The following is a 57671-nucleotide window of genomic DNA, read 5'->3' as shown; positions in this document are numbered from 1 at the left end:
ACGATCACCGCCTGCGCCGACAGCTCGAACTCGCCGATCGCCTCGCGGCTCGACGGGACGCCGCGCGCCGCGTCGTCGTCGGCCAGCACGGTGCCGCGGACCCCGGTGACCGCGCCGTCGGTGACCACCAGTTCGTCGACCCGGCGCCGGTGGTGGAACGTCAGCAGCCCGGAGGCCGCGGCCTGCTTCGCCAACCGGACGAAGGGCTCGACGACACCGGTCCCGGTGCCCCACGTGACGTGGAACCTCGGCACGGAGTTGCCGTGCCCGTCGGCGCGCAGATCGCCGCGCTCGGCCCAGCCGACCGTCGGCAGGAACTTCAGGCCGTGGCCGGCGAGCCAGGACCGCTTCTCCCCCGCCGCGAACTCGACGTAGGCGCGGGCCCAGCGGTAGGCCCAGGAATCCTCGTCGTCCCGGCGGTCGAACTGCGCGCTGCCGAGCCAGTCGTTCCAGGCCAGCTCGACAGAGTCCTTCACCCGCAGCCGCCGCTGCTCAGGGGAGTCCACGAGGAACAGCCCCCCGAACGACCACCAGGCCTGGCCGCCCAGGTTCGCAGCGTTCTCCTGCTCGACCAGCGCCACCTTGCGACCCCGCGAGGTCAGCTCGTGCGCGGCGGTGAGTCCGGCCAGGCCGGCTCCGACGATGATGACGTCAGCGTCCACGGGGTGGCTCCACTTCTGTCGTGCGGGCGTTGGGAAAGAACTTAAACCAATCGACTGCGTGGCGGCTGTCACGCGTGTCACACAGTGCGCCGGCGAGCAGGCGTTGGTAACCTCCGTCGTGTCCTGCCGGGCCGACCGGCGGTTCCGACCTGATCCGGAGGCCTCGGCGTGGCTGTGACGATCCGCAGGGCGGTGATCCCGGCGGCCGGGATCGGTTCCCGGATGCTGCCGTTGACCAAGGCGATCCCCAAGGAGATGCTGCCGGTCGGCGACCGGCCGGTCATCGAGCACACGGTGCGCGAGCTGGTGGCCTCCGGGATCACCGACATCACCATCGTGGTGTCCGGCGGCAAGTCGCTGATCCAGGACCACTTCCGGCCGAACCCGGCGCTCGTCGAGCAGCTGCGGGCCGCGGGCAAGGACGCCTACGCGCAGGCTGTCGAGGACGTGGCCGAACTCGCGCGCGCCGGCCACATCACCTACCAGGACCAGCACGGCCCCTACGGCAACGGCACCCCGGTGCTGAACGCGGCGCGCGGTCTGGGCGGCGATGAGCCGATGCTGGTGCTGTGGCCCGACGACGTGTTCGTGGCCGAGGTGCCCCGCGCCCAGCAGCTCATCGCCGCCTACGAGGCGACCGCCTGTCCGGTGCTGGCGTTGATGCCGATGGACCGCGCGGAGTCGGAGCGTTACGGCGTCCCGCTCGTGCACGAGGACCTGGGCGGCGGCCTGCTGCGGATCTCGGGTCTGCTGGAGAAGCCCAAGCCCGTGGACGCGCCCAGCGACTACGCCGCGATCGGCGGCTACGTCGTCACCCCCGGGGTCGTGGACGAACTGCGCGAGGCCACTGTCCGCTGGGAGCAGCGGCGCACCGGCGAGGTGTACCTCACCGAGGCGATCAACGCCTACGCCGCGACCCACGCCGTGTACGGGCAGGTGATCGCAGGGCGTTGGTACGACACCGGCAATCCTGAGGACTACCTGGTGGCTCAGTTCGCGCGCGCCCTGGCCGATCCCGACTACGGACCGGTCCTGCGATCGCTGGCCGCCGACACCGGCGCCGACACCGACACCGGCGCCGACGCTGCCGCCAACACCGGCACCGGCACCGGCACCGGCACCTCGGCCTGACCGGCACCGCACGCGGTCAGCCACCGGATCGGCGAATCTCCCCCGGCAGCCAGGCACCCCGCTCCGCCAGCAGGTAGGCCAGCAGCGCCGCGACGTCCCCGGTGTCGGGCACGGAGTACTCGGCCAGGCTCTCGCCGGGACCGACCTTCACCCCCAGGTCCGGACCGGCCAGGCGGGCGAACGCCTTCTCGTCGGTGACGTCGTCGCCGACGAACAGCGCCGCGGTGGCGCCGGCTTGACCGCGCAGCAGGTCCAGGGCCTCGCCCTTGTCGGTCTCGACGACCGCGAGTTCGATCACGGCCTTGCCCTCGGTGACGTGCACGCCCGCCCACCGCGCCGGGCCCGCGCGGACCGCGTCCAGGACCGACTCGCCGGCCGCCGGCTCGGCCCGGCGCACGTGCACCGCGATGCTCGCCGGCTTGGTTTCCAGTAGCACGCCCGGTGTGCGGCCGACGAGCTTCCCGAGGCCGGATTCCAGTCGACGGCGGAGCTTCTGCGCGTCGGCGTCCAGGGCGTGGGCGAACCCGGCGTCGATCTCCGCGCCGTGGCTGCCGATCAGATGCACTCCGGCCGGTAGTCCGGACGGCGCGGCATGTCCGGACGGCGCGGCCAGCCCGGACAGCGCGGCCAGGTCGCGCAGGGCCCGGCCGGAGATCACGCCGGCGGTCGTGTCGGGCAGGGCGGCCAGCGATCGCAGGGCCCGTATCGACTCCGGACGCGGCACCGCCCGGGCCGGATCGGCGACGATGGGCGAGAGCGTCCCGTCGTAGTCGCAGACCACGAGCAGCCGGGGCGTCCGGGCCAGGCGGGCGACGGCCTGGCGCAGGGCCGCCGGCAGCGTCTCGGCGGTCATTGGTGCACCACCGTATGCGCCCCGGTGGCCGCAGCCGAGGCGGGGTCCAGGAAGTCGAGGAACGAGCGAGCCCAGCGGCCCACATCATGGGTCATCACCTGTCGGTGCAGGGTCCGCATCCTCGCGCGCTCCTCCATCGGGTCCATGGTCAGCGCCCGCACCAGAGCCTTCTTGACGCCGTCCAGATCATGCGGGTTGACGAGCAGGGCGTAATCGCTCAGCTCGGCCGCCGCCCCGGCGAACTCGGACAGCACCAGCACTCCGTCCAGTCCGTGCCGGGTGGCGATGTATTCCTTGCACACCAGGTTCATCCCGTCCCGCAGCGGCGTGACCACCATGACGTCGGCCGCGCTGTACAGCGCGACGAGCTCGTCCCGGTCCATCTGCTGGTGCAGATAGTGCACGACCGGGCGGCCGACCCGGCCGAACTCGCCGTTGAGCCCGCCGACCTGCTGCTCGATGCTGCGGCGCATCGCCTGGTACTGGCCGACGCGCTCGCGGCTCGGGGTGGCCAGCTGCACCATGGCCACGTCCTCCGGGTCCACCCGCCCCTCGACCAGCAGCTCGCGCAGGGCACGCAGGCGCACGTCAATGCCCTTGGTGTAGTCCAGCCGGTCCACTCCGAGCAGAAGGCGGCGGGGATCTCCCATGTCCGAGCGCATCTGGCTGGCGCGCTTGGTGGTCCGGGCCTGCCGTGACAAGTCGTCGAACGCCGCGGCGTCGATGGAGATGGGGAAGGCCCCGACCCGGACCTGGCGGCCGTCGAACGACACCGACCCGGGGCGGCTGCGGACCCGGACGGCCGCCTTCGTCGGTTCCAGATCGAGCAGCCGCCGGGCCAGCCACAGGAAGTTCTGGGCTCCCCCGGGCATCTGGAACCCGACGACGTCGGCCCCCAGCAGCCCGCGCACCACCTCGGTCCGCCAGGGCAGCTGCATGAACAGCTCGACCGGCGGAAACGGGATGTGCAGGAAGAAGCCGATATGCAGGTCCGGACGCTGCTCGCGGAGCATGGCCGGGACCAGTTGGAGCTGGTAGTCCTGCACCCACACGGTGGCCCCCGGGGCCGCCACCGCCGCGGCGGCGTCGGCGAACCGCTGGTTCACCACGACGTAGCTGTCCCACCAGGACCGCTCATAGACCGGCGGGACGATGACGTCGTGATAGAGCGGCCACAGGGTGCCGTTGGAAAAACCCTCGTAATAGTCCCGGACCTCGTCGGAGGACAACCGGACCGGGTGCATCAGCAGGCCGTCGTCGTCGAACGGCTCCAGGTCCAGATCGGCCCGGCCGGACCAGCCGACCCAGGCGCCGTCCCGGCCGCGCAGGAACGGCTCCAGCGCGCTGACCAGACCGCCGGGACTGGGACGCCACCGTTCGGTCCCGTCGTCGAGCAGTTCCAGGTCGACGGGCAGCCGGTTGGCGACCACCAGGAAATCCGCACCGCGCCGCTTCGTCGCTCCGACTGCCATATTTCTCCCGCCTAAGCACCGGAAAAGATTCTCCGCAGTCGCCGCGCCACCCGCACCCCCGGAGCCGATCTGGCGGCGATCTACTCACCCGTTTGTATGCCTGGTCAGGTGCGGTTGCCAAGTCGGCGTTTAGGATGATCTACAGCGGGCAACGGTGGGCAGCTATGCCGTTTGCGAATGTGGGGATGCATGAATCCGGTCCCCCCGCGACCCACGGCGGACCGTCCACAATGGGCCGGGATTTGAGGGTAGCCGGGCCAGCTCAACGCTCGCGACGGCCCAACTCTCGACCAACTCAGCTCTCACCACCAACTCAGCTCTCGCGACCAGACAGCCGTCCCGTCCGGACCAGCCGCCTGATCCCGGCGAACCGCGCCGCCCGCTCATGGCGGTTCGCCGTGGCCCGGTCCAGTTCCGCCATCAACCGCTGGGACCGGTGCTCCAGATCCATCTCCTCCAGCATCCGGTCGATCTCGGCCAGCAGCGAACCGTACAGCTGCCAGGCATAAGGGTGCTGCTGGACGCTGCTCAGGAGCATCTGGGCCACCGGCTCCCGGCGCTCCCACGCGGCCGACAACTCGGCCGCCAGCCGGTCCTCGGCCTGTTCGGCGCTGCCGCTGACCTGGGTCGTCACCAGCACCGCGTAACTGACCATGGCCGCGCCGACGTCGGCCAGCAGCTCGGCGAGCGCCTGCGCCGTCTCGGCCGGGAACAACGCCTCGCCCTCCGCGCGCCGTTTGGCCAGGTCGGTCAGCGAACGGGCCAGGACCCGCACCACGACCACGCAGATCTCCAGGGTGTCCAGCCCGGTCCGCAGGACGAGGCGCGCCAGCAGGCCCTCGCTGATCCTCGGGTTGAGGCGCAGGCTGTCCTCGGCCTGGCGCAGCGCGGCGTCCACGTCCGTGACGGCCTGGTCCAGCCGGCGGGCCTCGTGCAGCCGGTCCGCGGCCTGCTGGACCGGGACCGGCCGGTCCAGCTCCTCGCCGATGTCCAGAAGCAGGCCCCGGGTACGGCGGGCCAGCCCGACGATCGAGTCGGCGGCCGGGTCCACCCAGACCGGCGGGGCGAGCACGATGTTGAACAGCAGGCCGACGACCGCGCCGATCAGCGTCTCCAGCACCCGCTCCCAGGCCTGGGACGCCAGCTGGGTCACGCCCAGGACCAGCATCGCGCTGATCGCCACCTCGTTGACGAACTCGCCGACCCGGATGAACTGGCCGACGGTGAGCGCGGCCAGGATGATCAGGCCCAGGCTCCACCAGGACAGGCCGACCACGGCGCTGAAGCCGACCGCGATCAGCACCCCGGCCACCACGGCGATCACCCGCCGGATGCCGGTGGTGAGCGTCGAGTACAAGGTCACCTGGACCACCAGCAGCGCCGTCAGCGGGGCGGTCAGCGGGGCCGGCTGGGAGCTGAGCGCCTCGGCGACGGCGTAGGCCAGCACCGCCGCGGCGGTGGCCCGGATCGTCCACACGGCCACCGGGTCGTCGCGGTACCGGGCCAGCGACGCGACCCGGGCCGGGAGCTGCGGCATGTGCTGGTCCCCCTCCGATCTCGGGTTCGGCCCTTGCTACGCGGCTGCCGGGCGCCGCCGCCCTTGCCGCGGGCCGACATCGGCGGCGCTCATCGACTGCCCCTTCGATCGACGCTGCCGGTGACGGCAGTGATCGAAGGATGCCCGCCCTCGGATATCCGAATCGGGACGCTCACCCGTTTGACGCGCGGGACCGGTGGGCTCGAACTGTGGTTCCGGACGGTCGTGCGCAGAGCACGAGCACGCGGGACAATGGCGGCCATGCGCCAGGAAACAGCGGTCGACGGGTTCCGGCTGGCCTACGACCGGACCGGCGACCGGACCCGGCCCACCGTCGTGCTGCTGCACGGCTGGCCGGGCGACCGGACCGACTACCGCGAGGTCGTCCCGCTGGTCGCGCCGGCGGCGGATGTGATCGTGCCCGATCTGCGGGGCTTCGGCGCCTCGGACAAGCTCGACGCCGAACCGGCCCGGCAGTACGACGCCGCGGCCCAGGCCCGAAGCGTCGCCGCTCTGCTCGAACAGGTCGCGCCGGGACCGGCGGTGGTCGCCGGCTACGACATCGGGAGCAGGATCGCCCAGGCGCTGGCCAAGGACCGTCCGGACCTGGTCCGCTCCCTGGTCATCGCGCCGCCGCTGCCCGGGATCGGCGATCGGATCCTCGCCCCGGAGGCGCAGCGGGAGTTCTGGTATCAGGCCTTTCACAACCTGGAGCTGTCCAGTCAGCTCGTGGACGGCCGGCCCGAAGCGGTACGCGCGTACCTGCGGTACTTCTGGTCGCGCTGGTCCGGACCGGGTTACGAACCCGACGCCGAGCACCTGGACCACCTGGTGTCGGTCTACGCCGCGCCGGGCGCGTTCACCGCCTCGATCGCCTGGTATCGGGCCGGAGCCGGAGCGGTCGCCGCCTCGCTGGCGGAGCGGGCGCCGGCCGCGCGGGACCGGATCGCGGTCCCGACCACGGTGCTGTGGCCGGAGCACGATCCGCTGTTCCCCGTCGAGTGGTCCGACCGCATCGGTCAGTTCTTCGCCACCGCGCGGCTGAGCCGGCTCGACGGCGTCGGCCATTTCTCGCCGCTGGAAGCACCGGAGCGGTTCGCCGCCGCCGTGGTGGCGGCGGTCCGGGCGGACACCGGCTGAGCGTCCGGCGGGCCGGAACGTCACCTGAATGACCCAGGGGGGCCGCGAATAGAAACCCGAGACGGGGACATGGACAAGCACATGGACAAGCACAAGGACAACTCAGGGACATCGACCCAGACCGGGCTGCCGGAGAAGATCCGGGCGTGCCTGTTCGACCTCGACGGGGTCCTCACCGAGACGGCGACGGTGCATGCCGCGGCGTGGAAGGAGATGTTCGACGCCTACCTGCGCTCCCGTCCCGGGCCGTTCGTGCCCTTCGATCCGGTGGCCGACTACGACACCTACGTCGACGGCAAGACCAGGGCCGACGGGACCCGGTCGTTCCTGGCCTCGCGCCACATCGAGCTGCCGGAGGGCTCCCCCGACGACCCGCCGGGCGCCGAGACGGTCAACGGGCTCGGCAACGCCAAGAACGACATCGTCCTGCGTCTGCTCGATTCCGAGGGTGTGCACGTCTACGCGGGCTCGGTCAGCTACCTCAAGGCCGTGCGCGCCGCCGGGCTGCACCGGGCAGTGGTCTCCTCCAGCGCCAACTGCGAAAGCGTGCTGAAGGCCGCGGGTATCGATGACATGTTCGAGGTCCGCATCGACGGGGTGACGATCGCCGAGGAGGGCCTGCCGGGCAAGCCCGCCCCGGACACCTACCTGGCCGCGGCCAAGAAGCTGGGTGTGGAGCCGGGCGAGGCCGCGGTGTTCGAGGACGCGTTGGCCGGCGTGCGGGCCGGGCGGGCCGGCGGTTTCGGGTTCGTGGTGGGCGTGGACCGGATCGGGCAGGCCAAGGCCCTGCGCGCGGACGGCGCCGACACGGTCGTGTCCGACCTGGCCGACCTCCTGGACCGGTCTGACCAGGCCGACCAGTCTGATCAGGGCGACCAGTCCGACCGGGAGCACCAGAAATGATCCGGCACGACTTCTACGCGGTGGAGCCGTGGAGCCTGCGGGAGACGAAGTTCGATCCCGACGTCCTGGGCCAGAGCGAATCAGTGTTCGCGCTGGGCAACGGCCACATCGGCTGGCGGGGCAACCTCGACGAGGGCGAGCCGCACGGCCTGCCCGGCTCCTATCTCAACGGTGTCTTCGAGTCCCACCCGCTGCCCTACGCCGAGGCCGGGTACGGCGACCCGGAAGCGGGCCAGACCGTCATCAACGTCACCAACGGCAAGGTGATCCGGCTGCTGGTCGACGACTCACCGTTCGACCTGCGCTACGGACACGTCGTGAGCCACGAGCGCGTCCTCGACTTCCGCACCGGTCTGCTGGAGCGCCAGGTCGAGTGGGAGTCCCCGGTCGGCAAACGCGTGAAGGTGCGCTCCAGCCGGCTGGTATCGCTGGTCCAGCGCGCGATCGCGGCGATCAGCTACGAGGTCGAGGCCGTCGACACCGAACTGCGGGTGGTGATCCAGTCCGAACTGGTCGCCAACGAAGAGCTCCCGCCGAAAGCCGACGCCGACCCCCGGGCCTCGGCCGTCCTGGAGGCGCCGCTGCGGCCGGAGGAGAGCAGCAGCCGCCCGGCCGGGGCGGTCCTGGTGCACCGGACCGCCGCCAGCGGACTGCGGGTCGCCGCCGCGATGGGTCATCAGGTGCGGGCGCCGCAGGACCTGGACGAGACCGTGGAGAGCTTCGAGGACCTGGCCCGGTACACGGTGACGGCCGTCCTGAAGCCCGGAGAGCGGCTGCGGCTGATCAAGTACGTCGCCTACGGCTGGTCGCAGGTACGGTCCGAGCCCGCGGTGCGGGCCCAGGTGGAGGCCGCACTGGCCGGCGCGGTGCAGACCGGCTGGGACGGCCTGGTCGGCGAGCAGCGGTCCTACCTGGACGACTTCTGGGCGCGCGCCGACGTCGAGGTCGAGGGGGACGCCGAGATCCAGCAGGCGGTGCGGTTCGCGCTGTTCCACGTGCTGCAAGCCGGCGCCCGGGCCGAGGGCCGGGCCATCCCGGCCAAGGGCCTGACCGGGACCGGGTACGACGGCCACGCCTTCTGGGACACCGAGACCTACATTCTTCCGGTACTGACATACACCGTCCCGCAAGCGGCGGCCGAGGCGCTGCGCTGGCGCCGTGACACCCTGCCGCAGGCGTTGGACCGGGCCGGACAGCTCGGCCTGAAGGGCGCCGCGTTCCCGTGGCGGACCATCACCGGGGCCGAGTGCTCGGGGTACTGGCCGGCCAGTACCGCGGCGTTCCACGTCAACGCCGACATCGCCGACGCGGTGACCCGGTACATCGCGGTCACCGGCGACACCGACTTCGAGAAGAGCGCCGGGCTGGAACTGCTCGTCGAGACGGCCAGACTGTGGCGGTCGCTCGGCCACCACGACGCCCGGGGCCGGTTCCGCATCGACGGGGTCACAGGGCCCGACGAGTACAGCGCGATCGCGGACAACAACGTCTATACGAACCTGATGGCGCAGCACAATCTGCTCTCCGCCGCCGCGGTCGCCGAGCGCTACGCCGACCGGGCGCTGGAATCCGGCGTGGACGACGAGGAAGCCGCCTCCTGGCGGGACGCGGCCGCGGCCATGTTCATCCCCTACGACGACGCGCTCAACGTCCACCCGCAGGCCGAGGGCTTCACCTCGCACGAGGTCTGGGACTTCGCCGGCACCCCGGCGGAGCAATATCCGCTGCTGCTGCACTTCCCCTACTTCGACCTCTACCGCAAGCAGGTCCTCAAGCAGGCCGACTTGGTGCTGGCCATGCACGTGCGGTCCGAGGCCTTCACCGACGAGCAGAAGGCCCGCAACTTCGCGTACTACGAAGCGCTCACCGTCCGGGACTCCTCGCTGTCGGCGTGCACCCAGGCGGTGATGGCCGCCGAGGTCGGGCAGCTGGAGCTGGCCGCCGACTACCTGGCCGAGGCCGCGCTCATGGACCTGAACGACCTGGAGCACAACACCCGCGACGGGCTGCACATCGCCTCCCTGGCCGGAACCTGGATCGCGCTGGTCGCCGGGCTGGCCGGGATGCGCCAACACCACGATCCCCGCGAAGGCGCCACCCTCGGGTTCAAGCCCCGGCTGCCGGCGGGCATCACGCGGCTGGCCGTCAACCTCTCGCTGCGCCAGAGCAGGCTTCGCGTCGAAGTCGCCGCGGACGCCGTCACCTACCGCCTGCTGGACGGCCCGCCGCTACGGATCCTGCACCACGGGCACCCGATCGACGTCGCCCAGGACAGCCCGGTCACCCGGCCGATCGCGCGGCTGCCCGCGGCCGCCCCGGTTCACCAGCCGGCGGGACGCGCGCCGCGTCGGTGGGAGGCGCCGCAGTGAGCCGTCTTCGGGCTCCCGATACCGTTGCTGATTAAGCGGATCTGTCTTTCGCCGCCCCCCGCTTCCCAGCAACCAGCTGACCCCTCACGCGGGCCGGACCAGCCCGGTGTCGTAGGCGAAGATGACCGCCTGGACCCGGTCCCGCGCTTGGATCTTGGACAGGATCCGGCCGATGTGGGTCTTGACGGTCGACTCGGCGAGGATGAGCCGGTCGGCGATCTCGTTGTTGGTCCAGCCGTTGGCGATCGCGGTGAGGACTTCGCGCTCCCTGTCGGTGAGCAGGGTGAGCCGCAGATCGGGGTTCTCGGGGCGCTCGGCGTCGGGGAAGTGCGGCGCGAACGTCTCGATCATGCGGCGGGTCAGTGCGGGGGCGACGACGGCGTCTCCGGCGGCGACCGCGCGGATTCCCGAGAGCAGATCAGTCGGCCGAGCGCTGGTCGGGATCATCGTTCGCCTCCTCGCGAAGGGGGAATCGGTCAGTGTGCCGGGCACAGCCCGGCGAACAAGGCGTCGAAGAAGTGTGTCGCTTCCGCGGGCTGGGGCCCGAAGGTCGAGTTGACCTCGATGGTCACCTCGCGGGCGACCCTCCCCCGGGCGTCCAGGGTAAGACCGGAGATCGTCTGGAATCCGTTGGTGGTCCCGGCGTTGCCCCACGCGTAGCCGCCGCAGGGAAGCGGGTAGCGGCCCACCCCCAACCCGTAGGCGAGTTCCGGCGAACCGGGAGGCGACGGGGTGGCCACCACCTTCTCCATCTCGGCGAGCAGACCGGCCGGCAACAGCTGCCCGCCGAACAAGGCCGTGTAGAACTTGGCGAGGTCGCCCGGCGTGGAGATGCCGTCGCCGTTGGCGTCCCCGCCGGAGGGATCCAGGTGGGTGACGTCCGCCTCCGTCATCGCGCCGCCGGCCCCGGGCAGCTGCATGTAGCCGTGCGCGTACACGCCGCGTAGCCCGTACTCGTAGGCGGCAGGGAAGTAGCTGTCGCGCATCCCCACCGGTTCGAAGATCCGCCGGGCGACCTCGTCCCGCCACGGCTGCCCGGTCACCTTCTCGATCACCATGCCGAGCAGGATGTAGCCGGTGTTGGAATAGCGGTACTGCGTCCCCGGCGGGAAATCAGGACCCTTCGCGAAGGCGAGCTGAAGCAGCTGATCGCGGGTGTAGTGAACGAACGGCGCGAAATTCTGGTGGTTGGGAAGACCGTCCGAGTACTCGTGCAGGCCGCTGGTGTGTTGCAGCAGCTCACGAATGGTGATCGCGTCGGCGTCCCCGGCCTGCGGCGGCACGACGCCGGGCAGATACGTCGAGAGCGACGCGTCGAGGCCGACCTCGCCCTCCGCGACCAGTTGGAGCACCACCGTGGCCACCATCGACTTCACGTTGCTCGCCATCCGCAGATGACCGTCGGCCGGCATCGGCGCACGGCCGTCGACGTCACCCACCCCGCTCACGTATGTGCGGCCCGGGTGAGCCGCGTCCGTCACCCTCGCGACGGCACCCGGCAACCCGTCGTCGTGCGTGAGGACGTCCAGCGCGTGCTGGACTCCGGGCGCCGACGCCGAACTGTCCGCCGGGAACGTCCACGCCGTCACGGTCACGCCGACCAGGAGTGCGGCCACCGGGCCGACGGTCCATCGCTTCATGCTGGGTCTCCATCCACCTGCGAATCGACCCTCTGAAGCTATGGGGCACAGCGGTCTCAACCGTCAGACCACGGAAGGAAAACCCGGTCGGGGCGTAGTACCGCGGTCGGATGCCGGACGTTTCCGCCGAGCGGGCGGAAAGCGGCGCTTCTCGTTTCAGGGTCAGGATCGCCGGGTCTCAGTCCGACCCTTTGAGACCTGTGACGATCAGGGTGATCCCCCCGGCCACCACAAGGGCGCCTAGAAACGCAGGGATCAGCGTCAGCACCGCGTTACCGAGGCTGACCTGTATGGCGGTGCCGTGCACATAGCGCACGGGGACGACGTCGCCTTCGTCATGGCGGCCGGTGCTGCCCGTGGTCAGCTCCACGTCGGGGTTGACGGTCCGGCCGTCGGAAGAGACGAACCTGCCACGGCAGTCCTTGACGATCACCCCGCCGTCGCCGCCTCCGTTCTGATACCGGCAGTCGGTAAGGGTCAGCCGCCCCGGCTTCCCAGTCCATCCGAACGCCTGGGCAGCCTGGCCGGCGAAATGCCAGAAGAACACGGCACCACCGACGAACAGCGCGGTGCCCACCACGACTCCCGCCCGACGCCGGGGGGTGGGACGCGTATGCGACGACGAGCCCGACTCGACCATCTACCCAGGATCGCAGGCTCCTGCCAGGCGCGACACCCAGACAGCTCTGGCGATCCGCCCTGGCCGTAACGCGGAGCTCAAGGCGCACCTGGGTGATCTGACCCTGGCGATGCTGTGCGACCACATAGAGCCAGGCGCTGAAGGTTCCCGCACACCCCGTCGCCGCACTCGACCTCGCCGCCGAGCCAGCACTCTGCCGTCAGCCGGTCCGCGGCGGAAGATCGAGCAGCGCGTTCTCCACGAGCTCTGACATAGCAGGGTGGATCCAGTACTGGCCGCGCGCCACGGTGGCGGCGTCCTGGCCCAGGCTCATCGCCTGGATCAGCGGCTGGATCAGGGCCGACGCCTGCGGGCCGATGATGTGCGCGCCGAGAAGTCGGCCGGTCTGGGGATCGGCGAGGATCTTGGCGAAGCCCTCCGGGTCGTTCATCGCCCAGCCGTAGGCGATGCCCGCGTAGTCGCGCCTCCCGACCACGTACGGGACGCCGTCGGCCCGGGCGCCTTGTTCGGTCAGCCCGACCGAGGCGATCTGCGGCGAGGTGAACACGGCGTGCGGGACGAACCGGTGGTCGGCCTCGATCGGCTGGTCAGGATGCACCAGGTTGTGCGCCACCACGCGGGCCTCGTGGTTGGCGACGTGCTTGAGCTGATAGCGCGAGCTGACGTCGCCGAGTGCGAAGATGCCGGGCACGTTCGTCCGCTGCCGGCGGTCCACCGCGATCCGACCGTCCGGGTGCGTCGCGACCCCGGTCGCGGACAGGTCCAGCCGGTCGGCGTTGGAGCGCCGGCCGACGGCCACCAGGAGTTCGTCGCCTTCGACGACTTCGGCTCCGCTCGGCCCCGTCAGGTGAACTCGGACGACCGCACCGTCGCGCTCGACTCTGGTGGCTTCTCGTTGCTCCCTGAGATCCCATTTGCGGCGGGCGATGTCGGTGAACAGCCGCGAGACGTCCCCGTCCTCCCGCGTCAGCATGCCGCCGGATCGGGCGATCACGGTGATGTGCACGCCGAGGGCCGAGAAGACATGGGCGAACTCCGCCGCGATCGCGCCCGCCCCCAAGATGACCAGCCGCTCCGGGAGCTTGTCGATGCGCATGACGGTCTCGTTGGTCAAGAACCCCGCATCCGTCAGTCCCGGCACGTCCGGCACGATCGGCCGCGATCCGGCGGCGATGACGAACCGGTCCGCGCTGATCGTCTCGCCGTCGGCGACCAGCAGCGTCTTCGGGCCGGTGAACCGGGCCCTCCCTTCGAACAAGGTGAGACTCGGGCCACCGGTGCGGCGGTGGTGCAGCCCGTCGGCCGAGTGCCGGTCGATGCGGTCGAAGACCCGCTTCCTGATGTCCTGCCAGCGCACCGCGGGAGTCGGCAGGTCCAGCCCGAACGCCCCCGCCCCGCCGGCGGCCTCGGCCAGGTCCGCGGTGTACACGAACATCTTCGACGGGATGCAGCCGACGTTCAGGCAGGTGCCGCCGAACCCGACCGCCGCGTCGTCGACGAGCGCGGCCTTCCAGTCCCGGGGACGGCCGCTGATGACAGCGTCGCCGGATCCGCTGCCGATCACGATCAGATCGAAGTGCCTCATCCCTCCATCATCGGTCCTCCGGCCGGTCCGCCCGGTTCCCGACGCGACCCGACCCGAACCGACCCACCCCGATCCGCGCCGAACCGAACCGACCCGACCCGATCCGCACCGACCGTTTGGATCCGAAAACGGGGGTAGCCATGGGGAGAAGCCCCGCTAGGAGGCGTACATGATCATTGACCTGATCATCACAGTTGTCGCCACCGCCGCCATCGTCACCGTCATCGCGTTCACGGGTCGGCACTGAAACACGCCCTAATCATCGATGGTGACGTCCACGATGACCTCGTCGTGCCGTTCCTCCATTTTGGCGTAGGCGGTGAAGGACGCCCGGTCGGCTTCGGTGTACGGCGGCGCCAGCAGGCTGCGCGGCCACAGGCCCCTGGTGCGCACCACGTCGGCCTCGACCACGAAGAGCGTGAGCTGCGCCTGGATGTGCAGCCAGAACAGCAGCCCGAGAACGAGCCCGAACACGCCGTACAGGGTGCTGGCATGGCGCAGCTCGTGGCCGATCAGATACCCGCCCACGGCCTGAAGCATCTGCCAGGCCACCGCCGCGAGCACCGCCCCGGTGCGCAGCGCGCGAGTGGGCACCTCGGCCGCCGTCGTGATCCGGAAGCCGAGCCAGAACAGCCCGACGTTCAACGCGAGCGACGTCGCGAACGCCGCTAGCCGGACACCCGCCTGCACCAATACCGACAGGTGCGAGAAGCCCGCGGCGATACCGGACAGAGCGGTGGTCGTCAGGACCCCCAGACCGATCACCCCGATCGCCGCGAAGCTCCGGAACTGCGACCAGGGGAAACCGGGGCGGCGCTTGTAGGGCACGGCCCAGACCGTGTTGAAGGCGTGCTGAGCGGCGTTCGCGACGCCCCGCGCGCCGATCAGCGTGCCGAGCAAGCCCAGGACCAGGCTCAGCCCGCTCCGGTGCAGGCCGGACACGTTCGTCCGCAGCGCGCCGCCGATCACCGGGAAGTCCGCGAGCGCGGAGCCGAGCGCCCGCTGCTGAAGTGCCGGATGGCCGTGGAGCACGACGCTCAGGACGACGACCAGGACCAACAGCAGCGGGAACACGGCGAGGAACGCGTAGTAGGCGATCACCGCGCCGAGGGAGCCAGCCCGGTCGTCGTTGAACTTCCTGCCGACGGCGACGGGGAAGCCCGCCCAGGGATGCCGCTGCTGGAAGGAGTCGAAGCGCCTCACGGCGGTGCGGAGTCGGTTCATCATCGAGGCTGCCTCAATCAGAATCCTTTTCCGCACCGTAGCGGCCTGGGACGGTCTGCCGGGACGAACTGCCGCCGGCCGACGCGGCCAACACGCCCCACATGTCCGCGCCGGACTAGCAGCAGACCTAGCCGACCCTGCGGAACAGCCGCACCACGACCCCGCCGACCAGCAGGTAGGCCAGCGCGGCCAGGCCGTAGTCGACGAAGACGGTGAGCTTGGCACTGTCGAAGGAGAACAAGGACTTGAAGCCCCAGGCCAGTTTGGCGGCCACGTCGCCGACGTCCTTGACCATCGTGGAGGTCGTCGAGGCGTCGGCGGAGAAAAGGACGATGTGCACGATCAGGATGATCGCGATGACCGCGAAGATCACTGAGATGAAGCGGGCGATGCCTGTTCCGGAGGAGCGTTCGTCCATAGTGGACGCCTTCTTTCGTAGGGAGCGTCACCCTCTCAAAGGGAGCGTCACAGTGCCCTCACCATGGCCAGATCCTCCGGATTCAAACAAGGCGGGGCAGGCCTGATCCCGGGCCGGAGGTCTCACCCCCGCGACGCGGCGTCGACCAGCTCGCTCACGATGTACTCGTACTCCAGCAGCTGGCGGCGAAGCTCCCGCGGCGAGTCCGACGCGGCGTCTTCGCGCGCGGCCGGGATCTGGGCGGAGTCCACTCCGCGGGCCTGCAAGACCGAGCCCACGGTGTTGTGCGCCACGGCGAGCGCGACCTCGGGATCGTCCGGGAAGGCCCCCTCCACGCGCTCCACGTTCCGCCACGACTCCTCGATGTACTCCCGGTCCTCCTCGGTCAGGCGCTCGCGATAGTCGACCACGCGCGGGCCGCGGGCAGCCAGGCGCTGCATTCTCGCCGCCTTCACCGAACCGCCGATCAGCAACACGGTGAGCCCGACCAGGAACATCACCATAAGGATGGTCACCATTGTCTGTACCTCCTTTGGTTCTGCTGCCTGATACCCGGCCGTCGCGTTCGAAACAGACGCGTTCGAAACAGGCGCGGGCGGCCCGGGCCCGCGGCTCTCGTCGGCGCAAGATCCGGGCGTGACCAGGGCCTGGCATGTTTTCGGCGGTGTCGGGTACGCGGAGGCTCCAGCGCCGAGCGCCACCCCGGTAGGAGGTACGTCCAGATGTCGATAACCACGCGAGCAGGGCCGGTCGCGTTCGTGCTCGGCGGCGGAGGGCCGCTGGGCGCCTACGAAGTGGGCATGCTCAAAGCCCTGATGCACCACGGGATCCAGCCGGACCTGATCCTCGGTTCCTCGGTCGGGGCGCTCAACGGCGCCATGATCGCCGCCGATCCGCAGCCGGCGGCGGTGACCCGCCTGGAGCAGCTCTGGATCTCGCTACGCGAGCACGGCGTCTTCGCCGACACGCTGTTCGCGCAGCTGGGGACCGCGCTACGCAGCCGGACCCACCTGTTCTCCAACGCCGCGCTGCGCGGCCTGATAACGCGCGAGTTCGGCACAGCTCAGATCGAGGACCTGGCGGTGACCTTCGAATGCGTCGCCGCGTCGATCGAGCGCGCCACCGAGCACTGGTTCGTGCGGGGCCCGTTGGTCGACGCGGTCCTGGCCTCCTCCGCGGTACCCGGTCTGCTGCCGGCCGTGCTGGTCGGCGATGAGCACTTCCTGGACGGCGGGCTGGTGGACAGCGTCCCGGTCGGCCGGGCGCTGGCGTCCGGGGCCCGTACCGTGTACGTCCTGCATGTCGGCCGGATCGACCAGCCGCTCCAGGCCCCGCGCACGCCGCGCGAGGTCGCGATGGTCGCCTTCGAGATCGCTCGCCGGCACCGGTTCGTCCACGCGCTGAGCAATCCGGTGGCGGGCGTGGACGTCCACGTTCTGCCCACGGGCGCGCCGGACTCGGCCACCGATCTGCGGCCGCGGTATGGACGACGCGGGCTGGGCCTGGTGCGGGAGCGGATCGAGCGGGCGTATGAGGCTTCGATGGCTTACCTCGCGGGGCAGGCGGAGCGTGCAGACCATGCGGAGCACGCAGACCATGCGGAGCACGCAGACCACCCGGAGCACGCAGACCACCCGGAGCTCTCGGGACAAGCAGAGCACACAACACGCGCAGACCACACTGATCGCCCGGGGCACATGCCGTGAGCGGCATATGAACGCGCTGCGCGCACCGCGCGCCGTCTGCCGCCGCCTGCTCGGGGTCTGCCTCCTTGTGGCCGTATCGGTCGTGGTCCTCGTCGGCACAGTGGGGGCCGCGGTCTTCACGATCGTCTCCGCGCCCTGGCGGCCACAACTCGGGCGGGCCCGCCGGGTGCTGGGCGCCGCAGCGGTCTACGCGGCGGTCGAGAACGTCGGTCTGCTGCTCGCCGCGTGGCGGTGGCTCCGGTTCCGCGTCGACCGCGACGCGGCACGGGACAGAAGAGACAGTATCCGGGCCTTGAGAAGGTCGCTGGCCGCCCTGCGGAAGGCGGCGCGGCGTTTCGGCGGACTCGACGTCGAATTCGTCGCCGGCCCGGCCGCAGAGCAGGAGTCGGACCCGCCAGACCCACCAGACCCGCCAGACCCGGCGGACCTACCAGACCGGCCGGACCTTCCCGTCGGCCCGATGATCGTGTGCGGCCGCCACGGCGGAGTCGGAGGGGCGTTCCTGCTGGCGGACCTCCTCCTGTCCGGCTACGGCCGTGTTCCCCGGGTGGTCCTGAAGCAGACGCTCGCCTGGGATCCCCTGATCGACGCGTTGTTGGGCAGGATCCCGCACGCCTTCATCGATCCCCAGCCCGGCGACCGAGGCGCCACCGCCGCCCGGATCGGCGAGCTGGCCCGGGACCTGGCCGACGGCGACGCCCTGCTGATCTTTCCCGAGGGCGGGAACTTCACCCCGGGTCGGCGCCGCCGGGCCATCACCCGCCTGCGGCGCCGCGGCTTGGTCCGCCAGGCTGCGCGCGCCGACCGGCTGCGGAACGTGATGCCGCCGCACCCCGACGGGCTGTTCGCCGCGCTGGAGGCCGCGCCGGAGGCTGACGTCGTCTTCGTCGCGCACACCGGCCTGGACCATCTACAGTCCGTCGCCGACGTGTGGCGCGCCATCCCGTTGGCCAGCCCCGTGACGTTCACCTGGTGGGTGGTGCCGGCGGCGGAGGTACCGGGGCAGGAACAGTCGCGGCTCGGCTGGCTGGAGGACAACTGGGCCCGGATCGACCGCTGGGTGGCGGGAAGCCGAACTCAGAACTCAGAACCTTCCTGAACTGCGGGCAGCAGCTCCGCGGCGGTCGCCGAGCCGTCGGCGACGCCCCGGGCCACGTCGGACAGTCGCAGGTTGTGGTCGCGGGCGTGGCGGCGCAACAGCGTGAACGCCTCGTCGACGCTGATCTGGCGGCGCTCGGCCAGCACGCCCTTGGCTTGTTCGATCGTGACCCGGCTGTTCAGGGCGTTCTGGAGCTGGGCGGCCAACAGCTCGGCCTGATGGATGCCGCGCTGGGACAGGATGCCCATGGTCGCCACATCCGCCAGCGCCTGGCCGACGCGCACGTCGTCGTCGGTCAGTATCCGGCTGTCGGCGGCGAACAGGTTCAACGCCCCGATGACGGACTCGCGCAGGCGCAGCGGCAGAGCGTGGACGGCGACGAATCCGGAGGCCTGGGCGGCCTCGGCGAAGCGGGGCCAGCCGGCGGCGTTGGTGGTGAGGTCGGCGTTGACCACGGGTGCCCCGGTGCGGCAGCAGTCGACGCAGGGCCCGGCATCGGTTTGCAGCTCGAACAGTTCCAGCAGCCGGGCGTTCTCGGCGGAGGCCGCGGCGGCGTGCAGGTTGCCGCGCTGGTCGATGAGCATGATGCCGGCGGCGTCGACGTCCAGCAGCTGCACGCACCGCTCGGCGAGCAGGTGCAGGAGGTCGATGACGTCGAAGTCGTCGACCAGGGTGTCGGCCACCTCGACGAACGTCTCGACGAGCCGTCGTTCACGGGTCACGGGCATATCTCCACGGTAGACCTGTTTTCTGCCCCTGGAACCCGAGCGTGCCGGTGGCCCTCGCCGGTCCTCACCAGTCCTACCGGTCCTCACCGGTCCTCCTCGTCGAGGCGCAGGCGGCGGGCGACCACGTCGGCGGCGACGTCCGCCAGCAGCAGGTCCCGTCCGAAAGCGAAGGCCCGCAGCCGCGCCAGGGCCTCGGCCAGACCCACTCCGAACTGGACGCTGACCATGCCGGTGGCCTGGTGGACCTCGGCGCGGTAGGTCACCGGCGCCGCCCACCCCGGCCCCGGCTGATCGTCCGGGGCGGCGCCTTGGCCGGCGCCTTGGCCGGCACCTCGGCCGGCGCCGTCCGCGGCCTGTCGGTGCAGCACGGTGAGCGTGACGGCGTCGGCCAGCGCCAGGGCGTCGGTGATCTGACCGGGGTTCAACGGCCCGACCGTGGCCCGGTAGGCGGTGAGCGTGCCGAGATCGATGGCGCCGATCCGCAGCGGGAAGGCGAACACCGCGTTCACCCCCAGCTGAATGGCCGGGCCGGTGAACGCCGGCCAGCGGCCCGCCCCGGCGGCCAGTTCCGCCGCCAGCACCGGGACCCCCGAGGCCACGGCCTCCAGAGAAGGGCCCTCGCCGAGAGTGAATTGCAGGTCCTCCAGTGCGGCGCTGACCGCCTGGGCTCCGAACGCCAGAACCGTGCCGCCGGCCCCGGTACCCACCACGGCGCACAGGCCGTCGACCCCCAGCGCGGTCGAGGCCGCCGCACAGGCCGTCATCGACAGCCCGCCGCCGGCGCCGTTCGGTGCCGAGGTGCGGTCCAGCAAAGCCAGGACTATCGCCATCCGATCGCTGACCACGCCGACACCGCCTTCCCTGTGGACTGCGTGAATCCCCGTCGCCGGTCACTGCCCACGGTAGTCCCCGCCTCCCGCCCGCGCCGGACCCCCATCTTCGGCCTTCTTCTATTTGATCTCTGAGTCGGCCGGCGCCGCCACCACCGCGACGACGGTCGCGAGGGTCGGCTGTGCGCTCGGTGAGGAGCCGCTGCCCGGGGCCGCGGTCGGCACGGGATGGGCTAGGACGGCCGGAACCCGCACGGCAGGACTTCCGGCGTCGGCGCCGGAGGCGATCGCCGCGCCACCGACCCCCGAGAGCACGGCCACCACGGCCAGCGCCGCCGAGAACCGTCTACCGGACGGCCGGGCAGTGGACGGCCAGGTAGTGGAAGCCGGCTGCCGGGCTGGCGGCCGGACCCAGACAGTCTCTTCGTCCGAGTCGAACGCGGTCATCGCATCCTCCAACAGCGACTCCAGGGCCGGATACACGGGGCCGGGACGGCCGAAGACCGCCGCGCACTCCTGGGCGTCGGGGCGTTCGGCCGGGTCCCACGCCGTCATCTGTTCCAGCAGCTGCGACACGCCGCGCGGCAGGCCTTGAGGCACATTCGGGAGTCGGCGCAATCGGGCGACGGCCGACTCGGCCGGCGACCCCGGATATTCACGCCGGCCGGTGAGGCACTCGATGAGTACCAGCCCCAGGGCGAAGACGTCGGCCGCCGAACCCGCACGAGCCCCGAGGACCTGCTCGGGGGACAGATACGCGGCCGTACCCACGACGTTCCCGACCATGGTGCTCCCGGCTGCGTCCACCGCGAGCGACACCCCGAAGTCTGCCAGGCGCGCCAAGCCCTGCTCATCGAGCAGGATGTTCGAGGGCTTCACATCCCGGTGCACCACTCCGGCGGCGTGGATGTAGGCCAAGGCGGCGGCCACGGAGCGGCCGACGCGCATCGTGTCGGCGAACGGCATCGGCCCCGCGGCTACCAGCCCCCGGAGCGTGGGGCCGGAGATGAGCTCCAGCGCCAGGTAAGGGCCCTGCGGAAGGTGTCCGAAGTCGAAGATCTCCACCAGGCCCGGGTGGTGCAGCCGGGCCAGCAGCCGGGCCTCGACCACGAACCGCCGCACCAGATCGGCGCTGTCGCTGACATCCGCGTCCGCAGCCGCAGCCGCGTCCGCATCGGGGCGGAACACCTTGAGTGCCACCGGCCGCCGCAGCCGCTCGTCCACCGCCCGGTAGACGAGCGCGGTACCGCCGCGCCCCAGAACAGGTCCCAGCCGATAGCGTTGCGCGAACAGTTCCGCGGTCGGCGCTTCCTGGACGGCGGTGCCCTGGACGGCCGTGTCCTGGACGGCAAAGCCCTCCGGGATCTGGACGGCAATGTCCTCCGGGATCTGCTGGGACATCGTAGCCATCGCGGAGGACTGCCCCTCGGCCAGTTCTCCTTCAGACGTTCCTGCCATCCGGCTTCACCTCGGGTTCGCCTGCTGACTGTCAGGCGCCACCGAGGTCCAGGGCGGCGTGAGCCCCGTCGGCGAGCGACGAGGTGAGTTCCTCGTACAAGTGTCCATCCGAAACACCCGCGCCGACAGCCCAACGTGCCCCGCACAGCGGGGTACCCCCCATCGCTGCCCACGCGACTGGCAAGAACATGCACCCGCCGTGGAATCCAAAAGAATCTCCGATCGGCCGCTCCGTCGACCAATCCGCCCGGCCGTCGCCTCCGAATCACGGCAGAAGGCCAACTCGGTGCGCTCCAGAATCCCGGCGCACATCTTCCTTCGGTCCTGATCCGCAACCCACGGGTCAGAGACGTCATCAGGAGCCTGAACACCAGTAGTTGGAGGAGAGCACGATGACGCGTACCAAGAGAACGACCAGGATCATGGCGATGGCTGCGGCGCCCGCGGCGTTGCTGGCATTCCCGCTGGCTTTCACCGCCTCGACGGCCAGTGCGCAGACATCCAGCGCCACGTACATGGCGACGCTGAACCCGCTGAACCACGCCACCGGCTCCGGGACGCTGATGCTCCAGCTGAACGGCGACCAGGCCGTCATCACCGAGAAGGTGCAGGGGCTGGCCACGACCTTCATGGGCGCGGCCTACCCGCACGTGCAGCACATCCACATCGGTGCGGCGGGCACCTGCCCGGGCGCCTCGGCCGACACCAACGGCGACGGCGTGGTCAGCACCACTGAGGGTGCGTCGTTCTACGGCGGGATCGGTACCACGCTGAGCGTCAGCGGGGACACCAGCCCGGCGGCGGGCACCGACGTCAAGATCGCCCCGTCCGGCGGGTCGTTCGACTACTCCCGCACCATCACCCTGGACGCCGCGACCGTGGCCTCGATCCAGTCCGGCAAGGCCGTGATCGTGGTCCACGGTCTGGACCCGACGACGCTCAGCGCCCAGGCCCAGGGCGAGCCCAGTGACCTGGTTCCGTCGCTGCCGCTGGCCGCGACCTCCCCGGCGCTGTGCGGACCGCTTCAGGTCTCGCAGATGACCTCGGTTCCCGGTGGCGGGGTGAACACCGGTGGCGGCGGGACCTCCGGTCTGGCCGAGCCGTGGATGTTCGCCGCGAGCGCGGGCCTGGCGGCCACCGCTGGTGGCGCGCTGTATCTGCGGCGCCGGAACGCCGTCCAGAAGTAGGAAGTAGGCAGTCATGTCTTGGCTGACAAGGCTGTTCGGTAGTGGCCGCCGGCGTCTGCTGGCGTCGGCGGCCGCCGTCTTCCTGCTGGCCTCAGCAGGGACGCTGGCGCTCGGGATCTCCTCGCAGCACCACCCGCCGCAGCCTCCGGCTTCGGCCGCGCTGCCGGCTTCGGGGGTGCCGGGGGCTGCGGGCACCACCGGCACGCTGAGCACCACAGGCACCGGCACCGGCACCGGGTCGAGCGCGTCGAAACCCGCACCCGCGCCGTCGCCGACGACACCACAGCCGCCAGCCGCGCCGGTCCCCACACCCACCGCGATCAGCATCCCGGAGATCGAGGTGAGCCACACGCTGATGCAGCTGGGCCAGAACTCTGACGGCTCCATCGCGACACCGCCGCTGACCACCCCGGCGATTCCGGGCTGGTACCGCTACTCCCCCGCACCGGGGCAGGTCGGCCCGGCGGTCATCGTCGGCCACATCGACGGCACCACCGGCGCCGAAGGCGTTTTCTACAACCTGGGCGCGCTCCGCCCCGGCGACACCGTCGACGTCACCCGCAGCGACAACACCGTCGCCGTGTTCCGGATCGACGGCGTCGAGAAGTACGCCAAGAGCTCCTTCCCGACGCTGACCGTCTACGGCAACACCACCAACCCGCAACTGCGGCTGATCACCTGCGCCGGGCCGTTCGAAAACCAGCACTACCAGGACGACATCGTCGTCTACGCCACCTTGACCGGGATCCACCCGGTCTGACCGCAGAGAGGAGGACATCATGAGGGGACTGAAACTCATTGCTGCCATCTCGCTGACGGCCGCGATGGCCGGCTGCGCCTCGGCGAAGGCCGCCACCGAGTCCGCCCCCGCGCCGAGCACATCGGCCGGGGCGGCGGCGGCTGCCGGCTCGTCCGCCGCCGGACCGTCGGCATCCGCGCTGATGGTATGCGGGACGGAGATCAAGACCGCGGTGGAGACGATCCTCGTCGCCTCGCCCGCTCCGACCACGACGGCCACCTGGACGGACCATCTCTACACCTGCACCTACCACCTGGCATCCGGAACACTCGTGCTGTCGGTGAAGGAATCCCCGGACGCCCCGTCCGCGAACACCTACCTCACGACCCTCCAGCACCAGCTGGGCACCACAACCCCACTCACCGGCAGCGAAGGCCTGGGCAACCCCGGGTTCCAGAACACCGCCGGCAACGTCGTCGTCCTCAAGGACGACAAGACCCTGCACGTCGACGCCACCGGGCTGTCGGCGGCATCCGGCCCGAGCAGACTCAGCCGCGCCGACGTGGCCTACGAGGTCACCACCGACATCCTCGGCTGCTGGACCGGCAAGTAGAAGGGACATGTCATGTCCAGAACCCTGCGACGCCTCGCGGTCCCCACCGCGGCCCTGCTCCTCGCAGCCGCCGGCTGCTCCTCGACAGCGTCCAAGAGCAGCCCGGCACCCACCACCGCACCCAGCTCCCCCACCGCACCGAGCACCCCCGCCGCGCCTTCGACGACCACGCCCTCGACGACCACGGCCCCAAGTCCGGCACCCAGTTCGGCACCGAATTCGGCACCGGCGGCAGCGGCGCAGATCGTCATCGACAACTTCGCGTTCAGCCCGGCGAACCTCACCGTGCACCCCGGTCAGGCCGTCACCGTCGTCAACCACGACTCCGTGACACACACCCTGACAGCCGCCGGCGGCACCTTCGACACCGGCGACATCAACCCCGGGAAGTCGGCGACATTCACGGCACCGGCCACCGCCGGCAACTACCCCTACGTATGCAGCATCCACGCCTCCATGCACGGCACCCTGACAGTCGGATAGGAGACCCGCGATGACGGCCATCACCATCGTCCTGCGGGGTGTCGCAGCCGTCGGCCTGGCTGTGGACGCCTACGTCCACCTGCACCTGGCACACCGCTACGACCCGATCGCCTCATCCGTCATCAGCCAGGGCACGCTGTTCCGCATCGAGGCCGCCGCCGCGATCCTCGCCCTGCTGCTGGTCGTGCTGTGGCGACACCGCGCAGCAGACGCCTTCGCGTGGCTCACCGCCGCTGCGGGCCTGGCGGCGATCCTGATCTACCGCTACGCCAACCCCGGCGCCATCGGACCGCTTCCCAACATGTACGAGCCGATCTGGTACGCCGACAAAGTCTGGGCCCTGATCGGCCAAGCCGCCGCCATAGCAGCGCTGACACCACTGATCATTCGGCCCCGGTGGACCCGCGCCGACGCCTCGAAGGGAGAACCCTGATGTCCGGCCATCGACGATCCGCACGAGCGTTCACCTCTAGGAAGCCGCTGGCAGCCGTCCTCGCCAGCGCGGCACTGTTCATCCTCACCTCCGCAGGCGTCGCCTCCGCACACGTCACCATCGGACCCGACACGACGGCCAAGGGCGGCAGCGATGTGGAGCTGACCTTCCGCGTCCCCAACGAGGAAGCCACCGCGAACACCACACAACTTGAGGTGGTCCTGCCCACCGACCACCCGATCACCGGCGTCCTACCCGAACCCACACCCGGCTGGAAGGTCGCGGTGACGAATTCGACACTGCCCAAGCCCATCACCACCGACGACGGCACCGTCACGCAAGTCGTCTCCGAACTCACCTGGACCGGCGGGGCGCTCGCGCCCGGACAGTACCAGGGCTTCCGGGTGATGCTGGGCAAACTGCCCGATGACACGAACCAGTTGGTGTTCAAGGCCGTGCAGACGTACTCCAACGGCGACGTGGTGCGCTGGATCGACCTCGCCCAACCCGGCCAGCCCACACCAGACCACCCGGCACCGGTGCTGACACTAACCAGCACCGGCACCGGCACCGGTTCGCAGCCCTCTGACACGCAGACAAGTGCACAGTCGGTCACGGCCAACCCGGCAGCCCCGAGCACGGCGACCAGCGACAGCACCGCCCGAACGCTGGGCACCGCGGGCATCGTGGTCGGCGCGGCCGGTCTAGCCGTCGGCGCATTCGGCATATCGAGGGCACGCCGCAAGACCTCCGATACCCACTCCACACCACAGTCCACACCGCGGGAGTGAGGCGGTCACGATGCTCCGTCGACTGCTGGTGCTACTGGCCCTGGTCATCTGCCTGATCCTGCTCACCGCGCAGGGCGCCTTCGCCCACGCCACCGTGGTCGCGACCACCCCAGGCGACGGACAGACCCTCGCCTCCGCCCCGCATCAAGTGTCGGTGACCTTCGACGAGCCGGTGGCCCTCCAGTTCGGCGCCCTGCGCGTGTTCTCCCCCACCGGCACCCGGGTGGACGAGGGCAGCCCCGCCCACCCCGCCGGACACGCCGACCAGGTCGCCGTCGATCTGACGTCCGGACTGAAACAGGGCACGTATACAACCTCCTGGCGGGTCATCTCCGCCGACTCCCATCCGGTACAGGGGGCATTCACCTTCAACATCGGCCAAGCCTCCGCCTCGACCGTGAACTCCTCGACACTGCACCCCGCAGGCAGCAAGACGGTCGGCGCCCTCTACGCGGTCGCCCGCTTCGTGGCCTACGCGGCCTTCGCCGTCCTGGTCGGTACCGCAGTGTTCGTATTCGCGTGGTGGCCGAACGGCGCACGCACCAGAGCCGTGCGGATCCTGCTGGTATCGGCGTGGAGCGGGCTCGCCGTCGCCACCGCCGGCGTACTGGCTTTACAGGGCCCCTACGGCGCGGGCTTCGGCCTCGGCCGCGCACTGGACACCGGAGTGCTGCACACCACCCTGTCGACCCGCCTCGGCGAGGCACTGTCGGTTCGACTGGTTCTGATCGCGTTCGCGGCAGCGCTGCTCGCCTGGCTGTTCACCCGGCTACCAGACGCCTCACCACAAGCCCGGATCCTGGCCGCGCTCACCGGCGTCGCCCTGACAGTCGGCATCGCCGCGACATGGGCCGTTTCCGGACACGCCGGCACCGGAATACAGGTAGCCCTCGCAGTGCCCGTCGATATCGCCCACCTGTGCGCGATGGCCGTCTGGCTCGGCGGCCTCACCGTCCTGGCCGCGATCGTCCTGCGCCGCGACGGACACGGAACGCCGGGCGAGCGGGCCCGGATGGTGCAGCACTTCTCGCCGGTGGCACTGACCTGCGTGATCGTCCTGGTAGGCACCGGCACCTACCAAAGCTGGCGACAGGTCGGCTCCGTGCCCGCGCTGACCGGCACCGCATACGGAAGGCTGCTGCTGCTCAAGCTGCTCGGCGTGGTCCTCCTGATCGGTTTGGGCTACCTCGCACGCCGCTGGATCGCCCGACACCGGGAGGACCGCAGCCCCGACACCACCGACCAGGCCGCGATCTCGACACTGCGCCGCTCCGTCGCCAGCGAGGTAGGACTGGGCATCTGCGTGCTCGCACTAACCGCGGCGCTGGTCAACGCCCCGCCCGCACGCACCGCGTTCACGGCGTCCGCCGGGCCGGTCAGCGCCTCGGCGGCATTCAACTCCGGCGGCCCCGGCGGCGTCGGCACCGTCCAGGTGACCGTCGACCCGGCGAAGACCGGCGCCGACACCGTCCACCTCTACACCCTCGGCCCCACCGGCAAGCAGGAGCAGGTACTGCAAGTACAGGCATCCTTCACCCTCACCTCGCACGCCCTGGGACCGCTGCCGGTGACACTGCGCAACGCCGGAGCCGGCCACCTGATCGGCGACACATCACTTCCCATCGCCGGCAGCTGGCGACTGACCGTCACCCTACGCACCGACGACCTGGACGAGACGACCGTGCAGATCCCGATCACCATCCGGTGAATCAGGTCTCGGATGAAGCGTTCTCAGAGCACCGAGCATCGAGCACGGAGCGCCTACAGGCTCTGGCCGCCGTTGACGTCGATGCACGCGCCCGTGACCCAGCCGAACGCGTCGGAGAGGATCGATGGCACCGCCGCGCCGAGGTCGTCCGGCGTTCCGATCCGGCCCAGGGCGATGACCTCCGTGGCCTGCTTCTGGACGGCTTCGCTGCGCATGATGCCGCCGCCGAAGTCGCCGTCGGTCGCGCCGCCGACGATCGTGTTGACCCGGATGCCCCGGTCTGCCAGCTCCACGGCGAGGTAGCGGGTCAGCACCTCCACCGCCCCCTTGCTCGCGGCGTAAGCGGACCCGCTCGGAACGACGGCTCGGGTCAGAGCGGTCGAGACGTTCAGGATGCGGCCGCCGTCGTTCAGCAGCGGCAGCAGCCGTTGCGTCAGGAAGAACGGCGCCTTCAGATTCACCGCGATCACTTCATCGAACTGGTCCTGGCTGGTCTGCGCGTACGGGGCGAACACGCCGATCCCGGCGTTGTTGACGAGGTAGTCGAACCTGTCGGCGCCCCACCGCTCCAGCTGGCGCGAGACCTCGTTCGCGAAATCGTCATAGCGATCGGTCTGCGTGACATCGAGGCTGAGCAGCGCCAGGCTGTCCTGCGCCCCGGTCAGCGTGATCTGCTCGGCGAGTTCGCGCGCCCGCACGCCGCCACTGTTGAAGGTACCGATCACTTTGACGCCACTGGCGACGAGGTGAGCGGCCATGCTGCGCCCGAAGCCCCGGCTGACGCCGGTGACCACAGCGATTCTCGTTGGGTTCATGACGGCATCGTGCGATGGGGGCCGGCGCGCGGTCGAGCTCATGTCCATTCAATGGGCGCGTCGGATCGCAGCGCCTCGATCGTGTTGGCGGCCCGCTGCACGTGCGCGGCGAAGTTCTCCGCCCGCCGACCGGCGGACGTGGCTATCTGGATCGAGGCCCGGCCCCCGCCGGGCAGCCGGAGCAGGCGTGCGTAGCAGGTGAGTCCCTCAAGCAGATCCTCGTCGTCCACCGCCGCGTGCAACGGCCGTTTCCGTACCGAGTGCCGGTGGGTGGGGGCGAGCACGATCGCGGCGGCCGACAAATCGGGCATCTCGATCCCGGCGTAGGCGTCGATGACGAGCTTCTCCCGGCCGGGGATCATCTCCACGGCGACGAGGTTCGTCTCCGTCGCGACGACGAGTGAGACGGTGGCCCCGGTCTGCTCGCGCAGCGCTTGGATGATCCGATTGATCTCGGTGCGCCGACCGTCGACCGGCTGGGACCGGTGGGCGATCTCCAGCAGGTGCGGCGACACCGTCCAGCGGCCGTCGGCCCCCAGCTCGACGGCCCCGCTGCGGCGAAGCTGGTGCAGCAGCCGGTGCACCGTGGACCGGGGTATCGAGGTCTGCTCGGCCAGGCTCGACACCTGTCGGCGGGCGTCCGCGTCGGGCAGTGCGCGCAAGATCCGGAACCCGCTCTCGAGAACTTCCCGGCCAGGCTCGTTCACCGGGGCCACGATGCCTCGCCCACGCCCATCTGTCGCACCATCACGGCCGCCAGCTTATGACGGGCCCCGATTCCGCGCTCGGGGCGACGATTCCAGCCAGGAGGATGTCCAGCACCTGCCTTTGTTCGGCCTCAGACACGCTGAGCAAAGCCACGCCGTGCGCGGCAGACCACACAGCCAGGCGGGTGGGGCGCGGTGCATCGCCGACGTGCTCGGCGACCAGATCGCGGGCGGCGGTCAGGCCACCGTGGCAGGCCATGCCGAACAGGCCGGGGTGCTCACGCGCGAACGATAGGTAGGCCTCGGCGATCGCGCGGGTGCGGGTGCGGTCCGGGGCCGCCGGTTCGCCGCCGCCGGCGCCCTCACCCTCGCTCAACGAGACCGCCTCATCCAGCCGCTCCGCGAGCAAGCGCAGCGCCCGGCGCTTCACCACCTCAAGCAGTTCCTCGACCGTGGTGAAGTGCCGGTACACCGCGGCCGCCGTGATGCCGACGTGGCGGGCGGCGGCGCGCAGGGTCACCGTGGGCGGCCCGCCGGCGCGCGCCAGGTCGAAGGCGGCCTGGACGAGTGCGGCGCGGGCGTCGCCGTGGTGGTAGGTGTTCCGGTGCGGGGCCGTCACGGGATGTGGTCGCGCCAGTCGGCCGGGGCTTCCAGCCGGCGGTAGGAGCCGGCGTAGAAGAGCAGCGCGTCCTGGTCCGGGCCACGTCCGACGGTGACGATCTCGCCCAGGAAGATCGAGTGGTCCCCGCCGTCGTACACCGCGGCCAGGGAGCACTCGAACCAGGCCAGGGCGTCCGGCAGGACCGGGGCTCCGGTGCGGGGGCCGGGGATGTGGTCCACGGCGTCGAACTCGGCCCGGCCGCGCGGCCGGTCGCGGTTCGCGAAGTGCCGGGCGACGCGTTCTTGCCGGTTGGACAGCACGGACACCGCGAAGCCGCCGCTGTCCCTGATCGTCTCGTGCATCGAGGCGTCGCGCAGTACGCAGACCAGGACCATCGGCGGGTCCAGCGACACCGAGGTGAACGAGTTCGCGGTCATCCCGCGCGGCTCGTCGCCGCCGGAGGTCACCACGGTGATGCCGGTGGCGAAGCGGCCGAAGACGCGCCGCAGTTCCCGGGGGTCGGCGGCGGCGCCGGCCGGAACCGGCGCCGTCATTGGCTTGGCCATCGCCGCTCAGCTCCCCGCGGCCGGCACCCGGATCGGGGCCTGGACGGCCGCTGGGCGGGTGCCGCGCAGCGCGTAGCGGCTCAGGGCCCGCCGAAGCGGCTCGGGCACCGGGGTCGGCCGGGTGTCGGTGTTCGGGCCGCGCATGCACGCCACCCGCTGCCGGCCCCGGGCCACCAGGTCCTCCAGCCCTTCGCGCAGCCGCACGTAGTCGAAGGCGAACTCGATCTGCGTCTGCGTCAGGTCCTCCAGCCGCATCCGGATCGACAGCTCGTCGAACGCGGTGATCTCGGACAGGAACTCGCAGTCCACCTTCAGCGTGAACAGCTTCAGGTCGGCCTGCACGTCCGCGATGACCTCCGGCGCGTGTTCGCGCAGGAACATCTCCCGGCAGCGTCCCTGCCAGCGCAGATAGTTGACGTAGTACACGTTGCCGACGAGGTTGGTCTCCTCGAAGCCGACCAGGTGCCGGTACTCGTAGTAGTCCTGTATGCCGTTGCCGCTTGTTATGCCATTGCCACTCGTCATGCCGTTGCCGGTCATTGTGCTCTCGCCGCTCATTCCGCGTCACTCCCCTCGGCGGCCGCCTCGACAGCGGCCGACACCGTGAACACCAGCGGTTCGCCGACGTCCCGCACCGTGGTGAGGAACGAGGCGATCCGCCGTCCGCCGCCGCGCAGGGCCGCCCACGGGCCGGAACCGGGAACCCCCTCGACGGTGTCCGCCGTCAGATCCGGCCGGGCCAGGCCGGCCTTCCGCAGGCACTCGATCGCGCCCCACACCCGCGTCGCGGCGACCGAGTAGTCCTCGCCGCGCTCGGCGGAGATCAGGCCGGCCAGCGCGACGCCGTCGGCGCCGAGCAGGTCGGTCCATTCGCTCATCCGACGGGTCTCGGCGACCTCGACATCGCACTCCACCGGCCGGTCGCCGGCCAGCGCCGTGGAGAAGGTGAGTCCGGCTCCGTGTGCGGAGGACACCTGGAACCCGTCAATCCACGGCATCCCGTCGGAACGGTGCCCGACCTCGACCCGCCGGCCCAGGGCCCAGCTCATCGCCCGGTCGGTGCGCTCGCGCCGGAGCGCGGTCTGCGAACCGTCGGCCTCGGAACCCTCCGGGGCCGCCGGGGCCGCCGCGTCCGGTACCACGGCGGTGCGCAGTCCCGCGCGGCCGAAGACGGGTTCGACGTTGCGCTCCAGATACGGCGTGAGCAACGCCGGCAGCCACGGCCCGGTCCCGTCCTGTTTGCGGACCGCCTGCAAGGTCAGGCCGTCCCAGCGCTCTACCAGCACGCCGTCCAGGTCCCGGACTTCGATGTCGTAGATGTAGGTGTCCCCGTCGCGCGAGCGCTCGGCCGCGTGCAGAGTCACCTCGGGCAGCGGCCGGGCCAGCTTCGGATCGGCCAGCCACAGCCGCTCGACGGAGGCCGGGAGCAAGGTGGCGTCCGGCACGCAGCACTGGATCGAGTGCATCAGCGCGTCCCGGGTGCCGGGGTCGGCCAGGATGAGATCGCCCGGGTGGAAGGACCCGAACCAGTCGTCCCGGGCCTGGTTCGAGATCGCCGCCACACACCCGCGGGCCTGGAGCTCGTGGTAGCCGAGCAGGCGCTGGAACCGGTCGCCCTGGAAGAGCACCGGACCGTAGAGCTCGGTCGCCGGATCCAGCGGGATCAGCGGCTCGGTGTCCCGAGTGCGCGGCCGCGGGTCGCCGACCGGCAGCGGCTGGTCGTAGCGCAGCGTGGCGCGGAAGTGGTCGGCCTGGAACCCGGTCTCGCTGGAGCGCAGCACCGCACGCACGACGTCGGGACCGTCGGCGAGCACCGCCACGCGCAGGGTCGTCTGGCCGTCCACCGGCACCACGATCGGCCGCAGGAACTCCACGTCGTTCAGCGTCGGCGCACCGTCGTGCCCGGTCAGCGCCCCGGCCGCCTGCGACATCGCCTCCATCCCCAGCACCGCCGGGAACAGCAGGTCCCCGTCGAGCAGGTGGTCGGCCAGATACAGGTCCGCTGAGGGCGACAGGTCGGCGTCGACCACCAGCTCCACCCCCGGGTAGAACACCCGCGGACGCTCCAGGAACCGGCCCAGCGGCAGCTCACGGTGCTCCATCGTGATCGTCGGCAGACCCTCCGCCCGACCGGCGACCACCACGGTGCCGGGGGTGGACGGATCGGCCAGCAGGGCCTTGAGGATCCCGACGCCCTCGGCGACCGGGATCGGCGAGATGCCCTCGCGCATCAAGGCCTCCAGCACCCCGAGCTTGTCGCCCATCCCGGCGCCGGACCACACCGACCACTCCAGCGCGACGCACCGGCACTCCGGATGGTCGGCGGCGAAGCGGTGCGTCAGGTCGGTCAGCCAGTCGTTGGCGGTGGCGTAGTCGCCCTCCCCGCGCAGACCGGCCCGGCCGATGATGCTGCCGAAGGTGACCAGCAGCCTCAGCGGGTCGGACCCGACGGCGGTCAGGACCGTCCGCAGACCGTCCAGTTTCGGCGCCAGCGTGCGGCGGAAGGTCGACTCGTCCAGATCCACCAGGGAGCGCGGTTCGTTGCGCCCGGCGCCGTGCAGGATCGCGGTCACCGGACCGAGCGTGCGCCGGACCCGGTCCAAAGCCTCCTTGACCTCGTCGGCGACGGTGACGTCGGCCCGCACGTACTGGAAGGCGATCCCCTGCGCCCGCATCCGCTCCAGGTTCATCGCCAGCTCGGGGTCACTGGCCGGATCCGAGCGGCCCATCAGCGCCAGCGCCGCGCCGCTGTCCTGGGCCAGGCCCAGCGCCGCCTCGGCGGTGATGCCCTTGCCGCCGCCGGTCACCAGCAGCACGTCGTCGGCCGTGAGGACGTCGTCGAGCCCTGATGCGTCGGCGGCCGTCGCCGGCAGCGGGCGCAGGACCGGCACGGTCCGCGTACCGTCCCGCTCGTAGCAGACCTCTGCGAAGCCCGTGGTGTCGGCGGCGTCCGCGGTGATCCGGGCGGCCACCTGGGCGAGGTAGTCCGGCGGCACCGTGTCGGGACCGGCCATGGCGACCACGGTCGTGGTCACCGCCGGAGCCTCCAGGTGCAGCGTCTTGGCGATGCCCGCCGCGCCCCGGCGCCCGCCGACCGTGACGAACCGCACCGGCTCGCCGCGCACCCGGGACAGCGCCGCCCGGACCGCGCTGATCATCAGATCGGCGTGGCCCTCGTGCGCCTCGTCGGGCAGGCACAGCAGCACACCGGCGCCGATTCCGGCGACGGACAGCGCGGCGCGCAACGGCTCGGACAGCGCGTGGCCGTCGGTGGCGAACACCTCCCACTCGGCCGCCGGATGGCGCACCACCGCCGGCGGAGCCGGAGGCGTGGACACCAGGTCGATGGCGTAGGCCCGGACCCACGGATCGACGCCCGCGATCTGCTCGGCCGCGCCGTCGTCGGCGAGCGCCGTGGCGGCCAGGCCGTCGAGCATCTCGGCCAGCTCGGTCAGGGTCGAGGTGGCGTAGGCGGAGGTCGCCAGCACGGCCGTCACCCCGAGCGCCTTGGCCGCCTGGGTGACGATCTGGCCGACCGTGATCGAGCTCAGGTGCAGCTCGTCGATCGGGTTGCTGTCCGGGCTCACGGCCTCCGGCGGCAGCTCGGCCCGTTCGGCGGCCAGCCGCAGCAGCACGGTCAGCGCGTCCTGCGAGCCCGCGCCGGACGCCGCCTCGTTCGACGACGTCTCAGCCGAGGCCGCCGCACCGGGCTGACCGCTCTGACCGCCCTGCGGAGCGAGCGCGGCCGGAGCCGCCAGGGCCGCCTTGACGACCGCGAAGTCGCCCTCGGGCGCGGCCTCGGCGGGGCTGGCCAGGAACACGAACTCCTTGTCCAGCGGCAGCGGCTTGACGTACCGGTCCCGGAACAGCTCGCCGTGCTCGACCGGCGCACCGAGCACATACGCCATGGCAACGGCATGGAAGAGCCCTGCCAGAGACATGCTGTCGGACTCGATCGACACCGCCGGTACCGCCGGGGCGATCTCGGCGGCCAGGTTGCGCAGGATCCGGCCCGGACCGACCTCGATGAAGGCGTCGCAGTCGCGCGCCAGCGCCGCCACGGCGTCGTGGAACCGCACCGGGGCCAGCATCTGGCCGCTGAGCAGGGTGGCCACGTCGGTGTCGGCGGGCAGCGGCGCACCGGTCACCGTGGAGACCACGGTGCGGTCCAGCGGACGGAAGTCCTGCGCCGCCAGGTGCCGTCCGAACAGCTCGGCGGCCGGTGCGACCGCGGCGGAGTGGAACGCGTGCGACACCGAGACCCGGGTCGCGCTCAGACCGCGTGCCTGGGCCCGTTCCATGACCGACTCCACGGCCTGGACCGGACCGCTCACCACGGTCTGGGTCGGGCTGTTGTATCCGGCGATGACCACCGGCTCGGGGTAAAGCAGGTCGTTGACCTGGTCGGCCGAGGCCGCGATCGAGGCCATCGCGCCGCCGCCGGAGGACGTCTGGTCCATCACCCGGCCGCGTTCGGCGGCCAGGGCCAGCACCGCTTCCTCGGCCATCACCCCGGCCCAGTGCAGCGCCGTCAGCTCGCCCAGGCTGTGCCCGGCCGCGCCGGACGCCGTGATCCCCAGCGCCGACAGCACCCGGATCGCGGCGACGGAGCCGGCGACGATGCGCGGCTGGGCGACCGAGGTCGCGACCTGGTCGCCGCCGGTGGGCAGGGCCAGGTCCCGGTAGAGCTCGTCGACGGCCGGGAACCGGCGCCGCAGCGCACCGCCGTCCGCGCGCCGTCCGGCGCCCTGGCCGGGGAACAGGAACGCCAGCCGCGGCAGGCGGCCCGCCGCCCCCAGGAACACCCCGCCGGCCGGGTCCAACACCTGGCGGGCGCCGGAGTCCAGCAGCGACAGCAGCCGGCCCAGCCGCTCCTCGGCCTGCTCGGGCGAGCGGGCCACGATCGCCGCGCGCAGCGGCCGGCCGGTCAGCTCCCCGGACAGTGTGGCGGCCAGGTCGCCGAGTTCGGCGAAGGACAGCTTGGTGAGGAAGCCGGCCAGTTGCGCCACCCGGCCGCGCAGTTCGGCGACGCCGACCGCGTCCAGCAGCAGGATCTCGCAGTCCTGACGGGAGCGGACCAGCCGGGTGGTGCTCTTGCCGATGTTGGTGCGGCGGACGCCGTCGGCGTGCTCGACGATCAGGTGCGCGTTGATGCCGCCGAAGCCCATCGACGACACGCCGGCCCGGATCGGCGCGCCGTCCGGCCACAGCTCGGCGCGGTCCGGCACGTGCAGCGTCGCGTCCTCGGCCAGCAGCACCGGATGCGGGTCGTAGTGCCCGGTGGCCGGCGGGATCACCTGGTGGCGTACCGCGAGGATCGCCTTGATCAGCCCGGCGACGCCGGCGGCGCCCTTGGTGTGGCCGAAGTTGCCTTTCACGGTGCTGATCGCCGCGGTCCCGGCCGCCACGCCGGCGGCGTCGCGACGGGCACCGCTGATCGCCTCCAGCTCGGTGGCGTCGCCGACGGCGGTACCGGTGCCGTGGCCCTCGAAGTAGCGGACCGTCTCCACCCCGAACCCGGCGTTGGCATAGGCCCGGCTGATGGCGCGCCGGTGCCCGGAGGCCTCCGGGCGGGTGATCCCGCCCTTGCCGTCGGAGCTCTGGCCCCAGCCGGCGATGGTCGCGTACCGGAACTTGCCCTGACGCACCGCGTCCTCGTCGCGCATCAGCACCAACATCCCGCAGCCCTCACCGGGCCAGAAGCCGTTGGAGTCCTTGTCGTAGACCTTCATTTCCGACCGGGCCAGGGCCCCGGTCTTGGCGAACCCGATGACCTCGAACGGATCGATACTCAGGTCCACACCGCCGGCCACCGCCGCGTCGATCTGCCCGGCGGCCAGCGCGTTGCAGACGGTGGCCACCGACAGCAGCGAGGAGGAGCAGGCGCCGTCCACGGTGTAGCCGCCACCGCCGAAGTCAAAGTAGTTGCAGATCCGGCCGGAGATGGTGTTCGCCAGGCCGCCGGCCAGCGAGTCCTCGTCGATCGGCGGGAACGGCGCCTTGTAGCGGGCCTCCAGCGCGGTCAGGAACTCGCCCAGCGCGGCGTCGTCCCAGCCCTGCTCCCGCAACGCCGCGCCGACCGTGCGCTCGACGTACGGCCAGCGCAGCCGCATCAGGTTGGCCCGGCTGAACTCACCGGTGAGGGTGTTGCCTATGACCACGCCGGTGTTCTGCCGCGGCAGGCCCTCGCCCGCGGGGAACCCCGCGTCGTCCAAAGCCCGCGCCACCGTGTCCAGCGCCAGCCAGTGCGTCATGTCGGTGGACCGGAACGTGCTGCCGCCGATGCGGTAGCCGACCCGGTCGAAGTCGAACCCTTCCAGGACCGCGGCCATCTTCGAGTAGTGCCGATCCGGTGCGGCGGGATCGGGTGAGTAGTAGTCCTCGGCCCGCATCCGCTCGTCCGGCAGCCGCCGGAAGGCACGGCGGCCGGCCAGCACGTTGCGCCACAGCTCGTCCGGGGACGCCGCGTCGGGATACCGCAAGGCGATCCCGACCACGGCGATCCCGGTGCCGGTGGTAGCGGTTCCGGTGGTGCCGGTTCCGGTGATGCCGGCTCCGGTGCTACCAGGTCCGGTGCCGCTCACCTCGCCACCACCTCCGGCGATGATCCGGTCCGCCGCGGCGTGCTGTTCTTTCGGCAACACCGTGATCTCCCTCCATGGGCGTGAATGTGTCGATGATTCGGAAGTATTCGGCCGCCGGAGCAGCGGTTGCTTCTCCAGCCGTGCCCAAGGCAGAAGGCTGCGAAGGTCCGGGCGCCGGGACGGCAATCTGGAAGAAGGAACGCCCCTGGGCCCGCGGAGACCATGAGGCCCCGTCCATCGGGTTCGTCACCAGGGAGGCTCCATGCCGTCCACGTCCATCCCCGCCGCCCCGCTGGGCGGCCACAGCCTGCTCGTCCTCATCGTCACCGCCGGCGCGTTGCTTCTGCTGGCCGTGCTGCTGGGCCGGCTGGCCGCGCGCTTCGGCCTGCCGGCGGTGTGCGGCGAGCTGTGCGCGGGGCTCATACTCGGGCCCTCGCTGCTGGGCCACACCATTCCCCGCCTCTATCACTGGCTGTTCCCGCCCCAGGCCGAGCAGGTGCATCTGCTCGACGGCGTCGCGCAGTTCGGCGTGCTGCTGCTGGTCGGGCTGACCGGCGTCGACATCGATCTGCCCCTGGTGCGCCGGCGCGGCCGGGTCGCGCTGTGGGTGGCCGGGTTCGGCCTGGCGCTGCCGCTGGCGATGGGCATCGCGGCCGGCCGGCTGGCGCCGGCCTCGCTGCTGGGCCACGGCGCCGACCGCACGGACTTCGCGCTGTTCGCCGGGGTCGCGATGTGTGTCAGCGCCCTGCCGGTGATCGCCAAGACCCTGGACGACATGGGTCTGCTGCACCGCGACTTCGGCCAGCTCACGATCGCCGCCGGGGTGGCCGACGACGTCGCCGGCTGGCTGCTGCTGTCGGTGGTCTCGGCGATGGCGGCGGCCGGCGCCCACCACTTCCCGTGGCAGTCGATGGTGTGGCTGGCGGTGCTCGTGCTCGGCGCGGTGACGGTCGGGCGGGCGCTGGCCGCGCCGCTGATCGGACGCGCCGGACGCGGTTCGGCGCCGGGCCCGGTGGTGGTGACCGCGGTGGCGATGTTCCTGGGCTGCGCGGCCGCCTCGCAGGCCGCCGGGCTGGAGGCCTCGTTCGGGGCGTTCGTCGGCGGCCTGGTGGTCGGCACCGCGGCCGAGGCCGATCTGCGCTGGCTGGCACCGCTGCGCACGGTCGTGGCCGCGGTCCTGGCACCGCTGTTCTTCGCCACCGCCGCGCTGCGCATGGACCTGGGAGTGCTGCGGCACCCGGCGATCCTGGCGGCCGCGGTCGTGGCGATCGGCATCGCGGCGCTGGGCAAGTTCGCCGGGGCCTTCCTCGGCGGGGTGACCGCGAAGCTGGACCGCTGGGAGTCGCTGGCCCTGGGCGCCGGGATGAACGCCCGGGGCGTCATCCAGATCATCGTGGCCACGGTGGGGCTGCGGATCGGGGTGCTGAACACCGGCTCCTACACCATCGTGGTGCTGGTCGCGGTCACCACCTCGCTGATGGCGCCGCCGATCCTGCGCCTGGCCGAGGCGCGGATCGGCGGCACCCCGGCGGAGGAGGAGCGCAGGGTCAGGCTCGCCGCTATGCGGTGACCTCCGTCGTCGGCTCGGCCGGCTCGCTGTCCGGCACAGCGGGCTCGGCCGCCGGCGGGATCGCCGGCCAGAGCTTGCCGTGGGCGCTCATCGCCGGCGGCAGGTGGCGCCAGTCCTGGTTGTCGGCGAAGAGGATGTCGCGGATGCCGCTGCGGCCGCGGCGCAGACCCTCGCGCCGGCTCTCCAGCGCCCACTTGAAGGCCTCGCGCGCATAGGTGCGCAGGGGGAACGTGCAGTTCTCCTTCCACGCCGCGGTGCCGTGCCGGCGGTACCAGGTGACGTGGCGCGCGCCGGACAGCAGCGTGAAGGTCGCGGTGGCGCCCTGCTCCGGCTTGCCGAAGCCCATGTACTTCGGCACGAAGTCCAGCTTCCCGAGCCGCTCGAAGATGCGGCGCCCGGCCTCGGCGTGGGTGATCTCGCCGCGGGTGGCGGCCTCGATCTCGTCCTGCGAGCCGCGCATCGTGGCGACCACGTTGGGCAGGTGGCTGCCCAGCACGCCGATCCGCCCGGGCTCGGTGGTCTTCGCCAGGTGCGAGGGGTCGCCGGATTGCAGATAGCGGACCAGCAGGGACAGCGGGCCGAACGCGCCGAGCATGTTGCCCAGCGCCCAGTTGCGGTTCCAGGCGTTCCAGGTGTCGTAGCTGGCGAAGGAGTCGAAGGCCCCTGAGACGATCATGTCGTAGTGGTCGAACCCGGTATTCACCACGTCCTCGACGAACTGGAACCGCTCGGTGGCGAAGTCGTCGTCCCGGACCGCCCGCAACAGCCGCTCGGCGATCAGGTCCACGGCCACGGTCAGCACCGACATGCCGGAGGAGAACAGCGGGTCGACGAACGCCGCGGCGTGCGGCAGCTGGAGCACACGCGGGCCGAGCAGGTGCGGCGAGGAGTACTGAAGGCGGCCGGAGCCGATCCAGGGCCGGGCCGCGACGGCGCCGTCGAAGTGCCGCCGGATAGTCGGGAACCGGGCGATGACGCTGCGGAACTCCTCCTCCGGCGACCCCTGCGCATCAGGGTGCTTACGCCGGTCGAGCATCATGCCCACGCTGGTGAGCGGGTTGGTCGCCTGCCGGTGGTTGTTGAACGGGATGACCCAGATCCAGCCGCCGTCGAAGATGTGGTGCATGGTGGCCTGGCCCAGCGGCGAGGGCACGCCGCGGCGCTGCGGATCCGGCAGCAGCAGGTCGGCGCTGGGGACGTTCATCATGTGCGTGTAGAGCGTGCGGGTGTCGGTCTTGAAGCGCGGCGTCTCGTCGCGCAGCCCCAGCTGGTCGGAGACCATGGAGCGCATGCCGGAGGCGTCGATGAGGAACTTGGCCTTGAAGCTGACGCCGCCGGCAGCGTGTAGTTCCACCTCGTCCTCGCCGAACTTGATGTCCTCGATCCGGGTGCCCTGGCGGAAGGTGGCGCCGTACTGGATCGACAGCGCCGCCAGGTAGGCGTCGACGTCCTGGCGGAACAGGTGCGAGTCCGGGCCGATCGGCGGGGTGAGCGTCGGCAGCTGGTTCACCTCGCCGTCCCGGTGCTCCCGTCCTTCGCTGTGGTACATGAAGCTGAAGGAGCGCTTCACGCCGCAGTTGCTGCTCACGTTGTCGCGCAGCCGGTGGAAAGCGCCGATCCAGCCGATCTCCGGCACGCCGTACTTCTCGCCGATGATCCGCAGCCGGATCCCGGTCTCCGGGATGAGGGACTCGCCGATGGTGAACCGGGGGTGGGTCGCGCCCTCTAGAAGCAGGGTCCTGACACCGTGCCGGGCCAGGATGCACGCCAGCATGGAACCGCCGATCCCCGATCCGAGGATGGCCACGTCATAACGGTCGTCGGTCACGGATACCTCAACCTCACTGTGCGGGAGACGGCAGGGACGCCTCTGGCGGACCCTCGTCTCTTCAGCGTGGCCAAGGCGCGCCCGCGAAGCCTTCTCCGGCGTTGCCCGGGAACTGGGCACGCAGAGAGAAGACACCGTCACGGCCCGCACGCAGGATGTCTCTTGCTCTGGACCGCTCATCCGCCGATCAGGAGGCACGGACATCACTATGGGGAACACATCCGCACGCGGCGGCGCGGTCCGCGGCTTCGAGCACCCGGCCGCGTTCTGGGCTGGCACCGTCGCCTGCTCGGTCGGCGTCCTGCTGCATCTGCCGATGTACTACAGCGCCCGCCACATGGGGTATCAGATGTCCGGCATGAGCCCGGACGCGCCGATGATCACCGGGATGGCCCTGATCCTGCTCGGCCTGCCGCTGGTGCTGTACGGGCTGCTGCCCCGCCGCAGCGGCGAGCTGGCACGCACCGCGGCGCGGGTCCGGGTGCGGCCGCTGGACGACGCGCCGCTGCGGGCGCAGCACGTGATCCTGCTGATGGTGATGGCCGTGGCGGTCACCATCGACGTGATGAAGCCGGCGACGCTGTCGTTCATCACCCCCGGCGTGGCCAAGGAATACCATCTGCTGCCGGCCAACAAGCACAGCTACACCACCGTCGCCTGGCTGCCGCTGTTCGGTATCGGCGGCACCGTGCTGGGCTCGTGGCTGTGGGGCTCGCTCGGCGACCGGATCGGGCGGCGCGCCTCGATCATGTTCGCGGGCATCCTGTTCGTCTCCACCTCGATCTGCGGCACGATGCCCAGCTTCGGCTGGAACCTGTTGATGTGCCTGCTGATGGGGATCGGCGCCGGCGGCATGCTGCCGGTGGCGTTCACGCTGCTGTCCGAGACGATGCCGAAGCGGCACCGGGGCTGGACCATGATGCTGGTCGGCGGCGAGGTGGCGGCGGCTTACGTGCTCGTCAGCTCCCTGTCGGCCTGGCTGACGCCGCACTACAGCTGGCGGATCATGTGGCTGATCGGGCTGCCCACGGGGCTGCTGCTGATCGCGCTGAACAAGTGGATCCCGGAGTCGCCGCGGTATCTCATCACGCGCGGCCGGGTCGAGGAGGCCGAGGCGGTCATGGCCCGGTATGGCGCGGTCGTCAGCGCGGTCCCGTTGCCGCGGACCGGTCCGGCGCCGATCGGTCCTCCTGGCTTGGCTGCCGGTCTTGGCTTGGCGGCCGATCCTGGCTCGGTGGCCGGTCCTGGGTGGACGGCCGATCCGGGCTTGGCGGTCGGTCCGGGCTCGGCGGCCGATCCGGGCTCGGTAGCCGATCCGGGCTCGGTAGCCGATCCGGGCTCGGTAGCCGATCCCGCTTCGCACCGGGGCTCCGTAATCGACTTCGTCCGCCGCCCGATGCTCGGCACCAGCATCGCGATCGCCTTGCTGGGGCTGGGTGTCGGGCTGGTGACGTACGGGTTCCAGCAGTGGGTGCCCACGAACATCCAGCGGCTCGGCTACAGCGCCGTGGCCTCCGACTACGTCGTGCGCAACGCGGCCCTGATCGGCCTGCCGCTGACGATCCTGGCGGCCTGGATGTACGGGGTCCTGGGCAGCCGCCGCACCATCATCGCGTTCTGCGTCCTCACCGCCGCCACGCTCATCGGCTTCGTCGTGGCCGGCGACTCGCTGGCCCACAACCGCCTGCTGCTGTCGGTCCTGCTCGTGGTGCCGCTGTCCGCGACCAGCTCGCTGGCCGCCGTCGCGGTCGGCTACGCCGCCGAGGTCTACCCCACTCGGGTCCGCACCCGCGGCGCGGGTCTGGCCGCCGGGATGACGAAGCTCGGCGGTGTGCTGATCCTCGCCGTGGTCGTCGCCCGCGCCACGGTGCCCTCGATCGCCCAGACCGCCGTGATCGGCGCCGTCCCCCTGGCCGCGGCGATCCTGGCGTTCTGGTGGACCGGCGCCGAGACCAAGGGCCGCTCCCTGGAAGCCATCGCGGGTGAGGAGCTGGTGGGCGAACCGGTCTGAGACTCAGGAGTAACAGGAGTCAGGAGCCAGGACTCAGGTCAGGGTCAGGAGAAGACCGGCGAGGGCCGAGGGAGGCCTCAGGCCCTCGCGCGGCGCCGAGCCGAGCGCCACCGGAACCAGGACTCGCGATCAGCGTCCTTTTCGGCACGGCTCTAAGACACGACGCCCGCCGGCCCCGGCCCGCCGATCGCCACCAGCTCCCCGGCCGCCGACGGCCCGAAATTGTCCAGTTCGGGCAGGGCCAGCAGGATCGGCAGATCCAGGATCGTGGCGGCGCGCAGATCGATGTCCAGCTTGACCGCGCACTCGTCCGGGCCCACCGTCACCTTCTCCCCCGGGCCCAGGAAGCGTGGCTGCCGGGCCCACGGCCGCGGGTCCACCTGCTGCGTGCGGACCGCCGCGGCCCGGACGTACCAGCTGCCGGAGGGCACACCGCGCAGCGTGTACGCGCCGGACCCGTCGACGACGTCGCAGGAGACCGGCAGCCCTTCGATCGCGGGGCTGGCGAACAGCCCCACATACGTCCGCGTGGCGGTCCCGCGCTCCGGCACCACCACCGACCCCATCACCTCCCCGGTCCACCCGCTGGGCGGGACCGGCGCCATGTCGATCATCCGGTGTCCGCCGGCCTGCGACTTGGCCCGGTACCGCCCCGGCGGGGCCCCGACACCGCGGCTGAACCGGCTGGTGAACGTCCCCAGGCTGTTGTAGCCGACCTGGTAGGCGATCTCCGTCACGCTCAACCGGGTCTGGAGCAGCAGGTGCTTGGCCTTGAACACCCGGATGGCGGACAGGAACCGGCCGGGCGAGGCTCCGGTCATGGACCGGAAGACCCGGGGGAAGCAGCACTCGCTCATGATCGCGGAGTCGGCGATCTCCGCCAGCGACAACGGTTCGTCGTACCGGTTCCACATCGTGGCTATGGCTTGTTCGATCGCTAGCTGTGTCAGGTCCACCGTCTCAGGTCTCCCGTGCTCCGTGCCAGGCGAGAACTCGTATCAGGGCACCACCGCGGGCTCGCACAGTCCCGCCGGCCTGTGAACTCATGTGTTCCCCTCTGTCGCGAGCCTGTCGATTGAGCATGATCCGGGCCTTCCAGGCTTTCTCCGGCAAAACTCCACCCAGGCTTACTGTGAGTATCAGCGGACTGACGAACAAGTGACTTCTCCGCGCTTGCCCGGAGCGCCGTGGAATATGCCGAATCACACACTCTGCGCGCGGCCTGCGCGAGCACCGATATCGTTGCCAAGCCGCTGTTCGGGACGTCGCCGACGACAGCGCCGCAATGTCGGAATTCGAATGACTGGGCGAGTGGCCGCGGCATCACACGGAGATCGGCTAAAGCCGGCGCGGGTTATCGCCTTCGAATAATGCTGGAGTATTCCATGCCGCGACCGAAAACCAATCTTATCTTTTCACCCCGGACGCGGCGAGTTCCGCCCGGGGCAGACGCGTCTTCATATCCGACGGGATCGCCCGCGCCGCCGGCACGCTGTCCGGCCGGCACGCTGTCCGGCCGGCAAGTGCCGACGAGTGCCGATGACTGCCGACAAGTGCGGACATCACGATCACCGGCGGCGGCGCCGGGCCGATTCCCACCCGGGGGTGACGAAGCCACCACGGCGCGGTGAGTTTTCGCGCTGGTTCCGGTCTTTACAGATGAACCTGTGAGGCGAGTTCGCGGGCACCGGCCGTTCGCCGTGCGGGCGGCTCTCTCTTCGCCGTGTGTACTTGAACGGAGGAACTGCCGTGGAACGCGGTAGCTATCGACTGAGATATCCGGGTGTGGCGCCGGCCATGTCCACCGCCCCGGCCTGCCGGGGGTGGCGGCGATGAGCGCTTTGGGGGTCGCCGGCACCGGCGAGAAGCAGCGGATCGGGGCGACGCTGGTCCTGGCGTCGATCGGAACGTTCCTGACGTCGTTGGACATCGTGGTGGTGTCCACGGCGCTGCCCACGCTCCAATCGCACCTGCACGCCGACCTGGCCGATCTCGAGTGGACGATCAACGCCTACAACCTGTCCTTCGCCTCGTTGATGTTGACCGCCTCGGCCTTGGGCGACCGGTTCGGCCGCCGGAACCTGTACGTGATCGGCCTGCTGCTGTTCGCCGCGGCGTCGATCGGTTGCGCGACAGCGGATTCCGCCGGGCAGCTGATCGGGTGGCGGGCGGTCCAGGGCGCGGGCGCGGCGGTCGTGCTGCCGCTGTCGCTGACGCTGATCAGTGAGGCGTTCCCGCTGGAGAAACGCGGGATGGCGATCGGGATCTGGGGCGGCATCACGGGCTTGGGGGTGGCGCTGGCGCCGCTGGTCGGCGGCGCGATCCTGCAGGGGATCAACTGGCAGTGGATCTTCTGGATCAACGTGCCGTTCGCCCTGGTGGCCGCGGTGCTGTCGCGGTTCCTGCTGACCGAGAGCCGTGGCCCGCGCCCGCGCCTGGACCTGGTGGGCCTGCCGCTGATCGGGCTGGGGTTGCTGGCCCTGGTCTGGGCGCCGGTCAAGGCTCCGGAGGTGGGCTGGGGCAGCGCCCAGGTGGTCGGCGGACTCGTCGTGGGCGCGGTGCTGATCGCGGCGTTCCTGTGGTGGGAGAGCCGCACCGAGATGCCGATGATGCCGCTGGAGTACTTCAAGCTGCGTTCGTTCAACTCGGCCGGTGCGGTGGCGTTCCTGTTCTGGTTCGCGTTGATCGGCACGGTGTTCTGGATCGCGCAGATGCTCCAGCAGGGCATGGGGTACTCGCCGCTGGCGTCGGGCACCAGGATGCTGGTGTTCACGCTGCCGCCGATGGTCTTCGCCCCGATCGGCGGGCTGTGGTCGGACCGCATCGGCACCCGTCCGGTGATGTCGCTGGGCCTGCTGATGATGGCCGGCGGCTATCTCTGGCTGGGAGTGACGATCACGGCCGGGGTCTCCTACACCTCGCTGATCGCCCCGTTCCTGGTGGCCGGCACCGGGATCGCCCTGGTGTTCCCGACCATGGCGAACGCCTCGATCGCCGCGGTCCCCCTGCGCGACTCCGGAGTGGCCTCGGGCTCGAACAACACCCTGCGCGAAGCCGGCGGCCTGTTCGGGATCGCGGCGTCGTCCGCGGTGTTCACGGCCAACGGCAGCTTCGCCTCGCATGCCGACTTCATGCACGGCGTGAAGTACACCATTCTGGTGGCGGCCGCGGTGGGCCTGGTGTCGCTGATCCCGGCGCTGCTGGGTCAGTCCCGGGCACAGATGCAGGCCAGCGCCGAACGGGCGAACCGTCTGCCGGAAGCCGTGCCGGTGCCGACCGCGGTCGCCGACTGAGCGGGGGTGCGCGATGGGCGCCGCTGGTCGGAGCCCACTACTGAGCAGGAGTAAGCGACGGGCGTCCCGAGTCGGCGCCGGCGCCCCTGCCATCGCCACCCCTTGCGTCAACAGGACTCGGTAGCCGTGCCGGGCCGCCGGGTGATCAGGGCTCTGTCGGCGGACGGTCTTCGTCTCGCCGGCAGGGCCCTGGTTCACGCCGGTAGGGCACTGGTTCACGGAGCACTGGTTCACGGAGCACTGGTTCACGGAGCACTGGTTCACGGAGCACTGGTTCGCCGAGCAGTGGGTCGCCGAGCACTGGTTCGCCGAGCAGTGGGTCACCGAGCACTGGTTCGCCGAACCCCGGGTCGCCGAGCACTGGCTCACTTCGGCGCTCACGGCCCTTGCCGCTCGGCAAACTCCGAGAAGTCGTGGCCCCCCGGAAGCGGCGAGCATGCTACGGAAAGCGGGGCAAACCCGAAGCACTCTTGCCGAAAGGGATTCTCACGTGACCGGCATGTGGGCGGCGTCGCGGCGCCGCATTCTGACACCCAGCACCTCGCAGACGAAACTGAAACGACGTGGCTTCCACGAGAAGAGCCCGGAGGCGAAGGAACAACTGGAGACCGCCGGTGCCATGTTCCTAGCCGGTTACGCCCTCGCGGCGCAGGCCGGGCAGGCCTGGGAGGCCGAGAGCGGACTGGCGACGCTGCCGCGGGCATACCGCGGCTTCGCCTACGAGGGCGCCGGAATGGGATTCGCCGTCCGGGACGCCATCGCACCCCGGCGCCGGCACATGACGGCCGACCTCATCGACGGCCGGGGCGCGGACCATGTGTACATGGTCTACGTCGGCGTCGGATGGGCACTGGCCCGGCTGCCCCGCGCGTTCTGGGGCCGGATGACCGACAGCCTGACCGACCCGGTACTGCGCTGGCTGATCCTGGACGGATACGGCTTCCACCAGGCCTACTTCCACACCGACAAATACGTGAACCGGCAGTTCGCCCGAACCGACTTCCCCTGGCCGCAGACCGGACCCGCGGCATACGCCAACCGGGTCGTGGACCAGGGCATCGGCCGGGCCATGTGGTTCGTGCACGGCGCCGACCCGCAACGGCTCGCCGACGCCGTCGACTCCTTCCCGCAGACACGACGGGCGGACCTGTACGCGGGCTCCGCCCTGGCCGTCACCTACGCCGGCGGCCTGGACGAGGCCGAGCTGCGGGTGTTCAAGCAGCGGGCCCGGCACTACGCGCCGCAGGTCGCGCAGGCCAGTGCGTTCGCCGCCACGGCGAGAGTGCGGGCCGGGAATCAGACGTCGCATACCGCGCTGGCGACCGGGCTGCTGGCCGGGGTCACGCCCGAGGAGGCGGCGCGGGTGTGCCTGGGGGCGTTCCCCGATCCGTCCGAGCGCACCGCGGCCGGGGAGCCGGCGTTCGAGGTGTGGCGGGAGCGGATTGCTGCGGTGTTGGCTGTGCCTTCTGCGGCTTAGGGGGGTATCAGGCGATCTACTTTGCTCGGCAGGTCGCGATGCGCCAGTCGCAGATCGCCGGTCGCAGGTCGCCGGTCGCAGGTCGCAGGTCGCAGATCGCCGGTCGCAGATCGCAGGTCGCAGATCGCCGGTCGCAGATCGCCGGTCGCAGATCGCAGGTCGCAGATCGCCGGTCGCAGATCGCCGGTCGCAGATCGCCGGTCGCAGATCGCAGATCGCAGATCGCCGGTCGCAGGTCGCAGATCGCCGGTCGCAGATCGCCGGTCGCAGATCGCCGGTCGCCAGTCGCACATCGCAGCGCCGGTCGGGATCTATCCCGGCCGGCGCTGCGGGCTGGCATGACCTGCTGCTGAGGCGATACTGCGGGGCTTCTTTTGAGGCTGGACTTTGCAGGCCGGCTTGCGGTTGGCGTGTGGGTTTTAGAAGCTCTTTACGGCCTTCGGTCAAGGTTGCGCCGGTTCGGGGTTCGGGTCGGCGGGTCTGTGTGTCAGCTGCCAGTTCCCGCGTTCACAACCCCGCCACACCTCAGGCCTCTTCCACTCCGGCAAGTCCGAACAAGATCAAAGTCAAGATCAAGATCAAGAGCCCTGGTGAAGAGCCGGCGCCTCCGGCGGGGGCTCTCGGCTCCCTCGGGGAACTGGCGCAATTCCATAGGGTGGCCAAGTCAGTCTCAGCGGCGGCGGTCCCTGAGGTGGTGCGGTCCGTTCCCCTCGGTCGCGTCGTCAGCCCCAAGGGGTACAGCGCCGAACCCCGGGAGTAAAGTCCGCGCCCTTGCGGTCAGGCGTGGAGGTGGCGGCTACGTACAGCGCGAACTTGACTCCCGAGAACCGGCACTGTAGGCAAAGCCCTGCCGACGCGACCGAGGGGAACGAACCGAAAACCGACCGGAAAAGTGCAAAACGAGAGTGCGGTACCGGCGACTCGGCGAGTTCGGCTGCCGGTCCGGAGACTGGCGGCGCGGCAGTCGCGCGGGTGCGCATTTTGGGCTGGCGGGTGCGGGCCGAGGCGGGCGCCGGCGGGTAGCTCCCCGCACCGTCCCGTGGCGAAGCGCCCGGCTGGTCGAACCAGCCGGGCGCTTCGCCACGGGACGGGTCAGGCGGCTGCCGGGAGTCCGGCGGCTGGCGTCGCGGCGTGGGTCGCGGCGGAGGAGGCCTTGCGCTTGCGGTAGAAGTGCACCGCCCACCAGCCCAGGCCGCGTGCCGCGCAGACGATCGCCGTGGCGAAGAAGAGTGTGTAGACGATGTTGAGCAGCATCAGCACCCCGTAGACCATTGCGACCGAGCTGCCGAACATGAACTGGGGCCGGCCCTTGGATGGCGTGGTGCCCGGGTCGGAGATCATGTAGTTGCTGAACAGGACGAATGGGACGCCGGTCATCACGCCCAGTGCTGAGAACAGGGAGACGTGCCAGATCCAGTGGCGTACGAAGGCCTGGATGGCGAAGCCGCCGAGCCAGCCGACGATCAGCATTGTGCGCTTGGTCAGGGCGGTGTTCAGGACGGTGCCGGCGGTGGCGATGATCAGGGCGATCATGATGCGGAAGAATGTGTTGGCGTTCTCGGTGAACTCGTACGGCTGGGCCACCGCGACCCAGCGGCTGAACAGCAGCAGTGTCATCGAGATGCCGAAGTTCGACGGGTTCATGTAGTGGCGCACCCTGCCTGCGATAGGCGCCTGGAGGATGTACTTGCCGCTGACGCCGACCATCACGCCGAAGATCACCGGGCCGACGTTGTCGTTGGTGTAGATCAGCATGTTGACGGCCAGGGCGGTGATGTGCGCCGGGAGCAGGAACTCGTAGACTCCGCGCATCCCGCGGCCCCGGTAGCGGGGCATCCGGCGCTGGGCCCAGGCCTGGATGGTCTCCAGGGTCAGCTCCGTGGCGTAGGCGACGAGGACTGCGGTGATCGGGAAGATCCAGGCCTGTTCGAAGCCGAGCAGGGTGTAGCCGAAGATGTTGAAGACGCTGATGGACATCGCGAAGTTGCGCAGCGCGATGTAGTGGACGTCCTTCGGCTTGGCCGCCGGGGTGGCGGAGGGTTGGCCCACCGGTTGCGGGCCGGGCGTGCCGGCCGCTCGGGGGTCGGAAACGGTGGCGGTCATGACTGCGGGACCTCCTTGATGGTGTTGGTCAGCATCAGGTTGTGGGTGCCGGTGGTCAGGGTGATGTCCTGCGAGTGCAGGGCGCCGCTGGTGTCGTGCCACTGGACCGTGACGTCCTGCGGCCCCATGTTCATGCCGAGGCCGAAGCGGACCTGGAAGCTGCGGTAGCCGTCGTGGCCGCTGCCGCCGTCCAGCTGCGCGATCTGCGGGTGGCCGGGGGTGTGGATGGTGACCGTGGTTCCGTAGGCCGGGCTGCCAGGACCCTCCAGACCGGTGTTGGCCTGGCCGTCGGTGGAGGGCCGGTAGAGGTTCAGGGTCATCTGGTCGCCGACGTCGGCGGTGTTGGCGTAGAACTCCGGCGCGCCCCATTGCCGGGCCACCGCGAAGTCCAGGTGGCCGCTGCCGGTGGTGTCGGCCAGCGCCATGCCGCGGCTCGGGATGTCGTTGGTGAAGCCCAGGTCCTTGCTGATGTTGACGTACTTGCCCTGGGAGTTCTCGGCGAAGAACGCGAACGGCTGGTGGCCGGACACATCGTCGCCGGGCTGGAAGTTCGGCCACATCGCCGGGTTGGACAGCAGGTCGTCGTTCATGGTGGCCATCTCCTGCATCCACGGCCACCGGTTGGTGGTGCCGTTGATGAAGCCCAGCGCCTGCACCACGTCCTGCTGGCCGTCGTTGAGGAAGTCGCCCATCTTCACGTCCCAGGCCCAGCCGCTCCAGGCCAGACCGTCGCCCTGCGCCTCCTGGGTGAACGGCGCGACGCCGGAGGCGAGCTTGGTCGCCATCTGGGCGTCGGAGCTGGTGTCGTTGCGGAAGACGAAGTTGCTCTCCTCCAGGCCCCAGGGCTGCGTGATGTCGCTGACCATGAAGTCGAAGTGGCCCTTGTCGCCCATGTCCGCGAAGTCCACGCCCATGCCCTTGAAGGAGCCGTTGCCCAGGACGAAGGACTTCGGGGTGCCCGGGGTGCGCTCGCCGTAGGCTTCGGTGAACTTCAGCTGGGTCGGTGTGGACTCGTTGTAGAGCAGGTGGCCGTGGCCGAAGTCGTTGCCGTCGTACAGCTCGGGCTTGCCCGAGCCGGTCAGGTCGGCGGTGGCCAGGGCCAGGGTCCAGCCGGTGCTGTCGTGGAACGGCACGGCGTCCCGGTCCTCGATGTACTGCACGGAGGGCTGGTCGCCGCCGGTGGCGCCGAGCCAGCGCAGGAAGTGCAGGCCGCCGCCGTTGTTGGCGCTGGACAGCGAGTTCGGCATCTGCATGTCGTTCTGGCCGTGGGTGTCCAGGATGCCGCTGTCCGGGAAGTAGTTGCCGACGACGATCGAGGGGTGGCCGGTGCCGTTCAGGTCGGCGATCGCGACGGCGTCGGTGTTCCACAGCGGCCCGGTGTAGCGGCCGTCGACGTCGACGCCGCTGAGGAGTTCCTGGGGCTGGTAGGCCTGCGGGGAGACGCTGGTGGCGCCGGCCTTGGGCAGGAACAGGATCGGGGTGCGGCCCCAGTAGAAGACCAGCAGGCCCATCCGGCCGTCGCCGGTGAAGTCGCCGACCGCGCAGCCGGTCGGGGCCATGGTGGCGTCCACCGGCAGCGGCGCCGGGTTCAGCACGAACGGGGTGAACCGGTCGGCCGGCACGGCTGTCGGGGTGTAGGTGACGACGACGTCGTTGGTGCGGGTGTCGACCAGGCACATGCCGTCGGAGCGGCCGTGGCCGGTCAGATCGTTGATCGCCACGCTCGCCCCGACCGCCGACATCCAGGAGCGGATCTTGTAGTAGGCGGGGTTCACCTGGCGGATCGTGTTCATCTTCTGATCGTCATAGCCCGGCGGCATGGCGATCGGCATCTGTTTGAACGAGTACTTCGCAGCGGTCTGCGAAGCCTCGACGGCCTGAGCCGGGTTGCCCACCGCCAGGTAGACGGTGAGCAGAGACAGGATGGCGATGAGGGCCGGGACCAGCGTTCTCAATCTTCCACGCAGCACGGATGCACTCTCCAGGTTTCGATTCCGATACCTGACAAACATGACGGGACGTGCGGTGGGGTCGCTTCTTTAGCGTTGCCTGGCGGGATTCGCGCGATTCACGCGCCCCGCACCGCCTGCGCGATCGGGACCGAGCGGCGCATGGAGTCCCAGGCGTTCTCGCTGTCGTCGCCGTTGCCCACGATCAGGCCGTGCACCTGGGCTTCGAAGCACACATCGGCGTCGTAGGGGGCGAACAGGTAGCCGCCGAGCTCCAGGGTGACCATGCCGTGCAGCGCGGTCCAGAACAGGTGCGCCACCAACTCCGGATCGCCGTCGGCGAACCGCCCGGCGGCCATGCACCGCCGCACCGAGGCGATGAGGATGTCCAGCACGTAGCGGCCGTGCCGGCGGTCCTCGTCGGTGAGGGAGAACCCCGCGATGTTCAGCGCGCCGAGCATGACCTGGTACAGGTCAGCGTTCTGATGCGCGTTCCAGCGGTAGACCCGGCCGTGCGCCACGACGTCCGCCACCGGATCGGCGGAGTCGCCGATCGCCACCATGGCGGTGTTCAGCCGGGCGAACCCCTCGCGGACGACGGCCCGCACCAGGTCGTCCATGCTGCCGAAGTGGGTGTACACGGCCATCGTCGAGCTGCCCACCTCCTTGGCCAGGCGGCGGGTGCTCAGCCCGACCGAGCCGTCCCGCGCCAGGATGCGGGCGGCGGCCTCCAACAGGGCGTCGCGCAGATCGGGCCGCACCCGGCGAGGACTCACCCTTGACATGCTCCATCACTGGCGGCGTTATGGGAAGAACGCTGTTACGTAACACCGATATACGCCCGATGGGCAGTGGCGGCGGCGAGCGGGGCGCGGCGCCGGCCGGAGGAATCCGGTCAGGGCAGCTCCGCGGCGGTCTCCTGCTCGTACTCGGGCCATCCGAAGTCGGGTTCGCAGTCCACGTCGTCGACTGCGCGCAGCCCGGCGAACAGGTCGGCTTCGAAGCCTTCGTCCACGGGGCCCGGGGTGCCGCGCAGCAGTTGGAAGTGCTCCATGCCGAAGCCGCCGTCGCCGATCGCCGCTAGCTTGAAGAACCAGCCGTCGGCCGGCATCTGGGAGCGGTGCGCGCGCATAGCGGCGGTCTTGGAATCCAGCCAGTCGCGGGCGTCTATCCGGGCCGTCACCAGATGGTCGGGGACGCCGTAGGGGATCTCGACGCGGTCCGGCGGCACCCCGTTGGCCAAGGCCTCGGCGAGCGCGGCGAAGGGGCTGCCGCCGCCGGTGCCCAGCCGGCGGGCGACCGCGCGCACGACGCTGAAGGGGACGACGGCCGCGTAGACCTTCGCCACGGTCCAGGCTGGTGCGGTGTCGGCGTCAGCGTCGGACTCGGCACCGGACCCGGCACTGGACTCGGACTCGGACTCGGACTCGGCACCGGCCGCGCGGTCGACGGCGGCCAGGCTCAGCTCGTGCGCGCGGATGTGGTCGGGGTGTCCGTAGCCGCCGCGCGAGTCGTACGTGACCAGGACCTGCGGCCGCACCTCGCGGATCACCGCGGCCAGCGCGTCCACCTGCTCCTGGCGGTCCCCGGCCTCGAGCGAGCGCGGGTCGGCGTTGGTGTCCGCGCCCGCCACCCCGGAGTCCCACCACCGGCCCGGGCCGCCGAGGAAGCGCGACCCCTTCATCCCCAGCATCTCCACGGCCACGGCGAGTTCCCGCACCCGCAGTTCGCCCAGCGCCTGTTCGCGGTCGGCGGCGGCGTCCACGGCGCGCCGGACCTCCGGGTCCAGGATGTCGCCGCGCTCACCCCGGGTACAGGTCACCAGGTGCACGTCGATGGTCTCGGCGGCGTAGAGCGCGGCGGTGGCGCCGGTGGTGGTGGTCTCGTCGTCCGGGTGCGCGTGCACCATCAGCAGCCTGAGAGGGTTGCCGAGCCGGTCGCCGAGCCGGGCGAACGGCATGTCCAACAGGTCAGGGGGCAAGGTCATCGGCGTGCTTTCTTCTCCGGTTCGGATGGGGTGCCGGGCCGCACGCCGATGGGGCGGCGGCGCGCGGCCCGCCCGAGCACCTTCGTAAGGGGTTACCAGCATCTCCAAGCGGCGCGGTCCCAGGTTTCTTTGAGGTTGCTGACTTGCCCGCCCTCGAATTTCCAACGGGCGGCGAAGGCGTAATCATGGTCGACGTGAGCCCTCGCCCCGCACAGCCCGATATCCGCCGCGCGCTCATCGACGCGGCCGCGACGATCCTGGCCGAGTCCGGGCCCGACGGGTTGTCCACCCGCCAGTTGGCCAGGGAGGTGGGGGTCTCCACCTCGGCCGTGTACACGTACTTCGGCGGCATGGACGACCTGGTCCGCGCGATGGCGTACGAGGGTTTCGCCCGGCTTAACAGTGCCCTGACCGCCTCGGCCGGCTCGCAGGACCCGGTGGCCGATGTGGTGCGCCTGGGCCGGATCTACCGCGAGAACGCCCTGCGGCACCGGCATCTGTACGCCGTGATGTTCGGCGGGTCGGCACTGGCCGGGTTCTCCCTGACCGACGAGGACCGCGCGCACGGCCTGTACACCCTGGACCTCCTGGTCAAGGCGGTCCAGCGGTGCGTGCAAGCCGGGCGGTTCCGCGACGGGGACGCGACGTTGGTGGCGCACGAGTTGTGGATGTCGATCCACGGAATCGTCACGCTGGAGATCGGCGGGTACCTGTTCCAGCCGTATGACGCGGACACCTGCTTCGACGCCCAGGTGTGCACCTTGCTGGTGGGCTCCGGCGACGACCTGGAGCGGGCGCGGGCGTCCATCGCGCTGGCCGGCGCCGGGCCGGCATCCGAAGAGCCGGCGTCCGAAGAGCCAGCGGCCTAGCGTCGCCGAACGCCGGCTGGCACTGCCGGTTCCGGCGCCGGCGCCATGGCCGGCACCGCACCGCGAGGCATCCGGTCCCGGGCTCAACGCCGTCGGAACTGACCGGGGCCGCGGCCCGCGCCGGCCGGGCCCGGATAGGACTGCGCGATGCCCAGCCAGCGATCCGCCTCGCGTCCGACGGCCTTGACGTCCACGTCGTCGCGGTGCCGACGGCAGGTGACCAGCAGGCAGAAGTCCACCGCCGGTGCCGTGACCCGCTGGTCGGCGTCTTCGGGTCCGAAGGCCCACAGGGCGCCGGACGGCGCGGTGATCTCGAAGCGGAACCGCGTCTCGGGCGGCTCGAAGCCGTGCGCCCGGTAGCCGAAGTCGCGCGTGCGCACCCCGAACCACACCACGTGCCCGATCCGATCGGTGTGCGTGCGCCCCTGCCCCACGGTGTCGACGATGTCCTGCCCGTGCCCGAACACCTCCATGGCCAAGGCGGCGGCGATCAGCGACGGCCGCGCCGCGCCGCCCAGCCAGGGCAGATCACGGTCCTGGTCCGCCGCGCCCAGCGCCCGCGCGGCGGCCGCGCGCTCGGTCCGCCAGCGGCGCACTGTCGGCTCGGGACCCTCGATCAGCTCCAGCGGTCGCCGGGGGGTGCCGTTCGCGTCCGGGCCGGACCGGGCCGCCGCGGCCCGCGCCATCGCTGCGACGTCGGCCAGATGGGCGACCTGGCGGCCGACGGTCCACCCGGGGGCCGGGGTCTGGGAGTACCACTGTTCGTCGAGGGGGACGAGCGCCTCCAGTTCGTCCCCGTCGTACATCAGGTCCGTGTACACGTTGCTGACCACGGCTGATTCCGCCTCTCTGGGTCCATGGCGATGATGACACCGAGTATTCGCCGGACGGCGGGACGCCTGCTTCTTTGACGGTGCCGACAGTGCTGACGGTGCCGCCCCTTGACACGGCCCGGCGCCGCGCCGATAGTCGAAGAACACTGTTATGTAACACTGATATGCTCGGACGGTGAGCTCCGATGGCACTACCGGACCCGCGCACTGCCGCCGACCCCGGACGCGGTGACATCGCAGGCAGCGATGTCAAAGGCGATGACACCGACGAACTCGGTGATGTCGACTGCTCGGCGTTGCCCGTCAAGGGAGCCGTGCCGCCGGAGCTCGACGGCACCCTGTTCCGGATCGGCCCGCGGGACGGCCAGCCATACGTGTCGGCGCTCCGGCTGCGGCACGGCAGCGCCGAATGGTTCCGGGCCCGGCGGATCCGCACCGACGAGGTCTGCCGGCAGACCGGCGAGCTCGCCAGCCCCGGCCCGCGGCGTTGCGCCTCGGACGTCACCGCCGCCGCCGTCATCCGCCACAACCGCCGCACGCTCGCGCTCGGTGACGGCGCCCTGCCCTACGAGCTGGCTCCGGACCTGCGCACCAAGGCCCGGTGGGATTTCGACGGCACCCTGCCGTCCGGGTTCACGTCCCAGGCGGTCCACGATCCGCTGACCGGCGAGCTGTTCGCCGCGGTCGCCGGCCGGCGGACCCTGGACTACGTCGTGGTCGACGTCCACGGGAGCGTGCGCGAGTACGTGCCGATCCCGACGCCCTGCGATCCGCGGCGATACGTGTTCGCGCTGACCGACCGGCACGCGGTGTTCTCCGGGCCGGCCGGCGTCGGGATCATGCCGCGCGAGGGCGGCGCGCGGGACATCGTCTGGGTCGGCAGGCCGGGTACCGGCCAGGGGCCCGGGCCGGCGCACCGTCCGGTGAACGCGTTCGACCTGCGGGGCGGCGGCGTGGCCGTCGACACGGTGGCCGTGGACACCGTGGGAGTCGACACGGTGGGAGTCGGCACCGTGGGAGCCGCCAGGTCCGCCTCGGCACCGGGGCTGTGGCGGTGGCGGGTGGAACCCGGCGCCGGCGGCGGCGTCCGGGGGGAATGCCTGAGCCAGCCGGCCCAGGACCTGGCGGGCTTCGACGAGCGCTACCGGGGGTCCGACCACCGGTACGCCCTCACCCGGCGGCTGGACACCGGTCGCGGGCGGCGGCCCGGCGGCATCGGCCTGCTCCGCCACGACCTCGTGGCCGGCACCAGTGAACAGCACGGCGCCAAGCCGGGCCGGCTGTTCGGCGCCCCGGTGTTCGTCCCGTACTCCCCGACCGCGCCCGAGGGACACGGCTGGGTCCTGGTGTCCGTCCGGGACACCGGCCAGGACCGCGACGAGGTGGTGATCATCGACACCGCCGACTTCGCCGGTCCCCCGGTGGCCACGGTGGAACTGCCCGGCACCGGGCCGCGGGAGGCCTCCGCGTGCTGGCAGGTCGCAGACCCCTGGTGAGGTGATCCGCCGAATATCAGTGCTCTGCCGCTGCTCATCTTAGTTCCCTGATCCGCACGCTGCGGACCGGCGGCGCAACCACGGAGATGCCTGTCCCTCCCCGGCCTGGCCACACTGGCCGACAAGGGCCGCCGCGTTCGCGGCGCCGCCCGCCGTCGAGGAAGGAGACCCGGCGATGGCGATCTCCCGCGCCGTCCTGATCACCGGCTGCTCCAGCGGGATCGGCCGTGCCACGGCCCTCCGGCTGCACCAGGCCGGCCTGCCGGTCTGGGCCACGGCCCGGGACACCGGCACCCTGGCCGAACTGGCCGCCCGCGGTATCCGAACCCTGCGACTGGACGTGACCGACGAGGAGTCGGCGGCCGCGGCGGTCAAGGAGGTCGCCGACGCCCACGGCGCGGTCGGCGTCCTGGTCAACAACGCCGGATCCGGCGTGCACGGCGCGGTCGAGGACGTGCCGCTGGACACCGTCCGCGGCTCGTTCGAGACCAACCTGTTCGGCGCCCTGCGCCTGACCCAGCTCGTCCTGCCCGGGATGCGCCGGCAAGGCGCCGGCCGCGTCGTGAACATCTCCTCGATCCTGGGCCGCCTCTCCCCGCCCGGCGGCGGCCTGTATCAGGCCACGAAGTACGCCACCGAGGCCTACGCCGACGCCCTGCGCCTGGAGGTCGCCCAGTTCGGCGTCCACGTGTCCCTGATCGAGCCCGCCACGGTCCGCACCCGCTTCTTCGAGACCGCGATCATGCAGTTCGCCGGCGCCCCGGACAGCGCCTACCAGGCGTTCTACGACCGGCTGGCGACCTGGGCCATCGACGTCCACGAAGGCCGCACCCGCGCCGGCCGGCTCGCGGTGACGCCGGAGAAGGTCGCGACGGCCGTCGAGCGCGCCGTCCTCGCCCGCCGGCCCCGGGCCCGCTACCCGGTCGGATCGCTGGCGCGGGGGGCGCTCGGACTGCGGCGGGTGCTGCCTGACGGGCTGTTCGACCGGTTCGTGGCCCGGGAGTTCCCCACGCCCTAATACCGCAGCCGTCATACGGAAGCCGCGGCGACCTTTAAGGTCGCCGCGGCTGCGTTGTACCGATCACCGCCGGCTGATGGCCGAGATGATTTTCGGTCGTAGTTCGGCGGCTTTGATGACCTCGTCGACGGAGCCGACCTCGACTGCGCGTTGGATGCTGTGGACGCGGTCGAATTCGGCGGCGACTTCGCCGAGTTTTTCGGCGCGTACTGAGCTGCGTTGTTCGTCGAGTTCTGCGGTGAGTGCTGCGCGGTCGGTTCCGGTGGCGGTCATGATGCGGGCTTCCAGGTTGCGGATGCGGGGGTCGTTGGCGGTGCGGGAGTTGACGTCGCCGGCGAAGACGACTGCGGCGGCGGGGGCGCCGCCTAGGACGGAGGCGAAGGAGCCTTCCAGGGCTAGGACGGTCATGTTGGGGTTGAGGGCTTTGGAGAAGACGACGAAGGCGCCGCCGTGGTAGCGGGAGATGACGCAGAAGATGATGGGGCCGTCGAAGTTGACGATGGCGCGGCCGATTTCGGCGCCGTATTCCAGCTGGAGTTTGCGCATTGATTCTGGGGAGCCGTCGAATCCTGAGAGGTTGGCCAGGACCACCAGGGGGCGGTTGCCGCTGGCGGA

Annotated in this window: 45 protein-coding genes and 3 pseudogenes (1 of these 48 running past the window's edge); 20 read left to right on the top strand and 28 right to left on the bottom strand. The window is 70.9% G+C overall.

The features are described 5' to 3' along the window. Positions 1-866 (bottom strand): annotated as a pseudogene (locus IZR01_RS12335) (FAD-binding dehydrogenase) (its annotated part extends 1015 nt beyond the left edge of the window); the annotation flags it as partial. Here IZR01_RS12335 and IZR01_RS12330 point away from each other — a divergent pair. Further along, positions 831-1793: a UTP--glucose-1-phosphate uridylyltransferase gene (locus IZR01_RS12330; protein WP_194923881.1), complete on the top strand. Its 963-nt coding sequence runs from the start codon at positions 831-833 to the stop codon at positions 1791-1793. The pseudogene IZR01_RS12335 and the gene IZR01_RS12330 overlap by 36 nt on opposite strands. Positions 1794-1830: 37 nt before the next feature. Here IZR01_RS12330 and otsB read toward each other — a convergent pair. From otsB to IZR01_RS12315, 3 genes and pseudogenes are all read right to left on the bottom strand, one after another. After that, positions 1831-2646 (bottom strand): annotated as a pseudogene (otsB, locus tag IZR01_RS12325) (trehalose-phosphatase); the annotation flags it as partial. Further along, positions 2643-4118: an alpha,alpha-trehalose-phosphate synthase (UDP-forming) gene (locus IZR01_RS12320; RefSeq protein WP_194892433.1), complete on the bottom strand. Its 1476-nt coding sequence runs from the start codon at positions 4116-4118 to the stop codon at positions 2643-2645. The gene IZR01_RS12320 and the pseudogene otsB, both read right to left, overlap by 4 nt. Before the next feature lie 313 nt (positions 4119-4431). Continuing rightward, a complete protein-coding gene (locus tag IZR01_RS12315) occupies positions 4432-5655 on the bottom strand; it encodes an FUSC family protein (RefSeq protein WP_194892432.1) in 1224 nt (407 codons plus the stop codon). A 261-nt stretch (positions 5656-5916) separates the two neighbouring features. Here IZR01_RS12315 and IZR01_RS12310 point away from each other — a divergent pair, with 261 nt between their 5' ends. The 3 genes from IZR01_RS12310 (at position 5917) to IZR01_RS12300 (ending at position 10067) form a co-directional block, all read left to right on the top strand. Further along, positions 5917-6795: an alpha/beta fold hydrolase gene (locus IZR01_RS12310; protein WP_194923879.1), complete on the top strand. Its 879-nt coding sequence runs from the start codon at positions 5917-5919 to the stop codon at positions 6793-6795. An 81-nt stretch (positions 6796-6876) separates the two neighbouring features. Continuing rightward, positions 6877-7698 carry an HAD family hydrolase gene (locus IZR01_RS12305; protein ID WP_194923878.1) on the top strand — a complete coding sequence of 274 codons (822 nt, stop codon included), beginning with the start codon at positions 6877-6879 and terminating at the stop codon, positions 7696-7698. Continuing rightward, positions 7695-10067 carry a glycoside hydrolase family 65 protein gene (locus IZR01_RS12300; protein WP_194923877.1) on the top strand — a complete coding sequence of 791 codons (2373 nt, stop codon included), beginning with the start codon at positions 7695-7697 and terminating at the stop codon, positions 10065-10067. Before IZR01_RS12305 ends, IZR01_RS12300 begins: the two co-directional genes overlap by 4 nt. An 84-nt stretch (positions 10068-10151) precedes the next feature. On the opposite strand, the pseudogene IZR01_RS12295 reads toward IZR01_RS12300, so the two are convergent. The 7 genes and pseudogenes from IZR01_RS12295 to IZR01_RS12265 all read right to left on the bottom strand — a co-directional run. Further along, positions 10152-10499 (bottom strand): annotated as a pseudogene (locus tag IZR01_RS12295) (response regulator transcription factor); the annotation flags it as partial. Between the two features lie 44 nt (positions 10500-10543). Beyond that, complete coding sequence (locus tag IZR01_RS12290; protein WP_194923875.1) at positions 10544-11707, bottom strand: serine hydrolase domain-containing protein; 1164 nt, start codon at positions 11705-11707, stop codon at positions 10544-10546. A 178-nt stretch (positions 11708-11885) separates the two neighbouring features. After that, positions 11886-12284 (bottom strand): hypothetical protein, encoded by a 399-nt coding sequence (locus IZR01_RS12285; protein WP_194923874.1) that lies wholly within the window; start codon positions 12282-12284, stop codon positions 11886-11888. A gap of 262 nt (positions 12285-12546) precedes the next feature. Next, positions 12547-13932, bottom strand: a complete 1386-nt coding sequence (locus tag IZR01_RS12280; protein WP_194923873.1) for a mycothione reductase — start codon at positions 13930-13932, stop codon at positions 12547-12549. Positions 13933-14187: 255 nt separating this feature from the next. Further along, the gene (locus IZR01_RS12275; protein ID WP_194892426.1) at positions 14188-15159 is read right to left on the bottom strand and encodes a YihY/virulence factor BrkB family protein; all 972 of its coding nucleotides are present in this window, start codon (positions 15157-15159) and stop codon (positions 14188-14190) included. Positions 15160-15283: 124 nt separating this feature from the next. Then, positions 15284-15574: a hypothetical protein gene (locus tag IZR01_RS12270; protein WP_194892425.1), complete on the bottom strand. Its 291-nt coding sequence runs from the start codon at positions 15572-15574 to the stop codon at positions 15284-15286. 122 nt (positions 15575-15696) lie between these two features. Further along, positions 15697-16092: a hypothetical protein gene (locus IZR01_RS12265; protein ID WP_194892424.1), complete on the bottom strand. Its 396-nt coding sequence runs from the start codon at positions 16090-16092 to the stop codon at positions 15697-15699. Between the two features lie 204 nt (positions 16093-16296). Here IZR01_RS12265 and IZR01_RS12260 point away from each other — a divergent pair, with 204 nt between their 5' ends. Then, the gene (locus tag IZR01_RS12260; protein ID WP_194923872.1) at positions 16297-17280 is read left to right on the top strand and encodes a patatin-like phospholipase family protein; all 984 of its coding nucleotides are present in this window, start codon (positions 16297-16299) and stop codon (positions 17278-17280) included. Between the two features lie 7 nt (positions 17281-17287). Further along, positions 17288-18379 (top strand): 1-acyl-sn-glycerol-3-phosphate acyltransferase, encoded by a 1092-nt coding sequence (locus IZR01_RS50400; protein WP_228559280.1) that lies wholly within the window; start codon positions 17288-17290, stop codon positions 18377-18379. Here the strand turns inward: IZR01_RS50400 and IZR01_RS12250 are convergent. From IZR01_RS12250 to IZR01_RS12240, 3 genes are all read right to left on the bottom strand, one after another. Next, positions 18358-19107: a GAF and ANTAR domain-containing protein gene (locus IZR01_RS12250; RefSeq protein WP_194892421.1), complete on the bottom strand. Its 750-nt coding sequence runs from the start codon at positions 19105-19107 to the stop codon at positions 18358-18360. The genes IZR01_RS50400 and IZR01_RS12250 overlap by 22 nt on opposite strands. Before the next feature lie 83 nt (positions 19108-19190). Next, entirely contained in the window at positions 19191-19952 is a 762-nt protein-coding gene (locus IZR01_RS12245; RefSeq protein ID WP_194892420.1) for an ANTAR domain-containing protein, read from the bottom strand. Positions 19953-20057: 105 nt separating this feature from the next. Continuing rightward, positions 20058-21395, bottom strand: coding sequence for a serine/threonine-protein kinase (locus IZR01_RS12240; protein ID WP_194923871.1), 1338 nt, complete (start codon positions 21393-21395; stop codon positions 20058-20060). A gap of 392 nt (positions 21396-21787) precedes the next feature. Here IZR01_RS12240 and IZR01_RS12235 point away from each other — a divergent pair, with 392 nt between their 5' ends. The 7 genes from IZR01_RS12235 to IZR01_RS12205 are packed head-to-tail and all read left to right on the top strand — an operon-like array spanning position 21788 to position 27349. After that, positions 21788-22582: a GVDTG sorting domain-containing protein gene (locus tag IZR01_RS12235; protein ID WP_194923870.1), complete on the top strand. Its 795-nt coding sequence runs from the start codon at positions 21788-21790 to the stop codon at positions 22580-22582. Between the two features lie 13 nt (positions 22583-22595). Beyond that, the gene (locus tag IZR01_RS12230) at positions 22596-23342 is read left to right on the top strand and encodes a class F sortase (protein ID WP_194923869.1); all 747 of its coding nucleotides are present in this window, start codon (positions 22596-22598) and stop codon (positions 23340-23342) included. Between the two features lie 19 nt (positions 23343-23361). Further along, on the top strand, positions 23362-23934 hold the full coding sequence (locus IZR01_RS12225; protein WP_194892416.1) for a hypothetical protein: 573 nt from the start codon (positions 23362-23364) through the stop codon (positions 23932-23934). 12 nt (positions 23935-23946) lie between these two features. Beyond that, positions 23947-24417, top strand: a complete 471-nt coding sequence (locus tag IZR01_RS12220; RefSeq protein ID WP_194892415.1) for a cupredoxin domain-containing protein — start codon at positions 23947-23949, stop codon at positions 24415-24417. Between the two features lie 10 nt (positions 24418-24427). Beyond that, the gene (locus IZR01_RS12215) at positions 24428-24850 is read left to right on the top strand and encodes a hypothetical protein (RefSeq protein ID WP_194892414.1); all 423 of its coding nucleotides are present in this window, start codon (positions 24428-24430) and stop codon (positions 24848-24850) included. Next, positions 24850-25641 carry a YcnI family copper-binding membrane protein gene (locus IZR01_RS12210; protein ID WP_194923868.1) on the top strand — a complete coding sequence of 264 codons (792 nt, stop codon included), beginning with the start codon at positions 24850-24852 and terminating at the stop codon, positions 25639-25641. Before IZR01_RS12215 ends, IZR01_RS12210 begins: the two co-directional genes overlap by 1 nt. A gap of 10 nt (positions 25642-25651) precedes the next feature. Next, positions 25652-27349, top strand: a complete 1698-nt coding sequence (locus tag IZR01_RS12205; RefSeq protein WP_194923867.1) for a copper resistance CopC/CopD family protein — start codon at positions 25652-25654, stop codon at positions 27347-27349. A gap of 53 nt (positions 27350-27402) precedes the next feature. Here the strand turns inward: IZR01_RS12205 and IZR01_RS12200 are convergent, their stop codons facing one another. From IZR01_RS12200 to IZR01_RS12175, 6 genes are all read right to left on the bottom strand, one after another. Next, positions 27403-28143 (bottom strand): SDR family NAD(P)-dependent oxidoreductase, encoded by a 741-nt coding sequence (locus IZR01_RS12200; protein ID WP_323746159.1) that lies wholly within the window; start codon positions 28141-28143, stop codon positions 27403-27405. Between the two features lie 59 nt (positions 28144-28202). After that, positions 28203-28871, bottom strand: a complete 669-nt coding sequence (locus tag IZR01_RS12195) for a helix-turn-helix domain-containing protein (protein ID WP_194923866.1) — start codon at positions 28869-28871, stop codon at positions 28203-28205. Positions 28872-28911: 40 nt separating this feature from the next. Then, positions 28912-29490 carry a TetR/AcrR family transcriptional regulator gene (locus IZR01_RS12190; RefSeq protein ID WP_323746989.1) on the bottom strand — a complete coding sequence of 193 codons (579 nt, stop codon included), beginning with the start codon at positions 29488-29490 and terminating at the stop codon, positions 28912-28914. After that, on the bottom strand, positions 29487-30038 hold the full coding sequence (locus IZR01_RS12185; RefSeq protein WP_194892410.1) for a flavin reductase family protein: 552 nt from the start codon (positions 30036-30038) through the stop codon (positions 29487-29489). Before IZR01_RS12185 ends, IZR01_RS12190 begins: the two co-directional genes overlap by 4 nt. A 6-nt stretch (positions 30039-30044) precedes the next feature. Beyond that, positions 30045-30527 (bottom strand): acyl-CoA thioesterase, encoded by a 483-nt coding sequence (locus tag IZR01_RS12180; protein WP_194892442.1) that lies wholly within the window; start codon positions 30525-30527, stop codon positions 30045-30047. Between the two features lie 65 nt (positions 30528-30592). Continuing rightward, complete coding sequence (locus tag IZR01_RS12175; protein ID WP_438939695.1) at positions 30593-36535, bottom strand: type I polyketide synthase; 5943 nt, start codon at positions 36533-36535, stop codon at positions 30593-30595. 349 nt (positions 36536-36884) lie between these two features. On the opposite strand from IZR01_RS12175, the gene IZR01_RS12170 reads away from it, so the two are divergent. Beyond that, on the top strand, positions 36885-38192 hold the full coding sequence (locus IZR01_RS12170) for a cation:proton antiporter (protein ID WP_194923865.1): 1308 nt from the start codon (positions 36885-36887) through the stop codon (positions 38190-38192). On the opposite strand, the gene IZR01_RS12165 is transcribed toward IZR01_RS12170, so the two are convergent. Next, positions 38182-40020, bottom strand: a complete 1839-nt coding sequence (locus IZR01_RS12165; RefSeq protein WP_194923864.1) for an NAD(P)/FAD-dependent oxidoreductase — start codon at positions 40018-40020, stop codon at positions 38182-38184. The genes IZR01_RS12170 and IZR01_RS12165 overlap by 11 nt on opposite strands. Before the next feature lie 208 nt (positions 40021-40228). Here IZR01_RS12165 and IZR01_RS12160 point away from each other — a divergent pair, with 208 nt between their 5' ends. Further along, positions 40229-42031, top strand: a complete 1803-nt coding sequence (locus IZR01_RS12160; protein WP_194923863.1) for an MFS transporter — start codon at positions 40229-40231, stop codon at positions 42029-42031. Between the two features lie 152 nt (positions 42032-42183). On the opposite strand, the gene IZR01_RS12155 is transcribed toward IZR01_RS12160, so the two are convergent. Next, a complete protein-coding gene (locus IZR01_RS12155) occupies positions 42184-42987 on the bottom strand; it encodes a helix-turn-helix domain-containing protein (protein ID WP_194892406.1) in 804 nt (267 codons plus the stop codon). A gap of 876 nt (positions 42988-43863) precedes the next feature. Here IZR01_RS12155 and IZR01_RS12150 point away from each other — a divergent pair. Next, positions 43864-45324 carry an MFS transporter gene (locus tag IZR01_RS12150; protein WP_194892405.1) on the top strand — a complete coding sequence of 487 codons (1461 nt, stop codon included), beginning with the start codon at positions 43864-43866 and terminating at the stop codon, positions 45322-45324. 490 nt (positions 45325-45814) lie between these two features. Next, positions 45815-46801 (top strand): DUF1702 family protein, encoded by a 987-nt coding sequence (locus tag IZR01_RS12145; protein WP_194923862.1) that lies wholly within the window; start codon positions 45815-45817, stop codon positions 46799-46801. A 1092-nt stretch (positions 46802-47893) separates the two neighbouring features. Here the strand turns inward: IZR01_RS12145 and IZR01_RS12140 are convergent. The 4 genes from IZR01_RS12140 to mshB all read right to left on the bottom strand — a co-directional run bounded on the left by IZR01_RS12140 (position 47894) and on the right by mshB (position 52840). Then, entirely contained in the window at positions 47894-48904 is a 1011-nt protein-coding gene (locus IZR01_RS12140) for an enediyne biosynthesis protein (RefSeq protein WP_194923861.1), read from the bottom strand. Beyond that, on the bottom strand, positions 48901-50874 hold the full coding sequence (locus IZR01_RS12135) for an ASPIC/UnbV domain-containing protein (protein ID WP_323746987.1): 1974 nt from the start codon (positions 50872-50874) through the stop codon (positions 48901-48903). Before IZR01_RS12135 ends, IZR01_RS12140 begins: the two co-directional genes overlap by 4 nt. A 98-nt stretch (positions 50875-50972) precedes the next feature. Beyond that, positions 50973-51629: a TetR/AcrR family transcriptional regulator gene (locus IZR01_RS12130; protein ID WP_194892403.1), complete on the bottom strand. Its 657-nt coding sequence runs from the start codon at positions 51627-51629 to the stop codon at positions 50973-50975. 119 nt (positions 51630-51748) lie between these two features. Continuing rightward, a complete protein-coding gene (mshB, locus tag IZR01_RS12125) occupies positions 51749-52840 on the bottom strand; it encodes an N-acetyl-1-D-myo-inositol-2-amino-2-deoxy-alpha-D-glucopyranoside deacetylase (protein ID WP_228559274.1) in 1092 nt (363 codons plus the stop codon). A 194-nt stretch (positions 52841-53034) separates the two neighbouring features. Here mshB and IZR01_RS12120 point away from each other — a divergent pair, with 194 nt between their 5' ends. Continuing rightward, positions 53035-53709: a TetR/AcrR family transcriptional regulator gene (locus IZR01_RS12120; protein WP_369125479.1), complete on the top strand. Its 675-nt coding sequence runs from the start codon at positions 53035-53037 to the stop codon at positions 53707-53709. Positions 53710-53792: 83 nt separating this feature from the next. On the opposite strand, the gene IZR01_RS12115 is transcribed toward IZR01_RS12120, so the two are convergent. Next, positions 53793-54515, bottom strand: a complete 723-nt coding sequence (locus IZR01_RS12115; RefSeq protein WP_194923884.1) for a maleylpyruvate isomerase family mycothiol-dependent enzyme — start codon at positions 54513-54515, stop codon at positions 53793-53795. 212 nt (positions 54516-54727) lie between these two features. On the opposite strand from IZR01_RS12115, the gene IZR01_RS12110 reads away from it, so the two are divergent. Next, positions 54728-56038 carry a carotenoid oxygenase family protein gene (locus IZR01_RS12110; RefSeq protein ID WP_194923858.1) on the top strand — a complete coding sequence of 437 codons (1311 nt, stop codon included), beginning with the start codon at positions 54728-54730 and terminating at the stop codon, positions 56036-56038. 175 nt (positions 56039-56213) lie between these two features. Further along, complete coding sequence (locus tag IZR01_RS12105; protein WP_194923857.1) at positions 56214-57056, top strand: SDR family NAD(P)-dependent oxidoreductase; 843 nt, start codon at positions 56214-56216, stop codon at positions 57054-57056. A 63-nt stretch (positions 57057-57119) separates the two neighbouring features. Here IZR01_RS12105 and IZR01_RS12100 read toward each other — a convergent pair. Further along, the coding region (locus IZR01_RS12100; protein WP_323746985.1) for a carboxyl transferase domain-containing protein at positions 57120-57671 on the bottom strand (552 nt) is incomplete at its 5' end.

Origin of the sequence: Catenulispora pinisilvae (assembly GCF_015356865.1) — a bacterium.
In the GTDB taxonomy this organism is placed as follows: domain Bacteria; phylum Actinomycetota; class Actinomycetes; order Streptomycetales; family Catenulisporaceae; genus Catenulispora; species Catenulispora pinisilvae.
This window is presented reverse-complemented; position numbering and strand designations above follow the sequence as displayed.

Excerpts from the sequence above, each read along its gene's own strand:
- IZR01_RS12320 (WP_194892433.1), bottom strand. The coding sequence starts at position 4,118 with ATGGCAGTCGGAGCGACGAAGCGGCGCGGTGCGGATTTCCTGGTGGTC.
- IZR01_RS12315 (WP_194892432.1), bottom strand. The coding sequence starts at position 5,655 with ATGCCGCAGCTCCCGGCCCGGGTCGCGTCGCTGGCCCGGTACCGCGAC.
- IZR01_RS12310 (WP_194923879.1), top strand. The coding sequence starts at position 5,917 with ATGCGCCAGGAAACAGCGGTCGACGGGTTCCGGCTGGCCTACGACCGG.
- IZR01_RS12305 (WP_194923878.1), top strand. The coding sequence starts at position 6,877 with ATGGACAAGCACAAGGACAACTCAGGGACATCGACCCAGACCGGGCTG.
- IZR01_RS12300 (WP_194923877.1), top strand. The coding sequence starts at position 7,695 with ATGATCCGGCACGACTTCTACGCGGTGGAGCCGTGGAGCCTGCGGGAG.
- IZR01_RS12290 (WP_194923875.1), bottom strand. The coding sequence starts at position 11,707 with ATGAAGCGATGGACCGTCGGCCCGGTGGCCGCACTCCTGGTCGGCGTG.
- IZR01_RS12280 (WP_194923873.1), bottom strand. The coding sequence starts at position 13,932 with ATGAGGCACTTCGATCTGATCGTGATCGGCAGCGGATCCGGCGACGCT.
- IZR01_RS12275 (WP_194892426.1), bottom strand. The coding sequence starts at position 15,159 with ATGATGAACCGACTCCGCACCGCCGTGAGGCGCTTCGACTCCTTCCAG.
- IZR01_RS12270 (WP_194892425.1), bottom strand. The coding sequence starts at position 15,574 with ATGGACGAACGCTCCTCCGGAACAGGCATCGCCCGCTTCATCTCAGTG.
- IZR01_RS12265 (WP_194892424.1), bottom strand. The coding sequence starts at position 16,092 with ATGGTGACCATCCTTATGGTGATGTTCCTGGTCGGGCTCACCGTGTTG.
- IZR01_RS12260 (WP_194923872.1), top strand. The coding sequence starts at position 16,297 with ATGTCGATAACCACGCGAGCAGGGCCGGTCGCGTTCGTGCTCGGCGGC.
- IZR01_RS50400 (WP_228559280.1), top strand. The coding sequence starts at position 17,288 with ATGAACGCGCTGCGCGCACCGCGCGCCGTCTGCCGCCGCCTGCTCGGG.
- IZR01_RS12250 (WP_194892421.1), bottom strand. The coding sequence starts at position 19,107 with ATGCCCGTGACCCGTGAACGACGGCTCGTCGAGACGTTCGTCGAGGTG.
- IZR01_RS12240 (WP_194923871.1), bottom strand. The coding sequence starts at position 21,395 with ATGGCAGGAACGTCTGAAGGAGAACTGGCCGAGGGGCAGTCCTCCGCG.
- IZR01_RS12235 (WP_194923870.1), top strand. The coding sequence starts at position 21,788 with ATGACGCGTACCAAGAGAACGACCAGGATCATGGCGATGGCTGCGGCG.
- IZR01_RS12230 (WP_194923869.1), top strand. The coding sequence starts at position 22,596 with ATGTCTTGGCTGACAAGGCTGTTCGGTAGTGGCCGCCGGCGTCTGCTG.
- IZR01_RS12225 (WP_194892416.1), top strand. The coding sequence starts at position 23,362 with ATGAGGGGACTGAAACTCATTGCTGCCATCTCGCTGACGGCCGCGATG.
- IZR01_RS12220 (WP_194892415.1), top strand. The coding sequence starts at position 23,947 with ATGTCCAGAACCCTGCGACGCCTCGCGGTCCCCACCGCGGCCCTGCTC.
- IZR01_RS12215 (WP_194892414.1), top strand. The coding sequence starts at position 24,428 with ATGACGGCCATCACCATCGTCCTGCGGGGTGTCGCAGCCGTCGGCCTG.
- IZR01_RS12210 (WP_194923868.1), top strand. The coding sequence starts at position 24,850 with ATGTCCGGCCATCGACGATCCGCACGAGCGTTCACCTCTAGGAAGCCG.
- IZR01_RS12205 (WP_194923867.1), top strand. The coding sequence starts at position 25,652 with ATGCTCCGTCGACTGCTGGTGCTACTGGCCCTGGTCATCTGCCTGATC.
- IZR01_RS12185 (WP_194892410.1), bottom strand. The coding sequence starts at position 30,038 with ATGGCCAAGCCAATGACGGCGCCGGTTCCGGCCGGCGCCGCCGCCGAC.
- IZR01_RS12170 (WP_194923865.1), top strand. The coding sequence starts at position 36,885 with ATGCCGTCCACGTCCATCCCCGCCGCCCCGCTGGGCGGCCACAGCCTG.
- IZR01_RS12160 (WP_194923863.1), top strand. The coding sequence starts at position 40,229 with ATGGGGAACACATCCGCACGCGGCGGCGCGGTCCGCGGCTTCGAGCAC.
- IZR01_RS12150 (WP_194892405.1), top strand. The coding sequence starts at position 43,864 with ATGAGCGCTTTGGGGGTCGCCGGCACCGGCGAGAAGCAGCGGATCGGG.
- IZR01_RS12140 (WP_194923861.1), bottom strand. The coding sequence starts at position 48,904 with ATGACCGCCACCGTTTCCGACCCCCGAGCGGCCGGCACGCCCGGCCCG.
- mshB (WP_228559274.1), bottom strand. The coding sequence starts at position 52,840 with ATGACCTTGCCCCCTGACCTGTTGGACATGCCGTTCGCCCGGCTCGGC.
- IZR01_RS12115 (WP_194923884.1), bottom strand. The coding sequence starts at position 54,515 with ATGTACGACGGGGACGAACTGGAGGCGCTCGTCCCCCTCGACGAACAG.
- IZR01_RS12110 (WP_194923858.1), top strand. The coding sequence starts at position 54,728 with ATGGCACTACCGGACCCGCGCACTGCCGCCGACCCCGGACGCGGTGAC.
- IZR01_RS12105 (WP_194923857.1), top strand. The coding sequence starts at position 56,214 with ATGGCGATCTCCCGCGCCGTCCTGATCACCGGCTGCTCCAGCGGGATC.